56 protein-coding genes are annotated in these 54,560 nt (G+C 44.9%); 21 read left to right on the forward strand and 35 right to left on the reverse strand.

Features of this window, described 5'->3' with window-relative positions; all coding sequences use genetic code 11:
- The 4 genes from R7190_RS22485 to R7190_RS22500 form a co-directional block, all read right to left on the reverse strand.
- Positions 1–272: hypothetical protein (locus R7190_RS22485; RefSeq protein WP_318073604.1), on the reverse strand; the 272-nt coding region annotated here is incomplete at its 3' end.
- Positions 265–1,404, reverse strand: coding sequence for a flagellin (locus R7190_RS22490; RefSeq protein ID WP_042521439.1), 1,140 nt, complete (start codon positions 1,402–1,404; stop codon positions 265–267). The genes R7190_RS22490 and R7190_RS22485, both read right to left, overlap by 8 nt.
- Positions 1,405–1,547: 143 nt before the next feature.
- The gene (locus tag R7190_RS22495; RefSeq protein ID WP_025768264.1) at positions 1,548–2,450 is read right to left on the reverse strand and encodes a Dyp-type peroxidase; all 903 of its coding nucleotides are present in this window, start codon (positions 2,448–2,450) and stop codon (positions 1,548–1,550) included.
- A 46-nt stretch (positions 2,451–2,496) separates the two neighbouring features.
- Positions 2,497–2,982, reverse strand: coding sequence for a DUF2919 domain-containing protein (locus R7190_RS22500; RefSeq protein ID WP_025768263.1), 486 nt, complete (start codon positions 2,980–2,982; stop codon positions 2,497–2,499).
- 144 nt (positions 2,983–3,126) lie between these two features.
- Here R7190_RS22500 and R7190_RS22505 point away from each other — a divergent pair, with 144 nt between their 5' ends.
- Both R7190_RS22505 and R7190_RS22510 read left to right on the forward strand, forming a co-directional pair.
- Positions 3,127–3,480: a DUF2956 domain-containing protein gene (locus R7190_RS22505; RefSeq protein ID WP_005380437.1), complete on the forward strand. Its 354-nt coding sequence runs from the start codon at positions 3,127–3,129 to the stop codon at positions 3,478–3,480.
- 3 nt (positions 3,481–3,483) lie between these two features.
- On the forward strand, positions 3,484–3,816 hold the full coding sequence (locus tag R7190_RS22510; protein ID WP_005380435.1) for a DUF4156 domain-containing protein: 333 nt from the start codon (positions 3,484–3,486) through the stop codon (positions 3,814–3,816).
- A 34-nt stretch (positions 3,817–3,850) separates the two neighbouring features.
- Here the strand turns inward: R7190_RS22510 and R7190_RS22515 are convergent, their stop codons facing one another.
- Positions 3,851–4,138 carry a winged helix-turn-helix domain-containing protein gene (locus tag R7190_RS22515; RefSeq protein WP_005380433.1) on the reverse strand — a complete coding sequence of 96 codons (288 nt, stop codon included), beginning with the start codon at positions 4,136–4,138 and terminating at the stop codon, positions 3,851–3,853.
- A 291-nt stretch (positions 4,139–4,429) separates the two neighbouring features.
- Here R7190_RS22515 and R7190_RS22520 point away from each other — a divergent pair, with 291 nt between their 5' ends.
- The 4 genes from R7190_RS22520 to R7190_RS22535 are packed head-to-tail and all read left to right on the forward strand — an operon-like array spanning position 4,430 to position 6,848.
- Positions 4,430–4,780: an ArsC family reductase gene (locus R7190_RS22520; RefSeq protein WP_005380431.1), complete on the forward strand. Its 351-nt coding sequence runs from the start codon at positions 4,430–4,432 to the stop codon at positions 4,778–4,780.
- 18 nt (positions 4,781–4,798) lie between these two features.
- Entirely contained in the window at positions 4,799–5,935 is a 1,137-nt protein-coding gene (dapE, locus tag R7190_RS22525) for a succinyl-diaminopimelate desuccinylase (RefSeq protein WP_033907099.1), read from the forward strand.
- A gap of 14 nt (positions 5,936–5,949) precedes the next feature.
- Entirely contained in the window at positions 5,950–6,648 is a 699-nt protein-coding gene (locus R7190_RS22530) for a M15 family metallopeptidase (protein ID WP_025768261.1), read from the forward strand.
- Positions 6,645–6,848, forward strand: coding sequence for a DUF2897 family protein (locus R7190_RS22535; RefSeq protein ID WP_005380425.1), 204 nt, complete (start codon positions 6,645–6,647; stop codon positions 6,846–6,848). The genes R7190_RS22530 and R7190_RS22535 overlap by 4 nt, the downstream gene beginning before the upstream one ends.
- A gap of 106 nt (positions 6,849–6,954) precedes the next feature.
- Here the strand turns inward: R7190_RS22535 and bamC are convergent, their stop codons facing one another.
- Positions 6,955–7,974, reverse strand: coding sequence for an outer membrane protein assembly factor BamC (bamC, locus tag R7190_RS22540; RefSeq protein ID WP_005380424.1), 1,020 nt, complete (start codon positions 7,972–7,974; stop codon positions 6,955–6,957).
- An 80-nt stretch (positions 7,975–8,054) separates the two neighbouring features.
- A complete protein-coding gene (dapA, locus tag R7190_RS22545) occupies positions 8,055–8,933 on the reverse strand; it encodes a 4-hydroxy-tetrahydrodipicolinate synthase (RefSeq protein WP_005380422.1) in 879 nt (292 codons plus the stop codon).
- Positions 8,934–9,409: 476 nt separating this feature from the next.
- On the opposite strand from dapA, the gene R7190_RS22550 reads away from it, so the two are divergent.
- Entirely contained in the window at positions 9,410–9,952 is a 543-nt protein-coding gene (locus R7190_RS22550; protein WP_005380420.1) for a glycine cleavage system protein R, read from the forward strand.
- A 16-nt stretch (positions 9,953–9,968) separates the two neighbouring features.
- Complete coding sequence (gene bcp / locus R7190_RS22555; RefSeq protein WP_005380418.1) at positions 9,969–10,439, forward strand: thioredoxin-dependent thiol peroxidase; 471 nt, start codon at positions 9,969–9,971, stop codon at positions 10,437–10,439.
- Positions 10,440–10,516: 77 nt separating this feature from the next.
- Here the strand turns inward: bcp and R7190_RS22560 are convergent, their stop codons facing one another.
- Together R7190_RS22560 and R7190_RS22565 are read right to left on the reverse strand one after the other, a co-directional pair.
- Complete coding sequence (locus R7190_RS22560; protein ID WP_005389843.1) at positions 10,517–11,590, reverse strand: AI-2E family transporter; 1,074 nt, start codon at positions 11,588–11,590, stop codon at positions 10,517–10,519.
- Position 11,591: 1 nt separating this feature from the next.
- Positions 11,592–11,828, reverse strand: a complete 237-nt coding sequence (locus R7190_RS22565; RefSeq protein WP_005380414.1) for a sulfurtransferase TusA family protein — start codon at positions 11,826–11,828, stop codon at positions 11,592–11,594.
- Positions 11,829–12,085: 257 nt separating this feature from the next.
- Between R7190_RS22565 and R7190_RS22570 the strand changes: the two genes are divergently transcribed.
- From R7190_RS22570 to R7190_RS22585, 4 genes are read left to right on the forward strand one after another with little or no spacing between them, the layout of a single operon-like run.
- Positions 12,086–13,537 carry a M48 family metallopeptidase gene (locus tag R7190_RS22570; RefSeq protein ID WP_318137613.1) on the forward strand — a complete coding sequence of 484 codons (1,452 nt, stop codon included), beginning with the start codon at positions 12,086–12,088 and terminating at the stop codon, positions 13,535–13,537.
- Between the two features lie 16 nt (positions 13,538–13,553).
- Positions 13,554–13,904 carry an arsenate reductase (glutaredoxin) gene (gene arsC, locus R7190_RS22575; protein ID WP_054577599.1) on the forward strand — a complete coding sequence of 117 codons (351 nt, stop codon included), beginning with the start codon at positions 13,554–13,556 and terminating at the stop codon, positions 13,902–13,904.
- Complete coding sequence (wrbA, locus tag R7190_RS22580; RefSeq protein WP_053304481.1) at positions 13,905–14,474, forward strand: NAD(P)H:quinone oxidoreductase; 570 nt, start codon at positions 13,905–13,907, stop codon at positions 14,472–14,474.
- A 22-nt stretch (positions 14,475–14,496) separates the two neighbouring features.
- Positions 14,497–14,937 (forward strand): DUF2069 domain-containing protein, encoded by a 441-nt coding sequence (locus R7190_RS22585; RefSeq protein ID WP_005380407.1) that lies wholly within the window; start codon positions 14,497–14,499, stop codon positions 14,935–14,937.
- A 140-nt stretch (positions 14,938–15,077) separates the two neighbouring features.
- Here R7190_RS22585 and R7190_RS22590 read toward each other — a convergent pair whose 3' ends face one another.
- Positions 15,078–16,286, reverse strand: a complete 1,209-nt coding sequence (locus R7190_RS22590) for a DUF2066 domain-containing protein (RefSeq protein ID WP_053306713.1) — start codon at positions 16,284–16,286, stop codon at positions 15,078–15,080.
- Between the two features lie 365 nt (positions 16,287–16,651).
- On the opposite strand from R7190_RS22590, the gene R7190_RS22595 reads away from it, so the two are divergent.
- A complete protein-coding gene (locus tag R7190_RS22595) occupies positions 16,652–17,905 on the forward strand; it encodes a uracil-xanthine permease family protein (protein WP_186584727.1) in 1,254 nt (417 codons plus the stop codon).
- A 116-nt stretch (positions 17,906–18,021) separates the two neighbouring features.
- On the opposite strand, the gene upp is transcribed toward R7190_RS22595, so the two are convergent.
- On the reverse strand, positions 18,022–18,648 hold the full coding sequence (gene upp / locus R7190_RS22600; protein WP_005380401.1) for a uracil phosphoribosyltransferase: 627 nt from the start codon (positions 18,646–18,648) through the stop codon (positions 18,022–18,024).
- A gap of 179 nt (positions 18,649–18,827) precedes the next feature.
- On the opposite strand from upp, the gene purM reads away from it, so the two are divergent.
- Together purM and purN are read left to right on the forward strand one after the other, a co-directional pair.
- A complete protein-coding gene (gene purM, locus R7190_RS22605) occupies positions 18,828–19,868 on the forward strand; it encodes a phosphoribosylformylglycinamidine cyclo-ligase (RefSeq protein ID WP_005389861.1) in 1,041 nt (346 codons plus the stop codon).
- A 151-nt stretch (positions 19,869–20,019) separates the two neighbouring features.
- Entirely contained in the window at positions 20,020–20,676 is a 657-nt protein-coding gene (purN, locus tag R7190_RS22610) for a phosphoribosylglycinamide formyltransferase (RefSeq protein WP_005394347.1), read from the forward strand.
- A 389-nt stretch (positions 20,677–21,065) separates the two neighbouring features.
- Here purN and R7190_RS22615 read toward each other — a convergent pair whose 3' ends face one another.
- Complete coding sequence (locus R7190_RS22615; RefSeq protein ID WP_005380394.1) at positions 21,066–21,911, reverse strand: class II glutamine amidotransferase; 846 nt, start codon at positions 21,909–21,911, stop codon at positions 21,066–21,068.
- Positions 21,912–21,961: 50 nt separating this feature from the next.
- Positions 21,962–22,537 carry a D-sedoheptulose 7-phosphate isomerase gene (lpcA, locus tag R7190_RS22620; RefSeq protein WP_005380392.1) on the reverse strand — a complete coding sequence of 192 codons (576 nt, stop codon included), beginning with the start codon at positions 22,535–22,537 and terminating at the stop codon, positions 21,962–21,964.
- Positions 22,538–22,913: 376 nt separating this feature from the next.
- On the opposite strand from lpcA, the gene fadE reads away from it, so the two are divergent.
- Both fadE and R7190_RS22630 read left to right on the forward strand, forming a co-directional pair.
- Positions 22,914–25,358, forward strand: coding sequence for an acyl-CoA dehydrogenase FadE (gene fadE / locus R7190_RS22625; RefSeq protein ID WP_005385392.1), 2,445 nt, complete (start codon positions 22,914–22,916; stop codon positions 25,356–25,358).
- 202 nt (positions 25,359–25,560) lie between these two features.
- A complete protein-coding gene (locus R7190_RS22630) occupies positions 25,561–27,336 on the forward strand; it encodes a SulP family inorganic anion transporter (RefSeq protein ID WP_042521426.1) in 1,776 nt (591 codons plus the stop codon).
- Positions 27,337–27,409: 73 nt separating this feature from the next.
- Here R7190_RS22630 and R7190_RS22635 read toward each other — a convergent pair whose 3' ends face one another.
- From R7190_RS22635 to dnaQ, 5 genes are all read right to left on the reverse strand, one after another.
- Positions 27,410–27,820, reverse strand: coding sequence for a GNAT family N-acetyltransferase (locus tag R7190_RS22635; RefSeq protein WP_005391824.1), 411 nt, complete (start codon positions 27,818–27,820; stop codon positions 27,410–27,412).
- 84 nt (positions 27,821–27,904) lie between these two features.
- Positions 27,905–28,297 carry a DUF1353 domain-containing protein gene (locus R7190_RS22640; RefSeq protein ID WP_042521425.1) on the reverse strand — a complete coding sequence of 131 codons (393 nt, stop codon included), beginning with the start codon at positions 28,295–28,297 and terminating at the stop codon, positions 27,905–27,907.
- 191 nt (positions 28,298–28,488) lie between these two features.
- Positions 28,489–29,061 (reverse strand): hypothetical protein, encoded by a 573-nt coding sequence (locus R7190_RS22645; protein WP_137282305.1) that lies wholly within the window; start codon positions 29,059–29,061, stop codon positions 28,489–28,491.
- Positions 29,062–29,241: 180 nt separating this feature from the next.
- Entirely contained in the window at positions 29,242–30,492 is a 1,251-nt protein-coding gene (locus R7190_RS22650; protein ID WP_042521423.1) for a TIGR03503 family protein, read from the reverse strand.
- A gap of 8 nt (positions 30,493–30,500) precedes the next feature.
- The gene (gene dnaQ, locus R7190_RS22655) at positions 30,501–31,223 is read right to left on the reverse strand and encodes a DNA polymerase III subunit epsilon (protein ID WP_005380385.1); all 723 of its coding nucleotides are present in this window, start codon (positions 31,221–31,223) and stop codon (positions 30,501–30,503) included.
- Positions 31,224–31,282: 59 nt separating this feature from the next.
- Here dnaQ and rnhA point away from each other — a divergent pair, with 59 nt between their 5' ends.
- Entirely contained in the window at positions 31,283–31,747 is a 465-nt protein-coding gene (rnhA, locus tag R7190_RS22660) for a ribonuclease HI (protein ID WP_005380384.1), read from the forward strand.
- Here the strand turns inward: rnhA and R7190_RS22665 are convergent.
- A complete protein-coding gene (locus R7190_RS22665) occupies positions 31,744–32,490 on the reverse strand; it encodes a class I SAM-dependent methyltransferase (RefSeq protein WP_167415388.1) in 747 nt (248 codons plus the stop codon). The two genes, rnhA and R7190_RS22665, sit on opposite strands and share 4 nt — an antisense overlap.
- A gap of 37 nt (positions 32,491–32,527) precedes the next feature.
- Between R7190_RS22665 and gloB the strand changes: the two genes are divergently transcribed.
- The 3 genes from gloB to R7190_RS22680 all read left to right on the forward strand — a co-directional run bounded on the left by gloB (position 32,528) and on the right by R7190_RS22680 (position 35,807).
- A complete protein-coding gene (gene gloB / locus R7190_RS22670) occupies positions 32,528–33,286 on the forward strand; it encodes a hydroxyacylglutathione hydrolase (protein ID WP_005380380.1) in 759 nt (252 codons plus the stop codon).
- A 254-nt stretch (positions 33,287–33,540) separates the two neighbouring features.
- Positions 33,541–35,124: a LysM peptidoglycan-binding domain-containing protein gene (locus tag R7190_RS22675; protein ID WP_017820746.1), complete on the forward strand. Its 1,584-nt coding sequence runs from the start codon at positions 33,541–33,543 to the stop codon at positions 35,122–35,124.
- Positions 35,121–35,807: a YIP1 family protein gene (locus R7190_RS22680; RefSeq protein ID WP_033905504.1), complete on the forward strand. Its 687-nt coding sequence runs from the start codon at positions 35,121–35,123 to the stop codon at positions 35,805–35,807. The genes R7190_RS22675 and R7190_RS22680 overlap by 4 nt, the downstream gene beginning before the upstream one ends.
- A 1-nt stretch (position 35,808) precedes the next feature.
- On the opposite strand, the gene R7190_RS22685 is transcribed toward R7190_RS22680, so the two are convergent.
- The 16 genes from R7190_RS22685 to R7190_RS22760 all read right to left on the reverse strand — a co-directional run bounded on the left by R7190_RS22685 (position 35,809) and on the right by R7190_RS22760 (position 54,545).
- Entirely contained in the window at positions 35,809–36,654 is an 846-nt protein-coding gene (locus tag R7190_RS22685; RefSeq protein ID WP_033905505.1) for an endonuclease/exonuclease/phosphatase family protein, read from the reverse strand.
- Between the two features lie 140 nt (positions 36,655–36,794).
- Positions 36,795–37,133 carry a nitrogen regulatory protein P-II gene (gene glnB / locus R7190_RS22690; RefSeq protein ID WP_005380372.1) on the reverse strand — a complete coding sequence of 113 codons (339 nt, stop codon included), beginning with the start codon at positions 37,131–37,133 and terminating at the stop codon, positions 36,795–36,797.
- Between the two features lie 187 nt (positions 37,134–37,320).
- Positions 37,321–37,635, reverse strand: a complete 315-nt coding sequence (locus R7190_RS22695) for a c-type cytochrome (protein ID WP_005391816.1) — start codon at positions 37,633–37,635, stop codon at positions 37,321–37,323.
- A 70-nt stretch (positions 37,636–37,705) separates the two neighbouring features.
- On the reverse strand, positions 37,706–39,016 hold the full coding sequence (tilS, locus tag R7190_RS22700; protein ID WP_054577593.1) for a tRNA lysidine(34) synthetase TilS: 1,311 nt from the start codon (positions 39,014–39,016) through the stop codon (positions 37,706–37,708).
- A gap of 106 nt (positions 39,017–39,122) precedes the next feature.
- Positions 39,123–40,082 (reverse strand): acetyl-CoA carboxylase carboxyl transferase subunit alpha, encoded by a 960-nt coding sequence (gene accA, locus R7190_RS22705; RefSeq protein WP_054577592.1) that lies wholly within the window; start codon positions 40,080–40,082, stop codon positions 39,123–39,125.
- A gap of 46 nt (positions 40,083–40,128) precedes the next feature.
- The gene (dnaE, locus tag R7190_RS22710) at positions 40,129–43,608 is read right to left on the reverse strand and encodes a DNA polymerase III subunit alpha (protein ID WP_005385364.1); all 3,480 of its coding nucleotides are present in this window, start codon (positions 43,606–43,608) and stop codon (positions 40,129–40,131) included.
- A gap of 81 nt (positions 43,609–43,689) precedes the next feature.
- Positions 43,690–44,325: a ribonuclease HII gene (gene rnhB / locus R7190_RS22715; RefSeq protein WP_085570097.1), complete on the reverse strand. Its 636-nt coding sequence runs from the start codon at positions 44,323–44,325 to the stop codon at positions 43,690–43,692.
- Positions 44,326–44,334: 9 nt separating this feature from the next.
- Complete coding sequence (lpxB, locus tag R7190_RS22720) at positions 44,335–45,474, reverse strand: lipid-A-disaccharide synthase (protein WP_017636041.1); 1,140 nt, start codon at positions 45,472–45,474, stop codon at positions 44,335–44,337.
- 119 nt (positions 45,475–45,593) lie between these two features.
- Complete coding sequence (gene lpxA, locus R7190_RS22725) at positions 45,594–46,382, reverse strand: acyl-ACP--UDP-N-acetylglucosamine O-acyltransferase (protein WP_005380357.1); 789 nt, start codon at positions 46,380–46,382, stop codon at positions 45,594–45,596.
- A gap of 1 nt (position 46,383) precedes the next feature.
- Positions 46,384–46,836, reverse strand: coding sequence for a 3-hydroxyacyl-ACP dehydratase FabZ (gene fabZ, locus R7190_RS22730; protein WP_005380349.1), 453 nt, complete (start codon positions 46,834–46,836; stop codon positions 46,384–46,386).
- 232 nt (positions 46,837–47,068) lie between these two features.
- Positions 47,069–48,100, reverse strand: coding sequence for a UDP-3-O-(3-hydroxymyristoyl)glucosamine N-acyltransferase (lpxD, locus tag R7190_RS22735; RefSeq protein WP_005380347.1), 1,032 nt, complete (start codon positions 48,098–48,100; stop codon positions 47,069–47,071).
- Positions 48,101–48,106: 6 nt separating this feature from the next.
- Positions 48,107–48,616, reverse strand: a complete 510-nt coding sequence (locus tag R7190_RS22740) for an OmpH family outer membrane protein (protein WP_165935368.1) — start codon at positions 48,614–48,616, stop codon at positions 48,107–48,109.
- A gap of 13 nt (positions 48,617–48,629) precedes the next feature.
- The gene (gene bamA, locus R7190_RS22745; protein ID WP_005391802.1) at positions 48,630–51,044 is read right to left on the reverse strand and encodes an outer membrane protein assembly factor BamA; all 2,415 of its coding nucleotides are present in this window, start codon (positions 51,042–51,044) and stop codon (positions 48,630–48,632) included.
- A 44-nt stretch (positions 51,045–51,088) separates the two neighbouring features.
- Positions 51,089–52,447, reverse strand: coding sequence for a sigma E protease regulator RseP (gene rseP / locus R7190_RS22750; RefSeq protein WP_017820751.1), 1,359 nt, complete (start codon positions 52,445–52,447; stop codon positions 51,089–51,091).
- Entirely contained in the window at positions 52,447–53,652 is a 1,206-nt protein-coding gene (gene ispC, locus R7190_RS22755) for a 1-deoxy-D-xylulose-5-phosphate reductoisomerase (RefSeq protein ID WP_005385353.1), read from the reverse strand. The genes rseP and ispC overlap by 1 nt, the downstream gene beginning before the upstream one ends.
- A 50-nt stretch (positions 53,653–53,702) precedes the next feature.
- Positions 53,703–54,545, reverse strand: coding sequence for a phosphatidate cytidylyltransferase (locus tag R7190_RS22760; RefSeq protein ID WP_005385351.1), 843 nt, complete (start codon positions 54,543–54,545; stop codon positions 53,703–53,705).
- Positions 54,546–54,560 lie beyond the last annotated feature (15 nt).

Below are 54,560 nucleotides of genomic sequence, written 5' to 3' on the forward strand. Positions count from 1 at the left end.
TGGTGATTTCTCCAATTGATTTTCCGGTGTAGCGGTTTCCGACGTCTCGGAAAACCAAGTAGTTCTCTCAAAGTTACTTTTATTAACGGCGCATACCCTGTTTTCTTTAGAGAAAATTTTAGATTTTTTTGAAAATAATTCGTTTGGAGGGGTAATCGTGACAAAGCGGATAAAAAAGCAAAAAAACTTTCATTTTTTGCTAAAGCTTCTTTTCGAATTGTCGATACAGGCAGGTTTTGCGTTAAATTCGGGCAAGGCCGTTCATCAGCCAAGCAAGGTCAATGCTAGGTTTGGCGCTTGTTTTGCTTGTGCCAGAATAGAAGTACTGACCTGTTGTAAAATCTGTTGCTTCACCATTTGCGTAGTTTCTTTGGCATAGTCAGTGTCTTGGATACGACTGTTGGAAGCGGCTAAGTTTTCGTGGATATTATCTAGATTATTGATCGCGTGATTAAAGCGGTTTTGATACGCGCCTAACTCCGCACGACTGCCATCTACCGTTTTCAAAGCATCATCTAAAATACCGACCGCCATCTGAGCGCCACCGACCGTGCTAATATCAATACTATCTACCGTTCTATTTACGGTGACATACTTGCCAAGTTCTAACTCATCAGCCAGGCCACCACTGAAGGTTGGTCCAGGGTATTTTATGGCGTCCTTGTGGGACATGAGTAACTGCAGTTGCCCCTCTTCATTAACAGACGCTTTCACTTTATCGGTTTGCCCATTAATGTAAGTCGCGAGTTCTTCTATATCATCGCCAGCTTTAGCTTCAATACGGATCTCCTGCTCTTCAAAATTGTTATCACGGTAGCTGATAACAATTTCATTATTTCCGTTTTGAACCGTCCAATCTGAACTGACTCTTTGATATGAGCTCATTGAAAAGCTACCTAAAGATTCCGGCTGCATGGTCCGCAGGCCAATTTGTACCGCTTCACCAGCCGTTGCACCGATTTGAAAAGACGATGTACCGAATGTGCCATTCAGCAATTTACGTCCGCCAAAGGAGGTCGTTTCTGCAATACGACTTAACTCATCATTTAAAGCAGAGACTTCTTCTTGCAGTGCATTGCGCTCCGCTTTGCTGTTTGAACCATTGGCTGACTGTAGCGACAAATCACGCATACGTTGCATGATATTGGTCACCTCATTCATCGCGCCTTCCGCAGTTTGCATGATGGAAATGCCGTCATTCGCGTTACGTACCGCGACATCCAAACCACGCATTTGTGATTGCAAGCGGTTGGAGATTTGCAGACCCGCAGCGTCATCCTTTGCGCTATTAATACGCTTCCCTGAAGACAAACGCTCCATGGATTGGTTCAGCATATCCGTTGCACTGGTCAAATGACGCTGTGCGACAAGTGCTGCTACATTGGTATTAACGGTGATCGCCACGAATAAAGAGTCCTAAAATTAAGGCTTTGAGTACTTATCGACCAAGTAACAGAAAAGTTTAGTGTTTTTTGAAAAGAGATTGGAATAGAAATAGAAAACAAAAGCCCTCCAATTGGAGGGCTTAAGAAATAAAGTCTGAGAACTTACTTGATGGCTAGCTCTGCGAGCATTTCTTGTGAAGGAGCGAAGAAGTACGCACCAGTTACCGCTTTTGTGAAACGAAGCATTTGGTCTGTTTTACCATCTGTCACGCCGTACATACTTTCTAGCATCACTTTAATGTTATGAAGTGTATTGCAGTAAGAAATAAACAGCAGGCCATGAGGCCCTGTTACCGTCCCGTATGGTAAGCTGTGGCGAACAATCTTCAAACCTTTACCTTCTTCTTTGATATCAACTCGACCAACGTGTGATGCAGCAGGAACGTCTTCTAGCTCGATAGAGTCTGGCTTGGTACGACCAATCACTTTTTCTTGCGCTTTGACATTCAATCGATTCCAAGCGGCAAGGTTATGTTCAAAGCGCTGAGCCATAACATAACTGCCTCCAGCAAATGGGCCCTCTTTTACTAGAGCCACATCAGCGCGAGCCTCCCCTTTCGGGTTTTCTGTGCCATCAATGAAGTCTGTCATATCACGAGCATCAAGGTAACGGTACCCATATGTTTCGTCCACAATGGTGACATCTTGTGCCGTCTCTTCTAGGAACTTACGCAACACGTAAAAATGCAAGTCGTGACGAGTCGAGTGACAGTGAATCAGCACATCTATGTCTGTTGCTGGAGCAACGATGTCACCTTCGCCAAGTTGAGTAAAATCAATAAGCTCTTCTGGCGCGTCTACATTAAGGTGTTCCCAAAACGATTTTGTGAATGCGATAGAAAGCGTCAGCGCTGCACCCGGCTGGGTAATGTTTAACTCTTCCACCAACTTTGGCAGTGCTTTCAGTTTTTCTAATACGTTTTCACGGTTTTGGTTCACTTTGAGTTGAGTGTACAGTGCAAATGGCCCGGCTTCTGGCACGATCGCCGTTTGAGCTTGTGACATTGAGGTTTCCTCTATTACTTTGCCCCAGAGTGGGAAGTTATTGTTTTTAATTCTTTGAATGCTGCTGTTCATCGTGCGCCAATTGTGGCACATGAAAACAGTCTTTTACCCATCTTCCATTTAGAAGATAGATCATAAACCAAGCTAATAAGGTAATGGTAAGGGCGTTTGCCCAATTAAACACTCCATGTTCTAGGTACACATGATACATGGTCTGAGCAAGTTGAATACCGCACAAGATCAAAGTGATCTCGCGACCATAGCGAGTAATTCTGTTTACCCATCCTCTGTCGGGATGACGAAGCCCCATTAACCACATAAGAAGCAAACTTGGAATGCCCATCGCCAAACCTAAATACAACGTACTTGAATCTGGGTAAACAATAGCGAGTAGCTTACTGCCACTATCACGACTTACACCAGCCATGGCAAACACCACCCATGAACGCACAAGAAACATCCATCCCACCCATAAAATGATCGGCGCCTTTAAAAATCCATGAGCGTCATATTGGTCAAACGAATAGCGCACAACATCTTCTTCTTTATGTGATAAAAACGTCACTTTAACCTATCGTTTCAGAGTTGCAAGCCAACAAAGATGAGAACTGAAGTTCATTTCAGCACCTTACACAGGTAAACTAAACAAAGATTTACAGCGACGTTGATGAGAAACATGAAAAAAAGAACTCCTGCCACCCCTGTGCCTTCTCAAGAAACACAAGCCGAAGCGATGAGAATTGCTAAATCCACGCAAAAGCCCGGTCAAACCAAAGAGCAAACCAAGCTCATCGCTCAAGGTATCGAAAAAGGCATCGCGCAATATAAGAAACAACAAAAAGAGCGCAACCGCCAAGCCGATAAAGCGAAGAAAAAACAGCAACGTGAAAAACAACGTCAGCATGAAGAGATTATCGAACAAGACAATATCACCGACGATGCGCCAAACCATTCATCAAGCAAACTGCCTTGGACACTACTTGTCCTGAGCTGGATTGGCTTTGCTGCTTACATAGTATTGGGGAAATAGCTAATGAAACGCCTGTTACTTGGACTTTTTGTCGTGCTTCTAACGGGTTGCACGATGCCATCTCACCTTACTCATGCTCAAAGTCAAGATGTTCATATTCGCATTGACGCGCAATTCGACCCTGAGCGATGCGAATACAAAGGCGAAGTCACCGGAAGTGAAGGCCATTGGTATAACTACATTTTCATGACTAATGACGCGATGATGCAAGGCGCGATGAACGATTTAAAAAACAATGCAGCGGCTATCGATGCGGACACCGTTTTTATGGTTTCCCCACAAGATTTTATCACTTCATTTAGCGTACTGGGTTCCGCCTACCGCTGCAATGGATGAGGCCTGAATATGAAAAAAGCCAGCAATTGCTGGCTTATGCACGAAATCCAAGACTGCTAGCGATATCTCTCTCCCGCTCTAGAACCCATTGGCTATCAAAAGGCCCCCAATCTGAAAGTTGATAATAGCCGTCATTATGACGTCGGCCATCTTGAACGAATATGAGTTCAATGCCGATCCCAGGTAACGCCTTGAGTACATCTTGAATAGTACGACGAGGCCACCCCGTTTTTTCGATCAACTTTGGCACATTCGGCCTTTCTAGGTTTTCCACCAACAAGGCCAAATATAGCCGCCTTGCAAAAACAGGACTCAATTCCATTGACACCTCCTAAAATTGTGCTGATTCATTATTTCGTTTTTGCTCAGCGAGGTGTTGCGTTTGATCAATAACTCGACTTTTCCATTTGATTTAGACGAATTTTTATTCGATTTATAGCGCATTCATCGTAAATAAGTTATGTGACATTAGTTATCTCAATCTATCTGAAAATATTTTCCACCGCATTTTGTCAGTTTGATTGCTTCTTGATAGGATGCTTTAACAGCCCAAATCACTTAAGTGCGTCTTAACCGCGCCAGTGAAAAATAGAACAAAGAAAAAGGAAACACTATGTCGATTACCATGTTTGGTATTCCCAACTGCGATACGATCAAAAAAGCCAAGAAATGGTTAGAAGCCGAGGATATTGCTTACGACTTCCATGACTACCGTAAGCAAGGCATTGATGCAGAAATGGTAAGTGAATTTTGTCGCGCTTTAGGTTGGGAACAGGTGCTCAATAAACGTGGCACAACCTACCGCCAATTAGCGCAAGAGCAGAAAGACACACTTAACGAGGAAAACGCCATCGCTCTTTTGGTAGAAAACCCTGCGATGATTAAACGCCCAATTTTAAAAGTGAATGATCAACTTCATATCGGTTTTAAAGCTGATCAATACGCTAGCATTTTCAACTCTTAAATAAAGGAATACTCAAGGATGACAGACAGTCCAGTATTGGCACTTGCTAAAGATCTGATCAGTAGACAGTCCGTAACGCCGGAAGACGCAGGTTGTCAGGATTTGATGATCGAGCGCTTAAAAGCACTCGGGTTTGAAATTGAAGTGATGGTATTTGAAGACACCACGAACTTCTGGGCTCGACGTGGTTCAGAAGCGCCGCTATTTGCGTTTGCTGGCCACACCGATGTGGTACCAGCTGGCAAATTGGAACACTGGAATACACATCCGTTTGAACCGACCATTATTGATGGTTACTTGCATGGCCGCGGCGCAGCTGACATGAAAGGGTCACTCGCCGCTATGGTTGTTGCAGTTGAACGCTTTATCGCCGAAAACCCAGATCACAAAGGCTCAATTGGCTTCTTAATTACGTCGGATGAAGAAGGGCCATTTATCAACGGTACCGTCCGCGTTGTAGAAACGTTGATGGAACGTGGTGAGAACATCGATATGTGTATTGTTGGTGAACCATCCAGCACCGACGTGGTTGGCGATGTAGTGAAAAATGGACGCCGTGGATCCATCACTGGTGATTTAACGGTAAAAGGAACACAAGGCCACGTGGCCTACCCTCACCTAGCCAGCAATCCAGTGCACGAGTCTCTACTCGCGATTCATGAACTCGCGACGACAGAATGGGACAAAGGGAATGATTACTTCCCACCGACTAGTTTCCAGATCCCGAATGTATCGGCTGGCACTGGTGCGTCTAACGTTATTCCTGGCGAGTTCCATGTTCAGTTCAACCTACGTTTTAGTACTGAGCTTAACAATGACGCAATTGTTCAGCGTGTTACCGAAACATTGGACAAGCATGAGCTGGACTACGACCTAAAATGGACATTCAACGGTGACCCATTCCTGACCGATACGGGCGCACTGCTAGACGCGGTTGTAGCTGCTGTGGCTGAAGTCAATGATACGAAGCCAGCGCTACTTACAACTGGCGGTACGTCTGATGGTCGTTTTATTGCTCGAATGGGAGGTCAAGTCGTAGAGTTAGGCCCTGTTAACGCTACGATTCATAAAGTGAACGAGTGTGTGAAAGTCGACGATCTTGAAAAGTTGACGGACATGTACGAAAACACGTTGAAACACCTATTGGCGAAGTAATCAGCGAGAACACAATGACACCAGAGCAACTCACCGGAATCACTGATTCCCATCTTCAATCCACACTAGTGGGGCAAAAGGCATTTATGCTTCACCCTAAAGTAGTCAATGACTTATTGAAGATGATTAATGCCGCAACCGAAGCAGGTTTCAAAATGGAAATCGCCAGTGGTTTTCGTGACTTTAATCGCCAAAAAGCCATCTGGAACGGGAAGTTTTCTGGTGAGTTGCCAATTCTCGACATAAACTCCCGCCCTTTGAATAAAGCAGAGTTAAATGACGAAGAGAAATTGATGGCCATTTTGCGCTGGTCGGCATTGCCCGGAGGAAGTCGTCATCATTGGGGTTGTGATTTTGATGTCTATGCGCGCAATTTATTGCCTGCTGACACCAAACTCAAGTTGGAACCTTGGGAGTATCTTGAAGGCCACCAACAAGCGTTCTACCAATGGTTAAAAGCCAACCTTGGTCGGTTCGGTTTCTTCTTCCCTTATCAGCATGATTTAGGTGGCGTTTCGATTGAGCCTTGGCACATTAGTCACCGCGCTGTCGGGCAGCAATGCCTCGAGCAGTTGACGCTTGATGTACTCAGAAGCCAGTTGATTAAACAAAATCAGACCGACAACATTGCAGGGATTGACGTCATACTGAATAATTTGGATAACGTCGTTGCCAAATTTATTCACAATATCACGCCGCCGGAGGCTCTATGATAGAAATACTAACCAATCCTTGGGTCATTATTATTGTAGTGTTGAGCGTGGTCATTGGTAATATTGCCGCACTCAAATATACCGCAAAAATGAAGTTTGGTCAGATGGATAAAAGCCGTAAGAACGATTTAGATAAGCTGAACACATTGGATAAACAGCGCTACGCTGAAGAAGATAAAAACAAAAACGAGCCTCGTTAGTTACTCACCAGCTTCATCTCGACACATTTAATCTAAACATCAAAAAAGGGACCACTAGGTCCCTTTTCTATCATTAAGTAAACACGCCGCGTTAAGCTCGCTTTGTTTACTGCTTCACTGTTGCAGCCAATACAGGCGCTAGTGATTTCAAAAACTCTTCTTCTACTGGCTTGCCAGAGGAGTCGGTGATATTGATAGACGTACGGTTGCCTAAATCACCAAGTAAGAATGTGTACTTACCAGCGGCTAACTCCACTGGTTTAACGCCGATATCGTTCCAGAATTCATCATCCGGAGATGCATATTTCGCAGTGATTGTGCCCTGAGACTGGCTACGCTCTTCAATCTTAAAGCCCATCTTAGGTAGAATATTAGGCAGACGTTGCCAAAGCATGTTGTATTGCGCACGCGCGATAATCACAGGAAGTCCGCTGCGGTCTTTACCCATTGTGATTGGGATCTGTTTAACCAACTCTTGCGCTTTACGCTGTGCTTCTTCACGCACTTCTTGATCGTAGCGAGCGGTGACCAAGTTCGTCATGAACACATTGTAGCGCTCACGGTTGGTCGCCGTTACTTCTTTCACTTGATTGCCTTCACGCCAGTCAATAAGGCTCACCTTAAAGCCGTGTCGACCATTTGCTTCAGCGCGTACGATTTCATATCGGCTGCCAATTTCTAGCTCTTCATCTGGCGAATCCCAAGTCACCCATCCTGTCTCGATGCGAGAGTCTGTTTGGCTTTCAACTGGAATCTCGTTGGCCGCGACCATGTTTTGCACCGTTTGCCAAACTTTATCTAGTTCATCTTTACGAAGTAGCCAAAGTGTCACTTCACCATCACTACTGCGGTCTAGACGTGCACCGGGAATAAGCTCTAGGACTTGTTGAGGTGGACGAATGTCGACATCTTTACCTACACCACCAGCGTAGTTACCCTGAGGGATCTCGTAGTTAGGGTAAAACTGAGGCTGTGCACCCTGTGGGACATTCCACTCACCCAAATTTGGGGAGTTCAAATACTCGAAGTCATCTTTTGCTTGACGACGTTGATTGGCACCACCTGAACAGGCAGTCAATACGAATACAGCTAATGAACTTAACACTAACTGGCTTGAAAGCTTCATCTATACTCCTAAAACACCGAGGGCGCTTTGGCCCCCAGTATGAACTTCAATCCTAGTAACTCAATCTTAATAGCTCAATCTTAATAAATATGGGCGTCTGTTAGCGCCTGCTCGACGATCGGCTGCGATTTTTCAGAAAGCGTAGTTAAAGGAAGACGCAAACCACCTTCTTCAATCAAACCAAGCTTTTGCGCTGCCCATTTTACTGGGATAGGGCTTGCTTCGATGAAAAGGTTTTTGTGTAGAGTCATCAAGCGTTGGTTAATCGCTTCTGCTTCTTCGTACTTACCTTCACTTGCCAAATGGAACATGTCTGCCATGTCTTTAGCTGCAATATTGTTCGTTACCGAGATAACACCATTGCCGCCAAGTTTCACAAAATCCAGCCCTGTCGCATCATCGCCACTTAGTAAGATAAAATCTTCGCCACAAAGTTCACGATGAATTGCAATTCGTTCCAAATCGCCCGTTGCATCTTTTAGAGCCACGATATTATCAAGCTTTGACAAGCGTGCCACTGTTTCTGGCTGCATATCAACAGCAGTACGGCCTGGTACGTTGTACAAAATTAGAGGCACGTCACTCGCTTCGGCAATTGCCTTGTAATGTAAAAACAAACCCTCTTGAGTTGGTTTGTTGTAATACGGTGTCACACTCAGGAAGCCAGCAATACCAGAATCAGCCAGTAATTTGCTAAATGTTACTGCCTCATGGGTTGCATTTGCACCCGTGCCAGCAATCACAGGGATGCGACCGTCGGCAAACTCAACAGTTTTATTAACGACCTTCACATGCTCTTCAATGGTCAGTGTCGCTGACTCACCTGTTGTGCCTACTGCCACAATACCGTCTGTACCCGCTTCAACGTGGTACTCTACTAGCTTTTGCAGACCGTCAAAGTCTACTTCGCCATCTGCTTTGAATGGCGTAATCAGCGCTACGATACTTCCTGAAAACATGTTTATCTCCCTCATTTAACTCTTTCTGCATGGTACTGTAATGCGATTGAAAAACACAAGAGCGTAAACTCGCTTACAAAGTACAAATGAATGAATAATTATCAGTTGTTAGAGGTCTAGCAACTTAATTGCTCTATTTGGTTTGATTAACGGCAATATTGATAATCGTGTTGGGCTTTCGAGTGACTTTAGAATCTATCAGTGATTTGGAAAATACTGAAGAGCACAAGCAAGGAAAATATACTCTTTGGTCTTGTTAGCCAAGTCAGATCTAAGTGAATAAAACGGCCAGACAATAGGCAAGCACATCATGCAAACGTTTTGTTTATCCTATAGCCTGCATTTACTGTTTATTTCCCACCACTCCCCTCAAGCTCCGACTGCTTTTTTATGGACTAAAAAAGAACTGGCTCGATATTTCTTCGCAATATCTGTGCTAACATCTCTCTATTGAAGAAAGGACAAGAAGCTCATTTATGAAGCAACATCTGGTACTTACAGCAGTTGGAACGGACCGTCCAGGCATTTGTAACCAAGTCGTACAGCTCGTTACTCAAGCTGGTTGTAACATAGTCGATAGCCGTATCGCTATCTTTGGCAGCGAATTTACGCTGATCATGCTCCTGACTGGGAACGCCAGCAGCGTGACTCGAGTTGAAACACAATTGCCCCTGCTTGGCCAAGAACATGACCTTATTACGATCATGAAACGCACAGCGGCGCACGAACTGCTCGATAACAGCTACACCATGGAAGTGTTTATTGAGTCTGAAGACCGCCCTGGGTTAACTGAAAAATTTACTAAGTTCTTCGCTGATCAGCAGATTGGTTTAGACTCTCTTAGCGCGCAAACCATCAGCAAGTCGAAAATTCAACTCGATTCTGACCAGTTTCACATTGCGATTACTGCATCTGTAAGCGCGGATTTTAATTTGATGCAGTTACAAGAAGACTTCGATGAACTTTGTAAGTCGCTCAACGTACAAGGTTCTCTGAATTTCATTAAAAACACACTATAAAGTAAAGGAAATCAAAATGAATACGCTGACAGCAGGCTCGCCAGCGCCAGCCTTCTCTTTGCTCGACCAAGACGGAAATACCGTTTCTCTTGAAGACTTTAAAGGCAAGAAAGTACTTTTCTACTTTTACCCTAAGGCGATGACGCCGGGTTGTACTACACAAGCAAAAGGCCTTCGTGACATCAAAGCTGAACTCGATGCACATAACGTGGTGGTACTCGGCGTAAGCATCGACCCTGTAAAGCGTCTAGGCAAGTTCATCGAGCGCGATGATTTAAACTTCACTCTGCTTTCTGATGAAGACCATGCCGTTGCTGACCAGTTCGGCGTTTGGGGCGAAAAGAAATTCATGGGCAAAGTATACGACGGTCTTCACCGCATTAGCTTTCTGATCAATGAAGAAGGCGTGATCGAACATGTGTTCAACAAGTTCAAAACCAAAGATCACCACGAAGTCGTATTAAACTACTTAAACGAAAACGCTTAAACGCTATTGTTTTTCTACAAACAAAAAGCCCAGCAAACTGCTGGGCTTTCTTGTAACCATCGTACCTTTGGTAACAACTACTCTTGTTCGACAGGTTCGTTTTCTTCCGTGCTTGGTAATGCATGCCATACGGCTTTGACTAATGTCGCTAAAGGAATGGCGAAGAACACCCCCCAAAAACCCCACAGCCCACCAAAGACTAATACAGCCACAATGATAGCAACTGGGTGTAAGTTTACTGCCTCGGAAAACAGAACAGGAACCAACACATTACCATCCAGCGCCTGGATAATACCGTAAGCAAGCAACAACCAATAAAACGGAGGCGTTAAACCCCATTGGAACAAACCAACGATAGCAACAGGTACAGTAACAGCCGCCGCACCGATATAAGGAATCAAAACCGACAGACCAACAGCTACGGCAAGCAACGCCGAGTAACGAAGATCTAAAAGGGCAAAAGTCACGTAGCTCACACCGCCCACGATTAAAATCTCTAACACTTTACCGCGAATGTAATTTGATATCTGCTCGTTCATTTCATGCCAAACTTTATTCGCCAATTTACGGTTTTTCGGCAGAATACCACTTGCGATTCGCAGCATTTCTTCTTTGTCTTTAAGCAAAAAGAAGATAAGGAGTGGCACTAAGATCAAATATACCGCTAGCGTTGCAATGCTAACTAATGAAGCAAGCGACCCTTTGACGACACTTTCACCCAGCCCCAGTGCTTGGTTTTTGGCGTTCGTCACCACGGTTTCTACTATTTCTAAATTGGCTAGTTCAGGATGGCGCTCTGGCAATGTGACAATAAACTTTTGTAGCCCGTTGTACATGTTCGGAATATCGTTAATTAGATTACCGACCTGAGTCCAAATCGTCGGAACCAAGCCAAACAACGCAATTAACATTAACCCGACAAAGACCAAGATCACGATAATAACCGACAAAGTGCGCGGCACGCCCATACGACACATTTTGACAACTGGCCATTCAAGTAGATAAGCCAAAACGATCGCGACAAGTAATGGCGCAATCAAGTGTCCAAAGAAGTAAATGGTGATAAAGCCAAACAGCAAGATCGCGACGAGACTTACTGCGTGAGGGTCAGAGAAACGTCGTTTATACCAACGACTAACCATTTCAAACATCTTATGCGGATTCCTTATTGAAGACAGTCAATGTGTAGTGCTCTGATGTAGATTGGCAATCAACCGAGTACCCTTGGGCACTAAGATAGTTCACAATGTCTCGTTTAGAGCTGTTGTCCACCACTTGAATGACAAGTTGATGATACTGCTTTGCTTCTCCTTGAAAGACCTCAGCAGCATGACGCTTTGCAAGTAACAGTGCCATAGGACAACGTTGCTCACGCAAATCAAGTAACATGGATTCCATTGTATTGCTCTGCACTTATGATAGGGTTGTATTGTAACGGCTTTTTGAGCTGGTGCTAGCACTTCTGACATGATTTAACCACATGCTGAAATAGCTCGGATATAAAATAATTTACGAAACCAATTCATTTATTTCCGGTCTTACTGTTAGCTTATATCCTCACGGATAACCAAAACGTATGTGGCGCTGTTAATGGGCTCTCGACCTGTAACCACATGCTTATGTATTTTGGAGAACCTTTTAAACGTATGTTAAAACGCACTCGCTCGCTAGTTTGCTTATGTCTTGCTGCTGCCATCAGTTCGCCGACAACTTATGCCAATAGCATTGACTTGCCAGACATTGGCACAGCTGCTGGTGGCACGCTTTCAATAGACCAAGAGTTGATTTATGGCGACGCCTATATGCGTATGCTCAGAGCCAGTAAACCTATCGTTAATGACCCTGTCATCAATGAATATATTGACTCTCTTGGGCACAAATTAGTGGCCAATGCGAATGATGTAAAAACGCCGTTCCACTTCTTTATGATTCGCGACCGTAATATCAACGCGTTCGCGTTTTTTGGTGGCTATGTAGCGCTGCATTCTGGGTTGTTTCTTCATGCTCGTTCAGAAAGTGAGCTGGCCTCTGTTGTCGCTCACGAGATAGCGCACGTCACACAACGTCATCTTGCTCGGAGTATGGAAGAACAAGCACGCCGCTCTCCGGCCACATTAGCCGCACTTGCGGGGGCACTACTGCTTTCAATTGCCTCACCCGAAGCGGGGATGGCTGCAATTACAGCAGCAACCGCGGGCAACATGCAAAGTCAAATCAACTACACTCGTGCAAACGAAAAAGAAGCGGATCGCTTTGGTATTTCGACACTAGCAAAAGCCGGTTTTGATGTTCAAGCAATGCCAAGGTTTTTTGGCCGTCTTGCTGATGAGTATCGTTATGCGAGTAAACCGCCACCAATGCTCCTGACTCACCCTCTGCCTGAAGATCGAATTACCGATAGCCGTGCGCGAGCAAGAACCTATCCTCCAATGCGTGTTGTGCCTTCAATAGACTATCATCTAGCTCGCGCGCGCATTGTGGCTCGTTACGCTGGCATTGATGGACAAGCCGCCCTGAGCTGGTTTGAGAGAATCCAAAAGAAAGCCTCTGCGGACATTACACCTGCTTTTGATTATGGTCGAGCACTCGTGCATTTAGACAATAAACGCTTATCTCAAGCGGAACCAATTTTGAAAAAGTTACTGGAACAAGACCCAAGTAACCCGTTTTACTTGGACGCTATGACGGATTTATACATCGAGAAGAAGCAGCCAGAAAAAGCAACCGAGATGCTCCGCAAAGCGTTATCTCGTAACCCTCAAAATAAAGTATTGACCATTAACTACGCCAATGCGCTACTTGAGGACAATAAAAACGATCAAGCCACGCGAGTTCTTCAAAGATACACTCATGACTATCCTGAAGATACAAATGGCTGGCACCTAATATCGAAGAGCTACCACGCGCTGGGGCGTAGCGATGAAGAGTTGGCTGCTCGAGCAGAAATTTTGGCATTGCGAGCAAATTGGAATAAAGCGATTCAATATTATAGTGAAGCAAGTAAAATGGCCAAGTTGGGCAGCTTAGAGCAAGCGCGATACGATGCCCGTATCGACCAACTCATGATCCAAAGAGATCGATTCATGGCATTACAATAACGAAATGGAGAAAACCATGTCAGTCGTGATTTATCACAACCCTCGTTGCTCAAAGAGCCGTCAAACACTTGAACTGCTTGAGCAAAATGGTGTTACACCGGAAGTCGTCAAATACCTAGACACACCACTTAACGTGGATGAACTAAAAGCGCTGTACGCCCAGCTTGGCTTTTCATCTGTACGTGAAATGATGCGCACTAAAGAAAGTGAATATAAAGAGCTTGGCTTAGGCGAAGACTCCGTCAGCGATGAGCAATTATTCGAAGCAATGGCGAAAAATCCAAAGTTGTTTGAGCGTCCGGTAGTCGTTGCTAACGGCAAAGCAAAAATTGGTCGCCCACCAGAGCTAGTGTTGGATATTTTATAAATGGATTGCCAGATCCTTATTTTGTATTTCAGCCGTCATGGCTCGACAAAACAACTGGCAAGACAAATAGCAAGAGGAGTCGAATCGACTCCTCAATGCCATGCAATTTTGCGTACAGTTGAAGAACTGTCACCTCACTCACACTCCCCTTCTGATCCAATTGTTACTCTAGAGGAACTAAAAACGTGCGACGGTCTAGCGTTTGGCAGTCCCGTCTGGTTTGGCAACATGGCTGCGCCTTTAAAGCACTTCTGGGATCAGACTACATCTTTATGGGTCAGTGGTGACTTAATCGATAAGCCTGCTTGTGTCTTTACCTCTTCGTCCTCAATGCATGGTGGTCAAGAAACAACGTTACAAAGCATGATGACCCCTTTATTGCATCATGGGATGATGGTTTTGGGCATTCCTTATTCCGAGCCAGAGTTACACACTACTCAGTCCGGAGGCACTCCGTATGGCGCCAGCAGTGTAGGCCATGAGGCAACCCTAAGCAGTGAAGAGATTCGCCTGGCACAACAATTAGGCAAAAGGCTGGCAACTGCAGCGTTAAAACTAAAAGTCTGTTAGTAAAATCAAGGATAGTTAATCGATGTCTGACTCTTTAGACCAAACACCACTCGGTACACAGGCTAAAACCTATCGTTACCTGGCTTTATTTGGCAACTTAGCCTTATTAGCCTGGGTCGCTATTTGGCAGCTTGCGTTATCCCCTCACCCTCACCTCAGCAGCACAACACTTGCTATTGCTTGGTGTATTCCGCTACTACTTCCGTTGCCTGGTATTTTAGCTGGTAAGCCTTACACTCATGCTTGGGCTAACTTTGTTCTTATGCTGTATTTCTTGCATGCGCTGACCATCCTCTATGTGGATGGGGGTGAACGCTGGCTTGCGGCAGTGGAACTGATACTGACTTCACTCGGTTTCGCTGGCAATATTTTGTTTGCTAGAGCGAGAGGCAAAGAGCTAGGCCTTAAGTTGAAACGCCTCTCTCAAGTAGAAAAAGAAGAAAAAGCGAAATTCAATAAATAACGCCAATCGCAGTCAATCACTGATCATTGGTTCGAATACGAATTTAGAAAACAAAAAGAGTCGCTATTGCGACTCTTTTTTATGCTTACCACATTGGTGTTTGACCCTTGCGTTTCACGCCTGGAACGCTACCAAGGCGATTACGATGCCGAGCGCCACTCGTAGATCAAGTCATACTGTTCTCGGACAGGCTCCACAATCATCGGCTGAGTTGGTTGTGTTTCGTCACTTGCTTCTGCCACAACATTTACTGGTACTTCAGGCTGCGCTTCTTTTGGCGTCGCGGCGTCTTTTGCTTCATTACTCTGAACCAATGGCTCTTCTTCTTGAGTTGAAGCTGGGGCATCAACTTCACCTATAGGATCTTCAAAAACCATTAATTGAGAAATAGAAGAAGCTTCTTTCTCAAAAGCTTGTTGTGATGCCAAAAGGTGGATGTTGAGCGTTAACTCGTCCCCTTGAACACGCTTAATCTCTGTACCCGCAACCGAATTAAGTTGTTTTAGCGCATTCTCTAAACGGAAGAAGTCCGTGGCAGAGGTTACATTAAGGACTTTCACTGCTAGCGCCTTTGAAGACTTTCCTGAAACCACAACTGCACTCTTACTTGCATAGTAGTCTGCGATGCCATCCACCATTTCTGCAATAGCATTAGCACCTGATGCAGACCCGCTACGCGGAGAACGTTGCGCTTCTACAATTCTCGTTGGCGACTGGTCGTAGAGTGTCCAACGAATTTGTTCACCTTGAGCTCGTACAACCAAAACGGCGTCAGCTGGGTAGCGCTGGCTGGCTTGACCAATTGGCTCAATAAAGCCGCCCCAAAGATCAGAGACATTAACACCGGTTACATCATCAAAGTCCCCAACCGGGATAGTGATTGGTAGGCCTCTTAATTTCGCTGCGCTACGAAGTGCTGCAACATTTGAAGATTCAGAGTGCTCCCACGCGATGTTACGATCGTAACCCTGTTCTTCAACCATCCAAACTAAAATATTGGCACGATTTGGCGACCAAGATGGCAATTGTGCTTGTGTTAAAAGAGAGCTGATTTGGTCGTTGTTAAACAACATTTTTAGGCTCGCTTTTCCATCAACCTGCCCATAGCTCAGTTGAGAAATGTAACGCGCACTTGAGCTAAGTGCCTTTTTAATCACTGGATTGCTTAAAGAGGATTGAGAACCGGTCGCTCGAACAATCACATCCTGCATACCTTGTTGACGAGCCAAAGACTCACCGTCGTTCTGCTCACTGTCGATAACCACTTCGGCACGATAGATATCCACCTGAGTTAATGCATATACTGGTAGGGACAACCAACCTATCAGTAAGAGAGCTAAATAGCGCATAGTTTTTATAATCCTCTGAACAAGAACCCGAATAATAAGCAACTATCAAATCTTGAGCAAGGTAAGTACTGAGTAAATTGTCTGTATTATGACCAGCTTTGTTAACTCGGGCCTCAACCAGCGCTTCAGTGCTATTTTTTATAATAAACTCATTGCTTATTAAGCTATCTCAACAAGTTAGGCTGTCCATTTTTCATCTTCACGCAAGACACGTAAAAGAGGACAATTTGCAAGCAAGCAACTCTCAAAAGTGCTATTTATGGGAAAAATTCAATCGAAAGTTTGATCTATGCAACATTGCAAACGATTGCAGGATGATAGTATTCGCCGGATTTGTCTGCGTATCTTGAAAATAGGGAATTATTATGAAAAACGCGTTACAAGGCGCTCAAATGCTCTTTGTCGCTTTTGGTGCTTTGGTGCTTGTGCCGCTCCTAACTGGCCTTGATCCAAACGTAGCCCTCTTTGGTGCCGGTGTCGGTACTCTCCTCTTCCAATTAATGACTAAACGTTCTGTTCCCATCTTCCTTGCCTCTTCTTTTGCGTTTATTGCTCCTATTATGTTCGGTATCCAAACTTGGGGTATCGGTGCAACAATGGGCGGCTTGATGGCAGCGGGCTTAGTTTATGTGGCTCTAGGGGCGATGATCAAAGTGCGCGGTGTTGGATTTATCCATAAAATTCTCCCGCCCGTTGTCGTTGGCCCTGTGATCATGGTTATCGGCCTTGGCCTTGCCCCAACAGCAGTGAACATGGCGGTAGGTAAAACTGGTGATGGAGCGGCACAGCTAGTTAATGGTGATGCTGCGATCATTATCTCGGCGGTCTCACTGCTCACAACCATTGTACTCAGCGTTTTTGCAAAAGGCTTTTTGAAGCTCGTTCCTATTGTTGGTGGTATTCTTGCTGGTTACTCTGTTTCTCTATCCTACGGTGTGGTTGATTTCACTCCCGTAGAACAAGCGGCTTGGCTAGCCATGCCAAACTTCACCGCGCCAGAGTTCAATATCAACGCAATTTTGTTCATGATTCCTGTCGCTATCGCACCTGCGGTTGAGCACGTAGGTGACATGCTTGCTATCTCAAACGTTACAGGTAAAAACTACCTGAAAAAACCAGGCCTTCACCGCACAATCGCAGGTGACGGGGTGGCAACTATCGCAGCTTCGATGGTGGGTGCTCCACCAAACACCACTTACAGTGAAGTAACAGGAGCGGTAATGCTAACCAAAGCATTTAACCCTGTGATCATGACTTGGGCAGCAATCACCGCAATCGTACTTGCATTGGTAGGTAAGCTAGGTGCGGTTCTTCAAACGATTCCAGTTCCTGTTATGGGCGGCATCATGATTCTGCTGTTCGGCTCCATCGCAACGGTAGGCCTCAACACACTGATCAAGAATAACGTTGATTTACATAAGTCTCGTAACCTAGTGATTGTTGCCGTAACACTTGTGTTTGGCATTGGTGGTATGGCTTTCGGTATTGGTGAGTTCAGTCTACAAGGTGTGAGCCTATGCGGTATCGTGGCAATTATTCTTAACCTTGTGCTACCAAACGATTTAGGTGAAAACCACGTTGTGGATAACGCACAAATGGAAGAAGAAAGCGCGAAATAGTTCGTTTGCGCCGCTTTATTAGGTGGCGTGTCTTACTCTTCTCCTCTTGTAGATACAAAAAAGGCTTGGTTTTCACCAAGCCTTTTTCTGTTCAGTCATAGTAATACATCAAAGAATTACTTAGTACCGAAGATCTTATCACCTGCATCGCCTAGACCCGGAACGATGTAGCCTTTGTCATTAAGCTTCTCATCGATTGCCGCAGTGTATAGTTCAACATCTGGGTGTGCTTTTTCTAGCGCTTCAATACCTTCTGGTGCAGCAACAAGTACCAGCACTTTGATTTGGTTACAACCTTTCTCTTTTAGGAGATCGATAGTAGCAATCATAGAACCACCTGTTGCAAGCATTGGGTCAACAACAAGCGCAATACGCTCCTCGATGTTTGAAGCAAGCTTGTTGAAGTAAGGAACTGGCTCAAGCGTTTCTTCATCACGGTAAATACCCACAACACTGATACGTGCGCTTGGCATGTGCTCAAGAACTCCATCCATCATGCCTAGACCTGCACGTAGGATTGGCACTACGGTTACTTTTTTACCTTTAATCTGGTCTACTTCTACCGGACCGTTCCAACCATCAATGGTCACTTTTTCTGTTTCAAAGTCTGACGTTGCTTCGTAAGTAAGTAGGCTACCGACCTCAGTCGCTAACTCACGAAAACGTTTTGTGCTGATGTCACCTTCTCTCATTAGACCAATTTTATGTTTTACTAGAGGGTGCTTTACTTCAACAACTTTCATGTCCATCTCCGGCTATAGTTGGCAATATTTAAACAAACCTTCAGATTATACATGATTTTCACAGGGATATCAGGATAAATCACTAAAGAAAAAAACAGACGCAAACGTTTGCCATCTATGTTTAAGCACTGTTAGAATAGCGCCGTTTTCATATCCAACTTAATACCGAGGACTTCCCTGTGAGTGGTAACAACTCTTCTCTTAGCTATAAAGACGCTGGTGTAGATATTGATGCAGGCAACGCGCTTGTGGATCGTATTAAGGGTGCGGTAAAACGTACTCGTCGCCCTGAAGTTATGGGTGGTATCGGTGGTTTTGGCGCGCTATGCGAATTGCCAACTAAATACAAACAACCTGTACTGGTTTCCGGTACTGATGGCGTTGGCACAAAACTTCGCCTAGCACTGGATATGAACAAGCACGACACGATCGGCATCGACCTAGTGGCAATGTGTGTAAATGATCTTATCGTGCAAGGCGCAGAGCCACTGTTTTTCCTAGATTACTATGCAACAGGCAAACTAGACGTTGATACCGCAGCGGATGTTGTTTCAGGTATCGCAGAAGGGTGTGTTCAAGCAGGTTGTGCCCTAATTGGTGGCGAAACTGCGGAGATGCCGGGCATGTATGAAGGCGAAGACTACGACGTAGCTGGTTTCTGTGTTGGCGTAGTAGAAAAAGAAGACGTGATTGACGGCACGAAAGTCGCTGCTGGTGATGCACTTATCGCTGTTGGCTCAAGCGGCCCACACTCAAACGGTTACTCCCTTATCCGTAAGATCCTAGAAGTATCTGGTGCAGATAAGAGCGAAGAGCTAGCAGGCCGCACTATTGGTGAGCACCTACTAGAACCAACAAAAATTTACATCAAGTCAGCACTTAAGATGATTGAGAAACACGACATCCATGCGATTTCTCATATCACTGGTGGTGGTTTCTGGGAAAACATCCCACGCGTACTGCCTGAAGGCACGAAAGCAGTTATCGATGGTAACAGTTGGGAATGGCCAGTTATCTTCAAGTGGCTACAAGAGAAAGGCAACGTCGACACACACGAAATGTACCGCACATTCAACTGTGGTGTAGGTCTAATCGTCGCACTACCGAAAGACCAGGCAGATGCAGCAGTTGCTCTTCTTAAAGAAGAAGGCGAAAACGCGTGGGTGATTGGTCAAATCGCACAAGCAGACGCGAACGAAGAGCAAGTTGAAATCCAATAATTTGCAAATCGAGCTCAAAAGATAAGAAGAATGAGGACACTAGATGACTAGGTCCTCATTTTGCTATCTAGAACACTAAAAACCATTCTATTAGTAGGTAGTTTAGAAGCTACATAACTCCAACCTACAATACCAAGGCGCTCTCGACATCATGAAAAACCATACCCTAAAAAACATTGTGGTCCTCATCTCGGGTAACGGAAGTAACCTGCAAGCTATCTTGGAAGCTTGCGAAGACAGCATGCCAAACGCACGAGTGGCAGCCGTGTTCTCTAACAAAGCAGATGCTTTTGGTTTAGAACGTGCAAAAAAGTTTGATGTGGACGGTCACTTTGTCGACCCTAAAGCATTCAGCTCGCGTGAAAGCTTTGATGCAGAGCTAATGAGTCAAATAGATGAATACCAACCAGACGTGATTATTCTTGCTGGTTACATGCGCATTCTGAGCAGCGCATTTGTTTCTCATTACATGGGTAAGATGATCAATATCCACCCTTCTCTTCTACCAAAATATCCTGGGCTACACACACACCAGAGAGCAATTGATGCTGGCGATAAAGAACATGGTACGAGTGTGCACTTTGTAACGGAAGAGCTTGATGGTGGCCCTGTCATACTGCAAGCAAAAGTTCCTGTGTTCGAAGACGATGATGCTAGTGTACTTGCGGCACGTGTTCAGGCGCAGGAGCACCGAATCTACCCTATGGTGGCTAAGTGGCTGGTAGACGAGCGGTTGATCATGAAGGATGGTAAAGCCTATTTAGATGGCGCAGAGCTTGGCGTACATGGGTACGCCTCAGATGAGTAGCCCTGAATAATAAACTCCAAGCACAAAAGAGCAGCCTGAGGGCTGCTCTTGGTTGTTTTAATACTTATAAACTTGATTCAAGAAAACCATGGTGAGACTAGAAACCTAAAACCCAGCATTCTAAAAAATCCCATAACCACTTGAGTAACATAACACTCGGAAAGTAGATTCTGCATCTGGTTCGTTCTTCACCGTTCAGACTGACGAGGTGTTTTATGAGAAATTTCTATCAGTTACGTCTTTACAGCAAGCCTTAGCGAGACTAGGACTCTACTACCAGCACTCTAGAAAGTAAGAATGCTCATCCGTATCCGAACTCGGTTTAAAACGCATAAAAATAAAGCTCGCTTAATCGCGAGCTTTATTTTTATATTCAGAGTAAGAGACCATCACTCTAACGGTTCGGTTGGCGCTTGATTGCCCGGCTTAGCCGCCGCAAACGGCACATTTACCAGTTCAGAGGCATTATTTTTGACTAGTTCACCTAGGTGAAACAAGCCGTATTCGCCAGGTTTCATACGCTGCCAAGCTTCGTTGCCCGTCAAAGGTTGAGTTGCGATCACAGAAACGATGTCATGTGGCGTTGTTTCTTCTTGGAAGTTAATTTCCACATCTTCATCAAGCAAAGCAGCTTTTCCAAACGGTGCGCGTCTTGTGATCCAATACAAATGATTGGTGCAATACGTCATTACATACTCACCATCACTCAGAAGCATGTTAAATACACCCTTCTCTCTTAGCTCATCACAACATTTAGCAACATATAAGAATACCGACTCCATATCCTTTGGTGGCTCAGGATATCGATCTTCCATTTGCTTCAATAACCAGCAAAATGCCAGTTCACTATCTGTTTCACCGACAGGTCGATGTCGACCTGTATGCAAGTCTTGATAGCCAGAGAGCTGACCGTTATGCGCAAACGTCCAATACCTACCCCACAGCTCACGTGTAAAGGGATGAGTATTTTCTAAATTAACACCACCACGATTCGCCTGTCGGATATGACTAACGACCGCACGACTTTTGATGGGATAATTTTGTACCAACTCTGCTATTTTAGACTCACAACTTGGCTTGGGATCTTTGAAGGTTCGAAAGCCCTTCCCTTCGTAGAAGGTGATCCCCCATCCGTCACGGTGTGGGCCGGTTCGACCTCCACGCTGCATGAGCCCAGTAAAACTGAAACAAATATCCGTCGGAACATTAGCGCTCATACCGAGCAATTCACACATGGTTTAAAAAACTCCCTAACAACACAGCTCGAAACGGTGGCCGTAAACGATTATTCCATCTCTTTTTCGATCAACTGAATGATGATATGAATAATCTTAATATGAATTTCCTGAATGCGGTCTGCATAACCAAAGTGTGGCACGCGGATTTCAATATCTGCAAGGCCTGCCATTTTGCCGCCATCTTTACCTGTTAGCGCAATCGTCTTCATGCCTTTCGCTTGTGCTGCTTCAATCGCTTTCAGGATGTTACCTGAGTTACCTGAAGTCGACAGACCAAACAGTACGTCACCTTTTCGACCAACCGCTTCTACATAACGTGAAAACACGAAGTCATAACCAAAGTCATTACTCACACAAGAAAGGTGGCTTGGATCTGAAATAGCAATACCAGCATAGCCAGGACGATTTTCTCGGTAACGGCCTGTTAGCTCTTCGGCAAAGTGCATTGAATCACAGTGAGAACCACCGTTACCACATGACAATACTTTACCATCTTGCTTGAATGAGTCAGCAATCATTTTCGCCGCTGCTTCGATTTGCGCAATGTTATGGTCATCGCTTAAAAATTTGTTGAGCACTTCAGCAGCTTCGTTTAATTCACTTCTAATCAGATCATGGTACATAAGACGTTCTCTTTATTATTTCGGCTTCAGTCAGCTCTAGACTCACTGAGCAAATTGTTCTGATACCAATTTGGTATCGGACATTTCATAAACCTGAGCTCGGGTTTGATTACTCTGAGTTTACCCACAAACGAGAATTAGTGTCGATAGTGAACCAACAGATTTAGATTAGTGATGGTAATAAACTTGTCAACTTGCTCATGAAACCATCACTCAAATCTCAACTTTAGAATTTTAACTCTACTTAGATCACTTTTTATCCAATCTTATGTTTTACATTTCCTTAATATTTTGATTACACTTAAACCAACTGGTTAGACCTCTTACCTAACATGCAGACGTACAAAACTTATAAAGTCTGAAAAGGAAAATATATATGGACATCTTGCTCTCAATCATCACGATGGCGATCGTGCTAGGCATTACGCTCTACCACCGCATGTCTCTCGTGAAATCTATTAGCTTACTCACCGCGGCCATGCTGGCTCTTACAGTAGCAGGAACTGTCGGCGTTATTGGTTGGGCTATTTACGTTCTCGCCGCAGCTGTGCTCGCGGTTCCTGGCGTACGTCAGTCTTTAATTAGCCGCAAAGCGTTAGTACTTTTCAAGAAAGTGCTGCCAGCTATGTCTCAAACCGAAAAAGAAGCGTTAGACGCAGGTACCGTCTGGTGGGAAGCCGAACTGTTTAAAGGCAAACCAGAGTGGCAAAAGCTACACGCGATTCAAGCACCTAAGTTAAGTGCGGAAGAACAAGCCTTTTTAGACGGCCCTGTGAATGAAGTGTGCGCCATGGTGAGTGATTTCCAAGTGACCCATGAACTCGCGGACTTACCGCCAGAAGTTTGGCAATACCTGAAAGATCATAAGTTCTTCGCCATGATCATTAAGAAAAAGTACGGTGGTCTGGAATTCTCAGCATACGCGCAATCACTAGTACTACAAAAACTAACGGGTGTTTCTGGCGTTCTATCGTCTACCGTTGGTGTTCCTAACTCTTTGGGCCCAGGTGAGCTACTGCAACACTACGGTACTGAAGATCAAAAAAATCATTACTTACCGCGTCTAGCTGAAGGTAAGGAAATCCCTTGTTTCGCCCTAACAAGTCCAGAAGCGGGTTCTGACGCAGGCTCTATTCCAGATTACGGTGTGGTCTGTAAAGGCGAATGGGAAGGAAAAGAAGTACTGGGTATGCGCCTGACTTGGAACAAGCGCTACATCACCCTAGCGCCAGTCGCAACGGTACTAGGCTTAGCATTTAAACTTCGCGATCCTGAAGGTTTGCTAGGCGACAAAGAAGATCTTGGCATCACTTGTGCGCTTATCCCAACTGATGTCAAAGGTGTTGAGATTGGTAACCGACACTTCCCGCTCAATGTACCATTCCAAAATGGTCCAACGCGCGGTAAAGACATCTTTGTTCCTATCGATTTCATTATCGGTGGTGAAAAAATGGCGGGCCAAGGTTGGCGTATGCTGGTTGAGTGTCTGTCGGTTGGACGTGGTATCACGCTACCTTCAAACTCAACAGGTGGCATCAAAACTGCGGCAATGGCAACCGGTGCTTACTCACGTATTCGCCGTCAGTTCAAACAGCCGATCGGCCATATGGAAGGAGTTGAAGAACCATTAGCACGCTTGGGTGGTAATGCTTACGTGATGGATGCAGCAAGCAACTTAACCGTTGCGGGTATCGACTTAGGTGAAAAACCTTCAGTTATCTCAGCTATCGTGAAGTATCACTGTACGCACCGCGGCCAGCAAAGCATCATCGATGCAATGGACATCGTAGGCGGTAAAGGTATCTGTATGGGACCTTCTAACTTCCTAGCTCGTGGTTACCAAGGTGCGCCAATCGCAGTAACGGTTGAGGGTGCTAACATTCTAACACGCTCAATGATCATCTTTGGCCAAGGCGCAATCCGTTGCCATCCGTACGTTCTTGAAGAAATGAACGCGGCGTATTCTGAAGCAAGTAATGCTGTCGAGAAATTTGATAAAGCGCTTGCTGGTCACGTGAGCTTTACAATGAGTAACCTAGTGCGCAGTATCTGGTTTGGTTTGAGCGACGGTCTGGGCTCTTCATCGCCAACCAAAGATGCAACCAAGCGTTACTACCAACAATTGAACCGCTACAGTGCAAACCTTGCCTTACTATCGGATATCTCGATGGCAGTGCTAGGTGGCTCTTTGAAGCGTAAAGAGCGTCTATCAGCGCGTCTTGGTGACATTCTAAGCCAGCTATATTTAAGCTCTGCGACGTTGAAACGTTTTGAGCAAGATGGACGCCCAGTCGAAGATTTACCATTAGTACACTGGGGTCTACAAGACAGTTTGAAACAAGCGGAAGTGGCGGTAGACGAATTCTTAGCAAACTTCCCGAACAAAGTGATTGGTCGTGCACTGCGCGTGTTAATCATGCCATTCGGTCGTGTACGCAAAGCGCCAAGCGATAAACTAGACAGTAAAGTGGCGCGCATTCTACAAACGCCAAGTGCAACGCGCTCACGCATTGGTCGCGGTCAATACCTTGAACCAACCGAGCACAACGCAGCAGGTAAGATTGAGCTTGCGCTGTCAGTCATTCTTCAAGCTGAACCTGTGTTTGACAAAGTATGTAAAGCGCAAGGTAAGCGTCGCCCATTCTTACGTTTGGATATGATTGCTCAGGAAGGGCTAGAGCAAGGCTTTATCACGCAAGAAGAAGCCGATCTACTCAGAGAAGCGGAACAGCATCGTCTAGATACAATCAACGTTGACGATTTTGAGCCGGAACTGCTTGCCGCAAAGCCGCTATACCCTCAGATGGATAGTGTCGCGTAACTCTAGAATCTGAGACCACAAACGGGAGTATCAGCTCCCGTTTTTTATTGCTTCCAGAATCGGATTCATAACACCTCACACTACAAAGCCCCCCTGCGCAATAAAATCCTCGCACTCCAATCTTTCTCCCGATTTCCAGTGATAACTAACTCACAGACGTTCCAACTAAGCGGTGTATACTTTAAGTAACTCACTCACATATATGGTAAATCCGTTGGCTAAAATATTACTCGCACAGTGGTTCCCAGGGCTTGTTCAGCTTAAGCATTATCAAAAAGAATGGTTTGTTAACGACTTTAGAGCCGCCTTTTCTGTTGTCGCGGTTGCACTGCCAGTTGCCATAGCTTATGCACAGTTAACTGGTGTATCCGCAATTGTCGGTCTGTATTCGTGTGTACTGCCAATGTTGGTTTACGCCATGATGGGCACATCTCGACAACTCATTGTCGGACCCGATGCAGCAACCTGTGCAGTGATCGCTGCTGTTGTGACACCACTTGCCGCAGGTGACCCCACAAAACATTGGCAGTTGGTTATGACCATGACAGCGATGACGGGGATTTGGTGTGTACTGGCAAGTCGTTTCAAGCTAGGAGTGTTTGCAGATTTCCTTTCTCGTCCGATTCTTTTGGGTCTACTCAACGGTGTTGCTCTCACAATTATCGTTGGTCAGTTTGCGAAAGTAGTCGGTTTGAAATACGAGCAACGTTATTTACTGGAACGTTTATGGGAAGCTCCACAACGATTAACCGATCTTCATTGGCCTACTGTAACTCTGAGTATCGTGACGGTTGTCGTTTATTTGCTCACCAAACGCTACCGACCAACTTGGCCTGCTGCCATGCTGGCGATCCTCGTAACTACTGCGTCAGTTTGGTTTTTCCATTTACAAGAGATGGGCGTATCGGTTGTCGGACTCACTCAAGGTGGCTTCCCTCAGTTTCAAACACCAGAATTTGAGCTAGGTGAAGTTCGTGAACTAGTAGTCCCGGCGCTCAACCTTGCGATTGTCAGTTTTGTTAGCATGATGCTCACCGCCCGCAGTTTCGCGGCTAAAAACGGTTATGATATTGATGCAAATAAAGAGTTTCAGGCGTTGGGTTTTGCCAACATTGCCTCAGCGTTTTCACAAGGTTTCGCGATAAGCGGCGCTGACTCACGCACAGCCGTCAATGATGCAAATGGCGGTAAATCTCAATTAGTTTCGATTGTCGCCGCAATCACCATCGCCATTATTGCGGTATTTATTTACGAGCCTTTGCAGTTCATCCCTATCGCTTCACTTGGTGTTGTATTGATCATTGCGTCCCTATCGCTGCTCGATCTTAAAGCAATTTGGAAATTAAAATCTCGTGACAAAGATGCATTTTATCTGGCCATCATTACTTTTATTTCTGTGTTGATCGTGGGTGTAATACCGGGGATCACTTTGGCGGTATTGCTAGGGCTGTTTCAATTTTTACGTATTGTCATGCGGCCGAGTGATCAGCTACTTGGCTTGGATGAAAAAGGTACCATTCGGACCATCGACGACTCAGGAAAAGCTTCGCCTATTCCTGGAATGGTGATTTACCGCTTTAACTCACCGCTAACTTACTTCAATGCTCCTTACTTTAAACGTAGAGTGTTAGAGCAGGCAGAGCATCACAAAGACGCAAGTTGCGTTGTCATCGACGCCGTATCGAGCTTTACTCACTTGGATCTCAGTGTGATGGCAACACTGGCAGATATTCACAATACTTTGAAAAAGAGAGGTGTACGCTTAATCCTCGCAGGAAGGAAACGACGTCTTCGTCAATGGTGTGAGCTTACTGGTATCAGCACCAGTGAAGGAGGCATCTTACTGCGAGCTGATATGTACCTTGCCATTAAACTTAGTGGCTGTTACATCAGTGCTGTGGGTGAGGGACAAATTCCTACTGTTCAAAAAGAGCCTGATTTAGAGCAGCTACCCAAACCAATTCCAGAAGTGGCTTAAATACAAATTTAATATAGAAAACAGGAAATTAAACTCCTGTTTTCTAGTGCTTATCTTCACAGCTGAATACGTGTTACGCCTTTGGCTTAAACTTTTTTGTCATCCCTTGGCTTTTAGGAGCCACCAGCCTATAACCAAGCTTTTCGTAAAAGACCGGTTCATCAGCAATCATAGAAACGTAAGAGCCTTCAAGTGCAACAGAAGAAAGATAACCGTCGATGTATTCCATGACTTTTCTACCTAAACCGTTACCTTGATAATCAGAATCAACGGCAACGTCGACAATTTCGAAGTTACACGCCCCGTCACCAACAACCCGACCCATTGCAATGAGCTTTCCTTCATCCCGAACAGATACGCCATATAACGAATTGGGTAGGCCAATTTCAGCAGCTTTCAACGATTTGGGTGATAGCCCGGCTTTGATACGCATATCACAGTATTCTTTCGGGCTTGGCACATGCTCTTCATATCTTATTGTCATTATGTACTACTCCTTTGTATCACCTTGGAGCTTACATAACTAAACTGTATAAATAAACAGTTAAACGTTGGAAAGATGTTCCCATTAAGCACACAAAGTATCGGGTCTAGAAAAGAAGCCGCCGACAACTCTGACGCCATAATAGATATAAGCTGCTCTGAAGCTAGACATTCCTTTTTCTAAACACGTTTCTCTCAACAACGCATCCGCATGCTTTCGAGCACTTTGAGGCAACACCTCTTCCCTCATGAGTTGGTAAAGAGCATCATGCACTAAAGAAGCTTTCATAATGTTTTTTGTGTCTAACGCTGGCCCACTCGCTCCATCCCATGCATAGCCCTTTTTAATCGTTAACACGCCTTGTTTGGACAAACTAAGAAAAGGGCTGTCATACGCCTGACTCACTGAAATGTGCGTCTCAATCTTTTCTTCAGAATGGAGAGTGTATTTATACTTCTGACGCTTTTTGTATTTCATCAGAGACCTCGCGTTTACTTATTCTTATTTATCACGCACAGCTGAATATTTATCCAGAAACCCTACAAGATCGGCTCTTGTTATTATGGCGTACTACCTATTACAAAGCCCAAATCAATATAAATAGAACTCCATGCAATCAATAAAGCCAGAACCCCTGACTTTATTGACCAAAATTTAACCAACAATCCTTATTCTGAAGGAAGTCTACTCAATTTTTTATGGATATCTTCTACAAAATTGGCTTGTTCACTTGGAGAAACCTCTAGAACATAATGAAAAAACGGACTTGTATGCTCAGTAATTTTATACTCTTCACTTAACAGCTTAATTACTTGTTCATGATTAAATCGTGCGGAGACTAAGCCACTCTCGGTTTCTTGAGTTATAACTATATAGTGAGCGGTTGGAAAAACCGTAAACCTTCCTTCGACAGGAAACCAAGGAGCAAAAGAAATAATCTCGTCATCAATTATGTATGCTTGAGGTTTACTGACATAGGTGTAAGGGTACTTTTCATCTAAATAGGGTCTTGCTGTATCAAACAAGCCATCATAATAAGTTGGTATTTCTACTTTTTGGATTTTACTTAAGGGATCGAAAGTGAAGGTATCAAGTGATTTTAAATTATTACTTCCCGAATCTGGATTATTAACACCATTATCAATAGAAGAACAACCTACAATTATCACTGCACAAAAAAAAGCTAAAATTTTATTCATTATTTCTTTTATCTTTAATTGATTGTTTTGAAAGTTAGTCACATTAAAAATGCAACCAATTTAGAAAGTAAAAATGATATATTATTTATATAAAATCCCAAACATATATTTGAGTACAGTAAACTTAAATATTCATAATTTATCCATTTTTCTTCTTCCAACTTGGTAACTTGATAAAAAAACGGAGCCGATTGGCTCCGTTTCTCGCTTTATGTGTTACTACTATTTCTTTGGTACTTCTAATTGCATCTCTGGCATGGCATCGCGCTTCGCTTTAATTTTGCGCCAGACTATCCATGCAATGATCACAATCAGCAGCATTATCAAGTTACCTACCGCGATAATAATCATGCTGCGCTTACGCTCAGCCTCCCGCTCAGCGATAATTTGCTTTTCCATTTCAATACGGCGCTGCTCGGCTAATTCAGCTTCTTTTGCAATTCGAGCAGCTTCTAGATCAACTTCATCAACAACACTGAAAGTTTGCTCTGGAATAGGAAACACCAACGGACGCTGAGTTGCAAAATCAGTGGCAAAGATCTCGCCGCGCCATGCGTACTTACCAAGCTCAGCATCGTTATTGAGGTTCAACGTAACTCTCATTCCATCTTTAGAGACCTGTCCTTGGCTGTAACTAATGAAACCATCGGGAGCGTCCTTTTTCACTGTGACTGCTATAGAGCCTGGTGCAATCATACCTTGCTCGCCACTCACCACTAATTGGTGTGGCTTATCGGGATTACGAGCCTGAATAAAAGTACGAGAGATTGGGTTCGGATAAACCAAGATGACTTGTTCTTGCGCTCGTAAGAATACGCCATTGCCAGACGTGATGCGCGCGCGGTACTTACCAGGCTCAACGTCTATTGGGAGCTGAACCGTAAACACACCATCCCCTGCTTTTTCATCCAAGCCGCGGCCGTCATCAGAAAACTCACCCACAACCATCGGCACTGGACGTGCTTCTTTGATCAGCTCATCTTCATTTTCGACAAACTTGGTAAATGTCACGCGCAGATTCACGCGATCAAGGAAGTCGCGCAGTACAAGAGGTTTGCCGTCGGAGGTCAGGCGAGCTGTAAACTTAAGCGCTTCCCCATTATATAATCGGTTTGGGAACAGATCCGTACTGAGCTTTAGGTGAGAAATTAAGCGGATGTTATTTTTAGGCGTAACTTTCCCCACAGCCTGCCATGGACCTGGCATAGGGTTATCAACGGAAATAATATCGAGTGAGGCTTCTTGATACCAACGTACATTGTCGTAAGAGCCCCAGGCATAGTATTTTTTACCATCAGGACGGACTAAAACAACTGGCTGAGAACTTTGCTCACGATAAACCAAAAACGTGATCTGCTCGATGGTTGGATCAACTCGAAAGCGATTGTCTAACAAAGACATTGTAGATTCACTCGCAGCACTCGAGAGACTACTCCATATCGCTAAAAACGCGACCAACAAAGCCCTCAACATAGCTTCTCCTATTGATGCCAAATACAGTCGTTCACCAACTCTAATCTTTTTTGGTGAGCTTCTAGTTCATCGGCACTTGCGCGCAAAACCTTTAGCGCTTTTCTTCCTTCAATACGACGAATGGTTTCTACTCCACCCTCTTGTTTATTCGCGTTAAATTCTAGACTCGTTTGACCACCCGTCATAAAGAGGTAAACGTCGGCTAGAATCTCCGCATCGAGCAAAGCTCCGTGGAGAGTACGGTGCGAGTTATCAATACCGTAACGTTCACATAAGATATCAAGGTTGTTTCGCTTACCAGGGAAGATTTTCTTCGCCATAGCAAGGGTGTCGGTCACCTTGCAGTAGTCGTCCGTTTTGCCGATGTTAGGATCGAGCATGCCAAACTCGTAATCCATAAAGCCGGTATCGAAGGGCGCGTTGTGGGCAACAAGTTCTGCGCCTTTAATAAACTCAAGAAACTCTTGGTGCACGCTCGCGTATTCCGGTTTATCAACCAAGAATTCATCCGTAATACCGTGAACTTCAACCGCTTCTGGTTGGATTTCACGATCGGGTTTTAAATAAACGTGGAAGTGACGACCAGTCAGCTTACGGTTGATGATCTCCACGGCACCGATTTCAATAATGCGGTGTCCCATGTAGTGAGGACCACCCTCGCGGTTCATACCTGTGGTTTCGGTATCGAGAACGACAATGCGGTTATATTCAGAATTGCTGCTGGTATTCATAAGGTTATGTATGTCAGACTATGCTTTATTAAATGTTTCGGCTAATAGTACCAAAAAATATGACCAAACACGTTGAGATTTTCACTGACGGTTCTTGTTTAGGTAACCCAGGACCAGGTGGTTACGGCATAGTATTGCGTTACAAAGACGTAGAAAAGACACTTTCCAAAGGCTATACGTTAACTACCAACAACCGCATGGAAATGTTGGCGGCTGTCGTCGCGCTACAGACGTTAAAACAACCTTGTAAAGTCACTTTAACGACTGACAGCCAATATGTGCGCCAAGGTATTACTCAGTGGATCCATAACTGGAAGAAGCGTGGTTGGAAAACAGCGGATAAAAAACCCGTGAAGAATGCCGATTTATGGCAAGCTCTAGACAAAGAAACCGCACGCCATCAAGTTGAATGGCATTGGGTAAAAGGCCACGCGGGCCATCGTGAGAACGAAATGTGTGATGAGCTAGCCCGGACTGCCGCAGAAAACCCAACTGAGGAAGATACAGGTTACCAACCCTCTTAGCGAGATTCTTTCCTCATAGTGTTACCCTCTCGATTCATCACCCCAAGTGGTGTGAGCTTTTTCTTCAAGCGCCAATGCGGTTTGATAGGCTTGAGAGGGTATGTCCGTTTCCGCGCGACTATGTAATACAAACTCCCAACGGGTGATGCCCAATCACCAAGACTATTTTCCAACCATGTCCACATCGTACGGTAACGTTTCATCGGAAACAGCGCATAACGATCACAATGAATCACTTGATAATTAAGTAACCCTAACCAATCTTTGATGCGGTTCGACGTAAACATTCGTCCACTCCAAGGCAAATTATGTTTACGCCATGGAAGCAAACTCGCTAATCCAGTCAAGCTTAATGGGTTGAATCCAGTAATAATTACATAGCCATCATCCATCATCACTCTATCGACTTCACGCAACAAACGGTGTGGATCGCTTGCATAGTCGAGCTGATGAGCGAGTATCACAACATCAAAGCTTTTTTCCAAAAAGGGTAATTCGTAACCATCTGCAATCACATTATGCAACGGGTTCTGGATATCTACGTTGACTTGGTGTTGAATGTTACAATTACAGCTGGTTAGCTCACAGCTCAACCCGCCCAGTTTGAGCATATGGTAGCCGAAGAGTTTCGGGCACCATTCATCAAGTCGGGTCTGGATTGACTCAAGCACCCACGGACCGTTGTTCATTGCTGACCAAGTCGACGGGTGTGGTATAGTTTTGTTGCTGAGTGCTGGTTTCATTAACCACCTGACTAAAATGGGTGACGGAGAACGAATCGTGTTAGAGATCAAAAGCATACCCGCATTTAATGATAATTACATCTGGCTGATACAAAATAGCGATAAGCGCTGCGCAGTCGTTGATCCGGGCGATGCGAAGCCAGTATTAGAATTTCTGCAGGCTAACGAATTAACTTTAGAAGCGATTTTAATTACGCACCACCACAACGATCACATTGGTGGCGTTCCAGACTTAGTGCGTGCATTTCCTAACGTCGCCGTTGTGGGCCCAAAATCAGAGCCAATTCCAACCCTAACGACACCAATGGAAGAAGGCGACAAGCTAGAGTTGTTTGGTGAGATTTTCTTAGTACTTGGGTTACCCGGTCATACTTTGGGCCATATCGGTTACGTTGGGGACGGAAAACTGTTTTGCGGTGATGTGCTCTTTTCTGCTGGCTGCGGTCGTATTTTTGAAGGTACACCTGAGCAAATGTTTGAATCACTGAGCAAACTAACGTCTCTACCAGAAGAAACTCAAGTCTTCTGCGCACATGAATACACGGCGAGTAACGTGGCGTTTGCTCTAGCGGTTGAACCTGACAATGAGCAACTTCGCCAATATCGCGACGATGTAAACCGACTGCGAGCACTCAACATTCCGACACTTCCAACAACAATACGCAAAGAAAAGTGGATTAATCCGTTCTTGCGAACCTCTAACCCTGACGTGGTTCAATCTGTTGCTAGTCGTATTAAAAATAGCGATCCATGCTCGGTTTTTACTGCTTTACGCGAGTGGAAGAACGAATTTTAACCATTTTCTGCTTGTAAGTTTGCAAGACCCCAGTATTATCAGGGACTGATTTTTCGAGAAGCGCCACTGGCGCTTCTCTTACGTTTGGGGTTGATATAAATCTATTTGAATTTCTCCCCATTGCATAATTAGAAGCTCTTTGCCTCTATAAATTAGTTAGTGTTTAAAAGATGTCTATTATCTTGCGACTGCCACGCACATTACGTTGCGCGACAGGCAGGTGAAGATAAACAGGCCCTAAATAGGCTGAATCCATGCGTTTGAAGTATACTTGGGCGTTGGCGTTGTTATTATCTGGCTGTCAATTGACTCAGTCAGATTCAACGTCTTCTACACCAGAAACCAATAAATCTGAGCAGACTGCAAAGCAAAATGCAGTAAAAGCTCAACCGGGCAATAAATCGTCACTAGCAAAAAAATCCGCTAACGACGCGCCTAAAGTTCTCTCCCCCCAAGAACAAGAAGATGTGTGGCAACGTATCGCCATGCAGCTGGACATGGATATCCCAAACCACAAGAAAGTGGACTACTACCGTACGTGGTATTTAAAGCACCCAAATCACCTTTACACGGTATCTAAGCGTGCGACTCCTTTTTTATACATGATCACAAAACGTATCGAAGAGCGCGGACTCCCAATGGAGCTTGCATTACTTCCTGTAGTGGAAAGTTCATTCGATGCCTTTGCCTACTCACATGGTAGCGCGGCTGGGTTGTGGCAATTTGTCCCTGGCACCGGAAAAATGATGGGACTAGAGCAAAACTACTGGTATGACGGTCGCAGAGATGTGGCAGCAGCAACGGATGCAGCGCTGGACTACCTAGTACAACTAAACGAGCGTTTTGATGGTAACTGGGAACATGCAATCGCCGCTTATAACAGCGGTGGAGGCCGAGTTTCTAGCGCAATTCGTAAGAATAAAAAGCTCGGTAAACCTATCGATTTCTTCTCATTAGACTTACCAAAAGAGACCAGCAGTTACGTTCCTAAGCTATTGGCCTTGGCTGACGTTATCGCAAACCAAGACAAGTACGGACTTAATATTCCTGCAATTCCAAACAAGCCTGTTCTAACGCTTGTTGATCCAGAAGAGCAGTTAGATCTGGCTATTGCCGCAGATTATGCCGGCATTAGCGTAAAAGAGTTGCAGAGTTACAACCCAGCATACAACCAGTGGTCGACAGCGCCTGAGGGGCCGCACCAACTTTTGATTCCCGTAGAGAAAAAAGAGACTTTTCTCACCAAGGTGGAGAAAAATCGCGGTAAAGGGATGAAGGTCGCTCGCTACAAGGTGAAATCTGGTGACTCTTTAAGCGTGCTAGCTAATAAATACGGCACAACCACGAAAGTCATTCGACGTGCCAACGGCCTATCGAATAACAACATTCGTATTGGTCAATACCTATTGATTCCGACATCAACAAAAGACGATGCAAAATATGCATTAACGGCACAAAACCGATTAAACAAGACTCAATCTCGTGCTCGTGGTCAACTCAAGCTCACCCATGTCGTTCAGTCTGGAGAAAGTTTGTGGTCAATCGCACGTAACAATAAAGTGTCGTATAAATCGTTAGCTAAATGGAATGGTATGGGCCCTAAAGATCCATTGCGTGTGGGTCAAAAGCTAGTGATTTGGAAGGACTCAGACAAAGGTTCTGTGATCCGTACCGTTTTCTACAACGTTCGCTCTGGCGACACCATTAGCGGCATTGCAAGCAAGTTCAAAGTAAAAACGAACGACATCGTGAAATGGAACTCGCTACACAAGAAAAAATACTTACAACCAGGTCAAAAGCTTAAGTTGTACGTTGACGTAACGAAGGTAAGTGTATGAACCCATCAAGCAATCCACTTGTGATGCTGTTGGACATTTTTCGTTCTCCAACATCTTGTTTTCTCGCGCTTTATCAACGCGGTGGATGGGGATGGCAACCGTTCATCTTCCTGATGCTTAGTCCGTTTTTATTCTGGGGTGCTTACTTTTCGAATGTCGATTTCACGTGGCTCAGTGACCAACTTGCTGCGCAATTTCAGCAAATCGACCCGAAGCAGATTGAGCTATTAGAACCAAACACGCTAATGGCAAGCGCGATCATCAATGATGTATTCAACCGCTTTGCCACCTTAATATTGCTCGCGCTTTGGTTCTTTCTTGCAACAAAGGCAAGCAAACAACAATACGGTTACTGGAAATGGTTTGCCGCATCGTGTGCTATCTTATTCCCAGCAGTATTGGGCGATGTAGCAAGCTACGCGAGCTTGCTACTCAAGCATGGTCAGGTAATGACTTACGCTGCCGATTTAAATAGCCTCAATGGTCTATTAAAGCTGCCTCTTACTAACGAATGGTCTCATTTCGCTAGCTCGTTACCTTTGCTTCTGCCTTGGTACATTGTGCTCGGCTACGGCGTTGTACTGACGTGGACGGAGTTTGAACGTGGCCAAGCTTTGGTGATTGCAAGCCTGCCATGGGTATTCTTCTACGTTATTTGGGCACTTTATATTGTGGTAACCTAAGCTAGTCATTTAACGTAAATGACAATAACAATGGGTTATGATCGGAAGCGTCGCTCTGCGGCGCTTTTGCGTACTTAAGCGTCAGACCTCGGTAAAACACATGGTCCAGTGGTAACCCTGTTATAAATTGGACTCGATGATCCGGCAAGAACGTCACCTCTTGTAAGTCCGCAGCCTTTAAGGCCTGCCTCATCGCATTAACGCGAGATTCACTCCAGCTATTGAAGTCTCCAGCAAATAGAATTGGCCCCACATGATGCTTTAAAAGCATTTCAAGCGCCGTTAACTGAGATACATACTCTTTTGTACCCACGGTGAAGTTAATCGCATGTACATTCACCACTGCGAGTTTCTCGCCATTACTCAAGTGATACTGGCTATATAATGCAGACTTAGGTAAGCGAAGCCACGGCTCTTTAGAGGTGTAAGCGCAGGCTTTTTCTGGTTGCCCTTGAGCAATACTAATTACACCGGCACCGCTACCCAGCGCCTTAAAAGCACTCACTTGATTACTAACCCAGCGACCATCCACCAACCACTGTTTAAATGATGGTGTCATGCTGGCTTCTTGCAATAACAGTAACTGCTTATCAGCAGAAAACTCATCGAGTGCACGTTGCCAATTAGCCCGGTTCTGTTTGTAGATATTCCAGACAAGCACATTGATTTTGCCGTCATGATCGAGAGCTTTTGAATCGCTAAATTCGATGCACCTGATATCTTGTGTCAGCTCGGTACCTGTTTGAGTAATAATTTGCGGCTGATCTGGTACGGTGAAAATAACCTGGAAGCCAACCAATACCGCCATTACGAGAAAAGCTAACGCCAGAAAAAAACGCTTAAACATACGACAAACCTGAATGTAGGCACCCAAAATCTAGAACAACAAATCTCGGGTTAAATGATTTCACTAATAAGCAAACAACAAAAAAGGAGCCACTTGGCTCCCTTTTAGCATAATAAATACGAAACAGGTGACAAGAAACCTTAGATCGCGTCTTCGTCTTCTTCACCAGTACGAATACGAACCACACGCTCAATATCAGTGACAAATATTTTACCATCACCAATCTTACCAGTTTGCGCGGTTTCAATGATTGTCTCTACGCATTTATCAGCCACATCTTCCGTTACAACGATTTCGAGCTTCACTTTAGGTAGAAAGTCCACCATGTACTCTGCACCACGGTAAAGCTCGGTGTGACCTTTTTGGCGACCAAAGCCTTTCACTTCAGAGACGGTCATCCCTGTAATGCCAACTTCAGCTAGCGCTTCTCGAACATCATCCAGTTTAAATGGCTTGATAATCGCTTCAATTTTTTTCATGTTCATCCCTTAAGCTTCAATCGATTGCGCTTATTATCGTTTAGCGTTTCGCAACATTCAATGTTTGTCTCTGATCCACCAGCGAAAATCCAGATTGAGCAAATTAACATAGCGAATATCGTGAGTTGATAAAACCCCAGTGAGGACTGCTCAATGCCCAATCGTCCAAGCTTTTTCAGACTCGCGTTTACTTCAAACTTGCGTAGTAAGCCGCTAGGTTAGCGATATCTTCATCAGACAACAATGAAGCTTGAGCTTGCATCACAGCAGCAAGCCCACCTGTTCGCTCTTTATTTTTATAAGCTTTAATTGAACTGATAATATATTGCTCATTTTGCCCTTTCAGATTTGGGTAACCCGGAATGACAGCAATACCATCAGCGCCATGACACGCCGCGCATACTCCCGACTTTGCTTGACCTGCTGTAGCATCTCCCGCAGCTAGAGCTTGCCCACTAAACATGGTTAACGCCACCATTGCACCCATGATTGTTTTCTTCATTGCTTCACCTAATCAATTATTATTTAAGGATTTTTATATTTTATAATCGACATTGTGGCATGAATTTTCATTACCTGCGCCAAATAAGTTCACAATCTTGACCATTAAACGCCTGATCAACGAACAGATCTGCCACAGCAACGACTCGGTCTTGGTACATTAAAATCGGAATTTGACGACGCAGCCAGCTTGGCACATTGTATTCTTGGAATAACTTCTTCAGTTTTCGACTGTGATTACGCGTGGTTGGATGCGCTGATAAACCTTCCGGATTGAAGGTCACGCGAAGCAATTCTGGCTGACTCGGTAGCGCAATCGTTGCGTTACTAGAACTCGTCGTTAAGGTCAGCTCCCCGAGTCCCTCAGGCAGCGACAAAGTCGCATCAACCTGAATCGTACTTTGCCACTTAGTGACATCAGCCGTGTCCGTTACCCAATAGAGACGATTTCGAAAACGGCGCACTTCACCTTGTTTAAGTTGTAGTTTGGGGTTGGCATCTTGCTGAGCTAATGCCACTTCATTCCAGATAAGATTGAGTTGTACCTGAGTCGGCATACTAGTATTAAGCTTAGCTAGCCACATACGAATCAAGCGCGCACGTGCTAATTCACTGTGCTTAGCCAGTTCTTCAATACTCAAACTTAGATCCGTTTGTAAAGCGCGTTCAAACACCGCGCTCAATAGTTCATCCAATAGCGCTTCTTGTTGAGCACATAAGCTTGCACTGCGCTGAACCGCTTGATGGATACTCGGCCAACGACCAGACAATTCAGGAACAACACAATGACGAAGAAAGTTACGATCATAACGGGTATCTTGATTGCTTTCGTCTTCCACCCACTCCAAGCCTAATTTAGTAGCGGCGTCTTCGATGGTCTTCCGCTTGATAGTAAGCAATGGTCGAACTAGAGATCCGCAAGAAAACGGCATACTCTCCGCCATCGAAGATAACCCTTTTGGCCCGCTACCGCGCTTAAGAGCAAGGAGAAAAGTCTCTATTTGATCGTCGGCATGTTGACCAGTCAACAGTATATCGCCTTCTTGAATGTACTTAGTTAAGGCTTGGTAGCGAGCTTCACGAGCAAGAAGTTCAATACTTTCACCATTGCTGATGTCTAAGCTCACTCGCTCAATCGAGCACGATATCCCCACTTGTTGTGCCCAAAGTAAGCATTTATCGGCCCAATTATCGGCATTCGAGCTTAAACCATGGTGCACATACACAGCGTGACACTCTACAAAGTGCGCTTGTTGGTAGCGACTGAGTAATTCGAGTAAAAGACGTGAATCCACTCCTCCGCTAAACGCCAAGACAACCTTAGTGCCTAATTGATAGTAGCGGTCGAGAACTTGAGCAAAATGCGGGTAAAGCGATTCCATAAGCGATCCGATAGGTACAAAAAAGGGCTGGACTCTCATCCAACCCTTTCTATTTTAACTGTTATCACTTGAGATATCAGCTAACGCTTAATAGCAATCACCGAAATTAACAGTAACCGTAGCTCATTAGACGCTGGTAACGACGCTCACGTAGCGCCTCTTCATCCAATTGTTCTAGATCTTCTAGCTGACGAAGTAATGTCGCTTTCATATTCGCTGCCATTTGAACATGATCGCGATGAGCGCCGCCTAGTGGCTCTTCAATGATTTCGTCGATCAGTTCAAGCTCTTTAAGACGCGGAGCAGTTAGACCCATTGCCTCTGCCGCTTGTGGCGCTTTGTCTGAATCACGCCATAAGATTGAAGCACAACCCTCAGGAGAAATTACTGAGTACGTAGAGTACTGAAGCATGTTCACGTAGTCGCCTACACCGATTGCTAATGCACCACCAGAACCGCCTTCACCGACAACGTTACAGATTACTGGTACTTTAAGACCAGACATCACTTTTAGGTTTTTCGCGATAGCTTCAGATTGACCACGTTCTTCTGCGCCCACACCTGGGTATGCGCCAGCCGTGTCAATAAATGTGATGATCGGCATGTTGAAACGCTCTGCCATTTCCATCAAGCGTAGAGCCTTACGGTAGCCTTCTGGTTTCGGCATACCAAAGTTACGTTTCACCTTTTCTTTGGTCTCACGACCTTTTTGGTGACCAATGATCATCACAGGGCGGCCTTCAAGGCGAGCCATGCCACCCACAATCGCTTTGTCGTCTGCAAACGCGCGGTCACCCGCTAATTCATCAAACTCCTCAAAAGCGTGTTGGATGTAATCCAGCGTGTAAGGACGTAGTGGGTGACGAGCCAGTTGAGCTGTTTCCCATGCACCTAGGTCACTGAAGGTTTTTTTCTTCAGCTCTAAGCTTTTCTTCTCAAGCTGTTCGATTTCTTTATCCAGGTCAATCGCAGAATCACCACCGTGACGAGAGACATCACGTAATGCTTCAATTTTCGCTTCTAGTTCTGCAATTGGCTTTTCAAATTCAAGAAAGTTTAGGCTCATCTATGAATCCTTGTTTACTCAGCGTCTAACATATTGCGCTGAATTTTTAGTTAAATTCGAGTTCTACCTGGCTTTTGCCAAGCAACTGTTTTAAATCGTCGAGTAATGTATCACTTGGCGTAACTCGCCACTCGGTGCCCAATGTTAACCGCGCTCTGGCGTCGGCACGCTGGTAGTATACATTGACGGGTACGGTTCCGGCTTTGTGCGGTTCTAAAATACGGCTGAACTGCTCAAAAAACTGATCGTTGATCTGATTTGCATCTATCGATACCGACAAACCACGAGCGTATTTCTCGCGCGCACTGCCGAGATCCATAACTTCACGCGCCGACATTTTAAGGCCACCGTTGAAGTCATCAAAGCTGACCTGTCCAGAAACGACCAAAATTCTGTCTTTTTCGAGAAGTTCAGCGTATCGATCCAGTGCATCTGAGAACAACATCACTTCCATGCGACCACTTCGGTCATCCAGTGTCATAATGCCAATTCGTGTACCACGCTTAGTCGTCATTACACGAGCGGCAATAACCAGACCTGCCACCGTGACAGATTGGTCGCGGCGAGTGGGCGTTGCGTCTTTTAGTCGACAACTGGTGTATTTGTTTAGTTCCTTTACGTAGGCGTTAATTGGGTGCCCTGTCAAATATAGACCTAGGGTATCACGCTCGCCCTCTAACCACACTTTTTCTGGCCAAGGCGGAACCTGCGTATACTTATGCTCTACTTCTTCAGGTGCATCCGTTAGCACACCAAACATATCCGTTTGACCAAACGCTTCAGCTTGGTGATGTTGACTTGCTGCTTTTACCGCATCATTGAGTGACGCCATCATCGCCGCGCGGTGTGGGCCTAGTCGATCCAACGCGCCCGCGTAAATCAGCTTCTCTATCACTCGTTTATTGACGCGTTTTAGATCAACTCGAGCACAGAAATCAAATAGGTCTTTAAAGTGACCACCTTTATTTCTCGCCTCAAGAATCGCATCGATAGGACCCTCACCTACCCCTTTTATCGCACCAATACCGTAAACAATTGCGCCATTTTCATCAACATTAAAGCGATATAAGCCAGAGTTGATGTCTGGTGGCAGCACGGTGAGCTTCATACGGAAACACTCATCGACCAAGCCAACGACTTTTTCCGTGTTATCCATATCGGCTGTCATTACCGCAGCCATAAATTCGGCAGGGTAATGTGTTTTCAGCCAAAGAGTCTGATAAGAAACCAATGCATAAGCAGCAGAGTGCGATTTGTTAAAACCATAACCGGCGAACTTCTCTACCAAGTCGAAGATTTTCATCGCCAACTCGCCATCGATACCGTTCTTTATCGCACCTTCTTCAAAGATAGCACGTTGTTTTGCCATCTCTTCTGGCTTTTTCTTACCCATTGCACGACGAAGCATGTCCGCACCACCTAGCGTGTAACCTGCTAAGATCTGCGCAATCTGCATTACCTGCTCTTGGTACAGGATGATGCCGTAGGTTGGATCTAGCGTCTCTTTTAGCGACTCGTGTTGCCACTTTTCATCTGGATAAGAGATCGCTTCTCGACCATGTTTACGGTCGATAAAGTTATCTACCATGCCCGATTGCAAAGGACCCGGACGGAAGAGTGCTACCAATGCGATGATGTCTTCGAAACAGTCTGGCTGAAGTCGTTTGATCAGCTCTTTCATGCCTCGAGATTCAAGCTGGAATACTGCTGTCGTTTCAGAGTTTTGCAACAAACGGAAAGAGGCGGGGTCTTCTAACGGTATGGATTCAATTTGAACCGGTTCTTTACCTTCTCGCTCTAGGCGTGGGTTAATCAGCCCTAACGCCCAGTCAATAATGGTTAAGGTACGTAAACCTAAGAAGTCAAACTTAACTAGGCCAGCGGTCTCAACATCGTTTTTATCAAATTGAGTAACCGGAAAGTGACCTTCAGCGTCTGCATAAATTGGCGCAAAATCGGTAATTGTTGTAGGTGAAATTACAACACCACCAGCGTGTTTACCGGCGTTTCGCGTACAGCCTTCCAAAATATGACACATGTCGATGAGTTCTTTAACTTCCTCATCGGCCTCATACAATTCAGGTAGTGCAGGTTCAGCTTTAAACGCTTTATCTAGCGTCATACCTGGATCGGGCGGGATCAGCTTTGAAATACGATCAACAAAACCAAATGGGTGGCCCAATACGCGGCCAACGTCACGGATTACCGCTTTTGCCGCCATGGTACCAAACGTGATGATCTGAGACACCGCGTCACGACCGTACATTTCCGCAACGTGGTCAATAACCTGGTCACGTTTATCCATACAGAAATCGACGTCGAAATCGGGCATCGAAACACGTTCTGGGTTCAAGAAACGTTCGAACAGCAAGTCGTATTCTAGTGGATCCAGATCGGTGATTTTTAGTGCGTAAGCCACCAAAGAACCAGCACCGGAACCACGTCCAGGACCGACAGGAATTCCATTATCTTTTGACCACTGGATGAACTCCATTACGATCAAGAAGTAACCAGGAAATCCCATTTGGTTGATAACATCTAGCTCTATCTGAAGACGTTCATCATATTCAGGGCGGCGACGTTTTCTCTCTTCCTCATCTGGAAATAGGAACTCTAAACGCTCTTCCAACCCCTCTCGGGATTTCATGACTAGGAACTCAGTCTCTTTCATCCCTTCGGTTGGGAAAGCTGGTAGGAAGTACTCACCTAAGCGCACAGTCACGTTACAACGCTTCGCTATCTCGACACTGTTTTCTAACGCTTCAGGAATATCAGCAAACAGCTCACACATTTCTTCTTCTGTACGAAGATATTGCTGCGGACTGTAGTTTTTTGGCCTACGCGGATCTTCTAATGTGTAACCATCGTGAATCGCTACGCGTATTTCATGAGCATCAAATAGGTCTGGACTCAGGAATACAACTTCATTGGTCGCCACTACTGGCAAGTCTTGCTGCTCTGCCAATTCAACCGCAAAGTGAAGATAAGTTTCTTCATCTGGACGACCGGTACGAAGTAGCTCAAGATAAAAGCGATCTGGAAAATGCTGTTTATAAAAATCAACACACCCCTGCACTATTTGACGGTTGCCTTTCAAAAGGCCGCGACCAATTTCCCCGCTTTTACCGCCGGATAATACAATCAAGCCTTCAGACATTTCAGCCAACCAGGCTTTATCAATCACAGGGTGGTGTTGAACATGTCCACGTAAGTACGCTTTTGATATCAATAACGTCAGGTTCTTATAACCTACATTATCCGCCGCAAGCAAAGTCACTTGTGTCAGCTCTTCACCAAACTCGTCCGACTGCATTTTAAAGTCAGCACCAATGATCGGTTTAACACCACTGCCATGCGCCGTACCGTAAAACTTCACCAAACCACATAGGTTGGTAAAGTCGGTCAACGCCATTGCGGGCATACCGAGCTCAGCAACTTTCTTTACGATTGGCGGAACTTTGTTGAGGCCATCCACCATCGAGAAGTCACTATGAACACGCAGGTGGATGAATTTGGGATCTGACATTAACAGGTACCGTGTAACTCTATTTTGTTGGGGATTCTAACCTAAAGAGGTTGGGTTTATAACACCAATTAGATCGTTTGATTATTCTATGCCTAACGCTTTTTTTACTGGCTTGAAACTCTTGCGGTGTTCACTGATCACTCCGTGTTGCTCAATCGCTTCAAAGTGCGCTTTAGTTGGGTAACCTTTGTGCTTCGCGAAGCCAAATTGTGGATGAAGTTTATCCAACTCTTCCATCTCTTGGTCACGCACGACTTTGGCAATAATTGACGCCGCACTGATTTCGGCAACACGTAGATCGCCTTTTACTACAGCTTGAGCATCCATTGGCAGCTCCGGACAACGGTTACCATCAATCAACACCAAATCAGGTTGAACCTGTAACCCCGCCACTGCACGCTGCATCGCAACCATAGTCGCCTGCAAAATATTCAGTTGATCGATTTCTTCAGGAGAACAACGCCCGACCGCCCACGCCAATGCTTTTTCTTTGATTTCAGGAAGCAACGCCATGCGTTTCTTTTCGGTCAATTTTTTCGAATCGTTCAACCCTTCAATAGGATTGTGAGGATCAAGGATAACCGCAGCGGTGACGACGTCTCCCACCAAAGGGCCACGTCCTACCTCGTCGACTCCGGCCACAAGCTGGTAACCTTGCGGATATTCAAACGGAGGGAGTTCAACTTTGGTTTTGGTCGCTTTTGGTTTAACAGCCATGATAAATCTCTATTTTTCAATCAGTTTTAGAACCGCGTTTGCGGCTTGTTGATCCGCATCTTTACGGATCCAATGATGCATTTCCGTAAACTTATCTAACATCGGTTTATTGTCGCTTTCCAATAAGCGAGAAACCTCAGTAAACAAATTGTCTGGTGTGCACTCATCTTGTAGATATTCTTTGACGAGCTCATCATCCGCCAAGATATTCGGCAATGACACATACTTCGTTTTCAATAGACGTTTAGCTAAGAAAGCAGTAAATGCATTCACACGATAACCCACCACCATTGGACGCTTGAGAAGCATACACTCCAACGCTACGGTACCGGAGGCCAACATCACGGCATCGGATGCGGTGATGACGTTGCGTGCGGTGTCATCAACTAACTTGAAGTCCAACTCTGGCGCTAGCTCTTTCCATGCTTGTTCAAACTGCTCACGGCGTTTTTGATTAACAAGCGCGACAACAAACCCCAGTTCTGGAAATTTTTTATGGAGTAACTTGCAGGTTTCAATAAATGGCTCTGAGAGCATTTTTAACTCGCTACCACGACTGCCTGGCAGGACAGCAAGCCACTTTTTATCTTGTTCTAAACCAAGCAACTCACGTGCAGGCGCTTGTTCTGATTCTAGTGGGATGGCATCAGCCAAGGTATGACCAATGAACTCGCAAGGTACATTAAATTTGTCGTAGAACGCTTTCTCAAACGGAAGAAATGCTAGCACCAAGTTCGTTGCCGCTTCTATTTTAAAGATGCGCTTCTGACGCCAAGCCCAAACAGACGGACTCACGTAATGAACGGTTTTAATGCCCGCTTGCTTGAGGTCAAGCTCCAGGCGTAAGTTGAAGTCAGGAGCATCGATCCCGATGAAAACATCAGGCGGATTCTGAGTAAAATACTGAACGAGCTCAGCTTTCACTTTAAGAAGTCTCGGTAAGCGGCCTAAAACCTCGACTAATCCCATCACCGCAAGCTCTTCCATATCAAACAGAGACTCGCAACCTTGGGCTATCATTTTCGGACCACCAATGCCTACGAACTCTGCGTCTGGATATTGTTGCTTTACTGCTTTGATAAAGCCTTCACCTAGCGTATCGCCAGACAATTCTCCGGCAATGATGCCAATACGTAATGGTCTTTCCATATCTACTTCGCTATTTTTCCTGTGCGCTATGGATAACGGTTTGCCTTATCCATAAAACACAAAAAGATCGTAACCTCAAATTTGGTCACGATCTTTTTATTTATTGGTTCATTCGCCAATTAACGAATAATGCCACGTTCCGTCGTTTCCAGAATATCTGAGAAACGCTTCACAGCCGGCCACTCTTGAGCCATTTCAGCCAGAATAGGCTTCACTTCTTCTAGCGTCTTACCTGAACGGTAGATTTCTTTATACGCTTTTTGTAGCGCACGAATCTCTGGTTTCTCAAAGCCATTACGCTTCAAGCCAACAAGGTTCAAGCCGAATGGAGTAGCGTGGTTACCTTGCGCGAGTACATAAGCTGGGACATCTTGCACCACAGCTGAACAGCCGCCAATGTATGCGTAAGCGCCCACTGTACAAAACGGATGAATCGCAGACAGTGCCATCACACCGGCATAGTCATCAACAGTAACGTGACCACCAAGAATCGAGTTATTACCGATATGAGTGTGGTTACCAATAACAACATCATGCGCAACGTGTGCATTAACACACAATAAGTTGTCATCACCAATGATCGTGGTTGCTTTGTCTTGCACTGTGCCGCGGTGAACTTGGACCGCTTCACGAATGACGTTACGGTCACCGATAACCACAGTTGTGTCTTCACCACCGTATTTTTTGTCTTGGTTTTCTTCACCAATGACAGCATGTGGGAAAATACGGTTATCTTTGCCAATAGTTGTGTGACCTTTGATCACAACGTGAGACATCACTTCTGTGCCTTCACCAATTTCAACCGTAGAGGTGATGTACGTAAAAGGACCTACTGTTACGTTAGCACCAATTTTGGCGCCCTCTTCTACCACCGCTGCCGGGTGGATTTTAGCGGTTTCATGAATCATATTAAAACTCTCGACGAGCACACTTCAGTTCTGCAGAACATACCACTTCGCCGTCAACTTTTGCTACACCGCTAAATGCAGCAATGCCGCGACGTTCTTTCAGAAATTCTACCTCAATAACCAATTGGTCGCCCGGAACCACTGGTTTACGGAATTTCGCGCCGTCTACGCTTGCAAAGTAGTACAGTTCATTTTCTGTTGGTGCACCAAATGATTTAAATGCAAGTAAGCCTGTTGCCTGAGCCATTGCTTCTAAAATCAAAACACCTGGGAATACTGGTAGTTGAGGAAAGTGACCTGTGAACTGAGGTTCGTTAACCGACACGTTTTTAATCGCGTGAAGGTACTTCTCTTCTTGGAAGTCTATCACTCGGTCGATCAATAAGAATGGGTAGCGATGAGGTAGTAGCTCTTGAATTTCAGAGATGTTCATCGTTTTCTTTTCAGTAGTCAAAGTCGTCTTCCTATATCAATTTTTTGCCGCCAAGATGGCAAACGTGGCAACAGGTCGTAAAGCCGAATCGCTTTGCAATATACTAGCAAAATACGCACCATCTTGGAGTTAAATCTACTTAGAGCGCGTCATTATAGAAGAAAAAGACCCGCATTTCGCGAGTCTTCTTACAGAATATGGAACTAGAACTTGTTAGCCTTCGTGTTAAATACAGAGCGAAAGATAACTTGTTCTAAATTTCTTCTTTCTGTTCCAGCTGTTTTTCAACCGCTTTTAGGCGCTTATTCATCTCATCAATACGGTGAACTCGAGTTGCGGTCTTACGCCACTCTCTGTTCGTTTGTAGTGGGATACCTGATGAGTAAAGGCCTTTTTCTTCGATACTGCGCATTACCATGCCCATACCTGTAATCGCCACACCATCTGCGATAGTGATATGGCCATTCAGAACAGACGCGCCGCCAATCTGGCAGTACTTACCAATTTTTGTACTGCCCGCGACAATAGTACCACCAGGCATCACGGTACCATATCCGATCTGCACGTTGTGCGCGATTTGAAGTTGGTTATCCAGAATGACATTGTCTTCAATGATAGTATCTTCGAGTGCACCGCGGTCAATCGTAGTACAAGCACCAATCTCAACGCGGTTACCGATACGCACTGAACCAAGCTGAGGAATTTTAATCCACTCGCCTTTGTCATTCGCGTAACCGAAGCCATCAGAGCCAATGACGGTACCCGATTGAACGAGACAGTCATCACCCAATGACACTTCATGGTAGATAGTGACATTAGCCCAAAGCTTGGTGTTATTCCCTAGCTTGGCGTTCTTACCGATAAAACAACCAGCACCAACACTTACGTTGTCGCCGAGTTCCACGCCCGTTTCAATCACAGCGTTAGCGCCGATTGTAACGTTCTCACCCATCTTAACGTCAGCGGCAATCACAGCACTTGGTGCAATATCGTCTGCCGGTTTTGGTGTGGTATCCATCGCTTGGACCACACGAGCAAATGCGACATAAGGGTCTGAAACCACTAGCGCATTTCCAACGCATTGATCTTTATGCTCAGCCTTTACCATAACAACGGTAGCTTGGCACTCAGAAAGGTGTTTTGCGTATTTTGGGTTAGACAAGAAGGTTACGTCACCTTCTTGTGCTTTATCCATTGGAGCAACACGGCTTACAACGAGAGACTCGTCACCAAACAGCTCACCCCCGGTAATTGTCGCCAATTCGGCTAATGTTAATGTCTTCATAACTTCTTATTTTAGAGCTTTAATTACGTCTTCAGAGATATTGTATTCTGGCTTGCCGTACTGCAAAGCAGAGATATCAATCACAAGATCGTAACCATTTTTGTCTGCGACTTTCTTAACTGCATCTTGAATCGTTTTGAAAAGCTTCGCTTTTTCTTCAGCTTCACGACGCGCACTTGCTTTTTCAAGTGCTTGTGCTTTCACTTTGTACTCGCTGTCGAGCTTCGCGATATCGATACGTAGCTTTTCAACTTCGTCTTGACCCAAAAGCTCGCCGTCACGTTGTAGCTTCTCAATCTTTGTTTTAGCTTGTGCTTGGATTGACTTCAGTTCATCAGCTTTGCTTTTGAAGTCTTTCTGCATTTTTTGTAGTACAACTTCACGTTGAGGAAGAGCTTGAAAAACTTGAGCTGTATTTACGTAAGCAATTTTCTGTGCAGCTTCTGCCGCATTTGCAAACATTGAAGAGCTCAGTGCAAGAAGGCCAATCCCAGCCGCTTTGATCATTTTATTCAAAATATTTTCCTCTTTAGAAAGTTCTACCGATAGTGAATGTGAAGAACTCTTCATCATCGCCATCAAATTTCTTAATTGGTTTCGCTAGTGAGAATACTAGTGGCCCCATTGGAGACATCCACTGCAACGCCGCACCGTAAGAAGAGCGGTAGTTGGTTGGATCTGAGTAATCGTAGTAGTAACGGTCACCATATTCCGCACCTGAATCGCGGTAGTCAAACTCCGTATCCCAAACACTTGCCATATCAAAGAAGATACTGGTACGAATTTGGTTTTGTACTTCTTCTGATGCAAATGGTGTTGGGACAATCAACTCAACACTTGCTAGCGCTACGGCGTTACCACCAACAGAGTCATCTGTTGCTGTATCTGCGCCATTGTTTGAACCAGATGTATCACGGTAAACCGCTTTAGGACCAACAGAGTTTGAGCCAAAGCCACGAAGCGATGTAAAGCCACCTGCGTAGTAGTTTTCGTAGAATGGGAACAAGTTATCGTTACCATCCGTTTGACCGTAACCATTACCGTAACCTAAGCGGCCACGGAACAAGAGGGTAAACTCGTGCTTTTTAGTCAATGGCACATACTGACGAACATCGTACTGCATTTTGAAATATTGAACGTCAGAGCCAGGTACGGTCATTTTATAGAATGCACGTTGATGGTTACCTGCTGTTGGGAAATAGCCACGGTTTAAGTTATTACGTGTCCAAGAGATATTGAAGTCGAAGTCGTTTGTGTTCAACGCTCCACTAGAATCAATGTTGTCTGCTTGTGCTCGTAAGAACTGCTCTACCTGCAAGTAAGGCGATAAGTTACCGATCTTGTTGTGCGTATAACCGACACCGAATTCAAAACGGTTCAACTCATCGAATGGGAAGCCCCACGTTAAGCTCGCGCCATAGCTTTCGTTGGTATAGTCAACGATATTGGCTTCTTTAGCTTCAAATTCGTTATAGAAAACCTTACCACCTAAGCTTACACCGTCTAAGTTCCAGTACGGATCACGGTAATCTAGACTGATGTTTTTCTGGTAGTCATTCATCATCGCGTTGATACCAACACGGTTACCGCTACCAATAAAGTTATCTTGTTGCAGGCCAACCTGGAAGCTCACACCCGATTCTGTACCGTAGCCAACACCGAAGTTAACACTACCAGAGTTTGCTTCTTTGACAGAGTAAACTAGGTCAACTTGATCATCACTACCAGGAACTCGAACCGTCTGTACTTCAACATTTTCAAAGTAGCCCAAACGATTTAGACGAGTTTTACCCGTTTCAATCGATTTCGAGTTCAACCAACTGCCTTCCATCTGACGCATTTCACGACGAAGGACTTCATCTTTGGTTGAGTTATTACCCGTGAAGCGAATATCACGAACATAAATTCGGTTACCCGGGTCTACGTTAACGACCAAAGAAACTTCTTGATTCTCGTCGTCAAACTCTGGAATGGTATTCACTTGAGGATAAGCATAACCGGACTCACCAAGCACACGCTTAATCCCTTCTTCCATTGAAGTCACCAACGAGCCGTTGTATGTCTCATTGTCTTCAAATGGCACAAGTCTTTCGAACGTCGCTTCCTCACCAATCAAATCACCACGGAACTTCACGTCCTTAACGGTGTAAACCTCGCCCTCTTCTAGACCAAGAGTAATGTATACCCCTTTCTTGTCAGGAGAGATTGCAACTTGTGTCGAATCAACGTTAAATTTTAAGTAACCACGATCCAGGTAGAATGATTTGAGTGCTTCAATATCACCTGCAAGAACTTGCTTTTGATACTTTTCATCAGAAAGGAAATTCCACCACGGCACATCAACATTTAAGTTAAAGCGCGAAAGCAGTTCTTCATCACTGAACACTTCATTACCGATAAAGTTGATTTGCTGAATTTTTGCCGACACACCTTCAGTAAAGACAAACTTAAGATCAGAACGATTACGTGGTAGTGGAGTCACCACCGCTTTTACTGTTGCGTTGTATTTACCTACGCTGTAGTAAAAGTCTTCTAAGCCTTTTTCAATGTTGCTTAGCGTGGTGCGGTCAAGCGCTTCACCTTCACGAACGCCAGACGCGTTCAGGTTTTCTTGTAGCTGCTCGTCCTTGATTGCTTTGTTACCTGAAAAAGAGATGCTTGCAATGGTAGGACGTTCTTTGACTTGAACCATCAGAACACCACCGTCACGCAACACTTTCACATCTTCAAAGTTACCAGATGCATACAGGGCGCGGATAATTTCTGCAACATCGCCTTGGCCAATGGTATCACCGACACGTACAGGCATTTTCAACAATGCAGCACCCAGTGCTACACGCTGCAATCCATCGATTTCAATATCTTGAACTACGAAGTTCTCTGCTCCATTTGCAGATACACTGGTCGCCAGTAAACTTGCAAATAGAATTCGCTTAATCGCCATACTTGTTCTAATTATTCCTTGCTACTGCTTTTGTCTCTGAACTATCACAGACGAGTAAAATCATTAAATAGCGCTAACGCCATGAGCGAGAAGATGATCGCACCACCAATTCTAAAGCCCATTTCCTGCACTTTCTCAGGAACAGGACGTCGAATGACTGCTTCAATTGCAAAAAACAACAAATGACCGCCATCCAACATTGGTAAAGGAACGAGATTAATAATACCTAGGTTAACACTAATTAGAGCGAGAAAACCTAAAAAGTAGACCAAACCATAATCTGCTGTCGCGCCTGCGCCTTTGGCTATTGATATTGGTCCACTCAGATTATTCAGACCAACGTCTCCAACAATAAGCTTCTTAAGCATGCTGATTGTCAAACCAATGACTTGGCCAGTTTTGTCTACTGCTTTACCTATTGACTCGAATACACCAAACTGAAGATCGAAGCGATAACTTTCTGGCCATTCTGCGACTTTAGGTGCAATACCTGCAAAACCAACGACTTCTTTGTTAGCTAGCTCACGGCTACCGGGCGTCAGCGTCAATGTTTGCTCATAACCCTGACGTAACACCGTCAATTCAAGCGGTGTATCAGGATTAGAACGAACCGCTTCAACCACTTGCTTCCATTCGGTTACGCGTTGTTGACCAATTGCGACAACCTCATCACCTGGAAGCACACCAGCTTTTTCCGCCGCTCCACCTTGCGAGACCTGCTCAATAACTCGATACACCTCCGGTGTATACGGAGTAAAACCTAACGACTGCATCGCTGACTGAGTTTCTGGGTCGAACTTCCACTCACGTAAATCGAGCGTTTTCGTTACTTCTGAACCAACTTCATTCGCTGACGTTAGTGTTACCGTCATCAAATCATCGCCAATATGAGAAATCAATCCCATATTTACTGATTCCCAATCCGGAGTTTTGATACCAGATATCGATTTAAGTTCCATTCCAGATTCAATTCCAGCTTCCGCAACAATCGAATTGGGCGTAACTTCACCAATTACAGGCTTAACAGCCGGGATACCAATTAGAAATACCAGCCAATAGGCAAAAATTGCGAAAAGAAAATTAAAGATGGGGCCAGCCGCAACAATAGAGGTTCGCTTCCATAACGGCTTCTTATCAAACGCTAGGTGCTTCTCATGTTCTGGCACCTCATCGACACGGCTATCAACCATTTTCACATAGCCGCCGAGAGGGATCATTGAGATGCTGTACTCCGTTCCGTCTTTGCCTACTTTACTCCAAATAGACTTGCCGAAACCGATTGAAAACTTTTCAACTTTAACGCCGCAACGGCGAGCAACCCAAAAATGCCCAAATTCGTGCACGGCAACAAGAATGCCCAGTGCGACGATAAAAGAAATGAGATTCCACAATATACCAGTCATCAGCTACGCTCGCGTATGGTTTCTAGGGCAATAGTTCGTGCCATTCTATCTAGCTCGAGCAAGCTTTCCAAGCTATTCGCATTCTCAGCTTTGCAGCTTGCGTTGATTTTATTCAACACAGACTCATTGATGCGAGCAATATCGGTAAAACCTAGTCTGTTATTTAAAAATGCATCAACAGCGACTTCATTAGCTGCATTCAATGCTGTTGTTGCGTGTTGACCTTCATAACAGGCATCAATTGCGAGTTTTAAACATGGGTAACGAGCAAAATCAGGCTGCAAAAACGTCAGCTCACCAACTTTCGTGAAGTCTAGCGGCTTAACCCCAGCTTCCACTCTTGACGGGTATGACATGGTGAGCGCAATTGGCGTCGCCATATCCGCTTCTCCCATTTGTGCCAAGACCGAACCATCACGATACTGAACCATAGAATGAATTACCGATTGAGGATGAATAACCACCTTCAGTTGTTCGCGAGCAGCATTAAATAGCCACTTAGCTTCGATATACTCAAGGCCTTTGTTCATCATCGTGGCAGAATCAACAGAAATTTTTGGCCCCATCGACCAGTTTGGATGAGCAATCGCCTGCGCGGGTGTCACCTGCTCCAGTTCTGCGATGTCAGTGTAACGGAAAGGACCACCAGATCCAGTCAACAAAATATGAGAAATGCCATGTTCTTGTAAATTGCAACGACCTAGATTGGTTTGTACTTGCTGTGGTAAACATTGGAAAATGGCGTTGTGTTCACTGTCGACGGGAAGTAGCTCTGCGCCAAATTCTTCAACGGCATCAATAAATAGCTGGCCTGACATTACAAGTGCTTCTTTATTTGCCAACAAGACTCGCTTACCTGCTTTCACGGCAGCCATGGTAGGCAATAAGCCGGCTGCTCCTACAATAGCAGCCATTACACTGTCGACCTCGTCCAGCGAAGCAATATGGCATAGCGCATCAACACCACCTAGCACTTCGGTACCTGGCGAAACCGAGTGTAGCTCAGCTTGAAGTTGAGACGCCGCAGCTTTATCTGCCATGACCGCATATTTAGGTTGCCACTGACGACATAGACCGATCATCTTTTCAACGTTAGTGCTTGCCGCTAAGGCAACGACAGAAAACAGATCTGGGTTTTGTTCGACCACTTTAAGCGTGCTTGCACCAATTGATCCAGTAGCACCAAGAATCGTTAACTTTTGCATGTTGTAAGACCGTTAGAAAGCTCAGGAGCGACGACGCCGCTCCTGATAAATTAGAATACGTAGTAAAGAAGAGCAAAAACTGGGAATGCTGCGGTTAGGCTGTCGATACGATCTAGCACACCACCGTGCCCTGGGATAATGTTACTGCTGTCTTTAATGCCTGAGACACGTTTGAACATACTTTCAACCAGATCACCAAGCACTGAAATAACGACAGTAACCAGCGTAATCAGCACCATATGGACAGGGCTAGTGAACTGGATATCGAACCAATCAGCAAATGCCCACGCTACGATTAATGCCGTGATAATGCCACCAATTAGCCCTTCAATGGTTTTATTGGGGCTTACATGAGGAGCCATCTTACGTTTGCCTAAGCTTTTGCCTGCAAAGTAGGCGCCGCTATCTGCAGCCCATACCAAGAAACAAACGTACAACACAAGCTTTGCGCCGTGGTATGGATCTACAGTGATGTCATACGCTCTGAGAATAATCACACTCCAAAGGAATGGGATTAATGTCAGAAAACCAAATACATGACGTAAAACAAAATTACTTTGCCAAGATTTCGTCGTTTTGGGGTAAGTAATCGCCATTAAGCTAGCAATAATCCACCAAACAAAACCAATACCCAAGACGACATAATGAGGTGTCGTTAAGTGATTGAGGCTATATGCATCAGGCGAGATGTATAGAAAACTAAGTCCGGTAATAATGATTGCCGGCACAAGGGCAGCAATGCGAGAGTTGCTTCCTGTAAACTGAGTCCACTCCCAAAAACCTAATAGCGTTATTGCAGTTAAAGCGGCAATAAAGCCCATTAGCGGTAATTTAAAAATGCCTAAAATAACCAGGGGAGCTAAAATTAGTGCTGTTATTATTCTCTGTTTCAAACTAACTAGTCCTTA

The sequence above is a fragment of the Vibrio sp. 1078-1 genome (genome assembly GCF_033340475.1).

Excerpts from the sequence above, each read along its gene's own strand:
- R7190_RS22495 (WP_025768264.1), bottom strand. The coding sequence starts at position 2,450 with ATGTCACAAGCTCAAACGGCGATCGTGCCAGAAGCCGGGCCATTTGCA.
- R7190_RS22505 (WP_005380437.1), top strand. The coding sequence starts at position 3,127 with ATGAAAAAAAGAACTCCTGCCACCCCTGTGCCTTCTCAAGAAACACAA.
- R7190_RS22510 (WP_005380435.1), top strand. The coding sequence starts at position 3,484 with ATGAAACGCCTGTTACTTGGACTTTTTGTCGTGCTTCTAACGGGTTGC.
- R7190_RS22515 (WP_005380433.1), bottom strand. The coding sequence starts at position 4,138 with ATGGAATTGAGTCCTGTTTTTGCAAGGCGGCTATATTTGGCCTTGTTG.
- R7190_RS22520 (WP_005380431.1), top strand. The coding sequence starts at position 4,430 with ATGTCGATTACCATGTTTGGTATTCCCAACTGCGATACGATCAAAAAA.
- dapE (WP_033907099.1), top strand. The coding sequence starts at position 4,799 with ATGACAGACAGTCCAGTATTGGCACTTGCTAAAGATCTGATCAGTAGA.
- R7190_RS22530 (WP_025768261.1), top strand. The coding sequence starts at position 5,950 with ATGACACCAGAGCAACTCACCGGAATCACTGATTCCCATCTTCAATCC.
- R7190_RS22535 (WP_005380425.1), top strand. The coding sequence starts at position 6,645 with ATGATAGAAATACTAACCAATCCTTGGGTCATTATTATTGTAGTGTTG.
- bamC (WP_005380424.1), bottom strand. The coding sequence starts at position 7,974 with ATGAAGCTTTCAAGCCAGTTAGTGTTAAGTTCATTAGCTGTATTCGTA.
- dapA (WP_005380422.1), bottom strand. The coding sequence starts at position 8,933 with ATGTTTTCAGGAAGTATCGTAGCGCTGATTACGCCATTCAAAGCAGAT.
- R7190_RS22550 (WP_005380420.1), top strand. The coding sequence starts at position 9,410 with ATGAAGCAACATCTGGTACTTACAGCAGTTGGAACGGACCGTCCAGGC.
- bcp (WP_005380418.1), top strand. The coding sequence starts at position 9,969 with ATGAATACGCTGACAGCAGGCTCGCCAGCGCCAGCCTTCTCTTTGCTC.
- R7190_RS22560 (WP_005389843.1), bottom strand. The coding sequence starts at position 11,590 with ATGTTTGAAATGGTTAGTCGTTGGTATAAACGACGTTTCTCTGACCCT.
- R7190_RS22565 (WP_005380414.1), bottom strand. The coding sequence starts at position 11,828 with ATGTTACTTGATTTGCGTGAGCAACGTTGTCCTATGGCACTGTTACTT.
- R7190_RS22570 (WP_318137613.1), top strand. The coding sequence starts at position 12,086 with ATGTTAAAACGCACTCGCTCGCTAGTTTGCTTATGTCTTGCTGCTGCC.
- arsC (WP_054577599.1), top strand. The coding sequence starts at position 13,554 with ATGTCAGTCGTGATTTATCACAACCCTCGTTGCTCAAAGAGCCGTCAA.
- wrbA (WP_053304481.1), top strand. The coding sequence starts at position 13,905 with ATGGATTGCCAGATCCTTATTTTGTATTTCAGCCGTCATGGCTCGACA.
- R7190_RS22585 (WP_005380407.1), top strand. The coding sequence starts at position 14,497 with ATGTCTGACTCTTTAGACCAAACACCACTCGGTACACAGGCTAAAACC.
- R7190_RS22590 (WP_053306713.1), bottom strand. The coding sequence starts at position 16,286 with ATGCGCTATTTAGCTCTCTTACTGATAGGTTGGTTGTCCCTACCAGTA.
- R7190_RS22595 (WP_186584727.1), top strand. The coding sequence starts at position 16,652 with ATGAAAAACGCGTTACAAGGCGCTCAAATGCTCTTTGTCGCTTTTGGT.
- upp (WP_005380401.1), bottom strand. The coding sequence starts at position 18,648 with ATGAAAGTTGTTGAAGTAAAGCACCCTCTAGTAAAACATAAAATTGGT.
- purN (WP_005394347.1), top strand. The coding sequence starts at position 20,020 with ATGAAAAACCATACCCTAAAAAACATTGTGGTCCTCATCTCGGGTAAC.
- R7190_RS22615 (WP_005380394.1), bottom strand. The coding sequence starts at position 21,911 with ATGTGTGAATTGCTCGGTATGAGCGCTAATGTTCCGACGGATATTTGT.
- lpcA (WP_005380392.1), bottom strand. The coding sequence starts at position 22,537 with ATGTACCATGATCTGATTAGAAGTGAATTAAACGAAGCTGCTGAAGTG.
- fadE (WP_005385392.1), top strand. The coding sequence starts at position 22,914 with ATGGACATCTTGCTCTCAATCATCACGATGGCGATCGTGCTAGGCATT.
- R7190_RS22630 (WP_042521426.1), top strand. The coding sequence starts at position 25,561 with ATGGTAAATCCGTTGGCTAAAATATTACTCGCACAGTGGTTCCCAGGG.
- R7190_RS22635 (WP_005391824.1), bottom strand. The coding sequence starts at position 27,820 with ATGACAATAAGATATGAAGAGCATGTGCCAAGCCCGAAAGAATACTGT.
- R7190_RS22640 (WP_042521425.1), bottom strand. The coding sequence starts at position 28,297 with ATGAAATACAAAAAGCGTCAGAAGTATAAATACACTCTCCATTCTGAA.
- R7190_RS22650 (WP_042521423.1), bottom strand. The coding sequence starts at position 30,492 with ATGTTGAGGGCTTTGTTGGTCGCGTTTTTAGCGATATGGAGTAGTCTC.
- dnaQ (WP_005380385.1), bottom strand. The coding sequence starts at position 31,223 with ATGAATACCAGCAGCAATTCTGAATATAACCGCATTGTCGTTCTCGAT.
- rnhA (WP_005380384.1), top strand. The coding sequence starts at position 31,283 with ATGACCAAACACGTTGAGATTTTCACTGACGGTTCTTGTTTAGGTAAC.
- R7190_RS22665 (WP_167415388.1), bottom strand. The coding sequence starts at position 32,490 with ATGAAACCAGCACTCAGCAACAAAACTATACCACACCCGTCGACTTGG.
- R7190_RS22675 (WP_017820746.1), top strand. The coding sequence starts at position 33,541 with ATGCGTTTGAAGTATACTTGGGCGTTGGCGTTGTTATTATCTGGCTGT.
- R7190_RS22680 (WP_033905504.1), top strand. The coding sequence starts at position 35,121 with ATGAACCCATCAAGCAATCCACTTGTGATGCTGTTGGACATTTTTCGT.
- R7190_RS22685 (WP_033905505.1), bottom strand. The coding sequence starts at position 36,654 with ATGTTTAAGCGTTTTTTTCTGGCGTTAGCTTTTCTCGTAATGGCGGTA.
- glnB (WP_005380372.1), bottom strand. The coding sequence starts at position 37,133 with ATGAAAAAAATTGAAGCGATTATCAAGCCATTTAAACTGGATGATGTT.
- R7190_RS22695 (WP_005391816.1), bottom strand. The coding sequence starts at position 37,635 with ATGAAGAAAACAATCATGGGTGCAATGGTGGCGTTAACCATGTTTAGT.
- tilS (WP_054577593.1), bottom strand. The coding sequence starts at position 39,016 with ATGGAATCGCTTTACCCGCATTTTGCTCAAGTTCTCGACCGCTACTAT.
- accA (WP_054577592.1), bottom strand. The coding sequence starts at position 40,082 with ATGAGCCTAAACTTTCTTGAATTTGAAAAGCCAATTGCAGAACTAGAA.
- dnaE (WP_005385364.1), bottom strand. The coding sequence starts at position 43,608 with ATGTCAGATCCCAAATTCATCCACCTGCGTGTTCATAGTGACTTCTCG.
- rnhB (WP_085570097.1), bottom strand. The coding sequence starts at position 44,325 with ATGGCTGTTAAACCAAAAGCGACCAAAACCAAAGTTGAACTCCCTCCG.
- lpxB (WP_017636041.1), bottom strand. The coding sequence starts at position 45,474 with ATGGAAAGACCATTACGTATTGGCATCATTGCCGGAGAATTGTCTGGC.
- lpxA (WP_005380357.1), bottom strand. The coding sequence starts at position 46,382 with ATGATTCATGAAACCGCTAAAATCCACCCGGCAGCGGTGGTAGAAGAG.
- lpxD (WP_005380347.1), bottom strand. The coding sequence starts at position 48,100 with ATGAAGACATTAACATTAGCCGAATTGGCGACAATTACCGGGGGTGAG.
- bamA (WP_005391802.1), bottom strand. The coding sequence starts at position 51,044 with ATGGCGATTAAGCGAATTCTATTTGCAAGTTTACTGGCGACCAGTGTA.
- rseP (WP_017820751.1), bottom strand. The coding sequence starts at position 52,447 with ATGACTGGTATATTGTGGAATCTCATTTCTTTTATCGTCGCACTGGGC.
- ispC (WP_005385353.1), bottom strand. The coding sequence starts at position 53,652 with ATGCAAAAGTTAACGATTCTTGGTGCTACTGGATCAATTGGTGCAAGC.